This window comes from Myxococcus sp. CA039A (assembly GCF_013336645.1).
In the GTDB taxonomy this organism is placed as follows: Bacteria; Myxococcota; Myxococcia; order Myxococcales; family Myxococcaceae; genus Myxococcus; species Myxococcus llanfairpwllgwyngyllgogerychwyrndrobwllllantysiliogogogochensis.
Genome location: NZ_JABUMQ010000017.1, coordinates 1 through 57,671, shown reverse-complemented (window position 1 = coordinate 57,671; position 57,671 = coordinate 1). Strand labels below are relative to the sequence as shown.

Below are 57,671 nucleotides of genomic sequence, written 5' to 3'. Positions count from 1 at the left end.
GTTCCCGGACTTGCTTTACTTCGCGTTTTTACGGCTGATGCGGGACGCGCTCTTTATGAGCAGGTCATCACCCGTCTGGGATGTCTTGGTTTCTTGGGGGATGGGTTCGTGGGCGGTGTCGTGTCTGGATTGAAAATGAAACAGAGTGAGTCGCCCGCGGAGCTCGGTGCGCGAGAGCGATTCGAGGTCGTGGTGGAGCCGCTGTTGCCCCGGCTCCATCGCTTCTGCCTGGCCTTGTGTCGCAGCCGGCAGGAGGCGGAGGACCTGCTCCAGGACTCGCTGGTGCGGGCCTTCCTGAACTGGGATTCGCGAGACTCGGGTTCGTGGCTGGGCTGGTTGTGCGGCATCGCGCGACACCAGTTCCTGGAGAACCGGCGCACGCAGGCGCGGCGGCGTTCGCTGTTGGACTCGGTGCTGGAAGGGGCCTCGTCGGTGCTGGGCTCGCTCTTCGAGGGCGGAACCGAGCAGCCGGACCCGGAGGCACGGCTGTGTGGCGCCGAGGAGGCGGAGCTGGTGCTGGCGTGTCTGCACGCGCTGCCGGAGAAGTTCCGGCTGGTGGTGCTGCTGTGTGACGTGGAGGACCTGGACTACGAGGAGGTGGCGCGGGTGCTCGCGCTGCCCCTGGGCACGGTGAAGAGTCGACACTCCCGGGGCCGGGCGCGGCTGGGCGTGTTGTTCACGGCGGCCTCCAGCCGTCAGGCTCAGACTGTCAGCGAGGGAGGCCGTCCATGAGCACCGAGGATGAGGGCAGGCCACCGCCACTTCCCGACGAGGTCCGCGCGGCGCTGGAGGCGCTTCGGGGCGAGAAGCCCTCGCCCCACCTGCGGGCCCGGCTCCAGGCCGCGCTCATCCGGGCCGAGCACTCCCGTGGGCGCGAGCCAACGCAGTCACCTTCCCCACGAGCCCTGTCGCACCATCCCGCCGCGCGCGTGCTGGTGGGCGCGGCGCTGGCGGGCGCGGTGGCCCTGCTGCTGCTCGCGCGAGGGGATGCGAGTGGACCCTTGAGTCCCGAGCTCCTGCCCGCGAGGGAGGTCGCCTTTCGACTTCCTGGCGATGGAGCCGGCTGGCTGGAGTTGCCCTGGGCTCACGGCGTCCACTCCGGAGAGCCCGCCACCGTCTGGCTCGAGACGCCGCCCCCGCTGGATTTCCATCCCCGGCTGCGAGATGCGCCCTCGCTCGCGAAGGTGGACTGCGACGAGGCCCGTTGCGTGCACGAATTCACCGCGCGGACCGGAGCCGCCGCCACGCCCCTGCGAGTGCGCATCGACAAGCCGGGCCGCTACGAGTTCCGGGTGTCGCATGCCTCGGATGTGCGGCACGTCCAGGAGCACTTCGTGGTGGTCGCCGACCAGGCCGGTCCCCCCTGAACCCACCCCTGTAACCAATCCAGGGGCGCGGACGCCGGGTTTTGCGGTATGAGCCCGTTCATGTCTCCTTCCGAGCAAGCGCCGCGGCAGGACGCGCGCGTGACCACTGGCGTGCCCGGCCTCGACGGCGTGCTGGGTGGTGGCCTCGTCACCTCGGGTGTCTACATCGTCGTGGGTGAGCCCGGGGCGGGCAAGACGCTCTTCGCCAACCAGCTCTGCTACCACCAGGGACGTGGAGGGGCGCGGTGCCTCTACGTCACGCTGCTGGCCGAGTCGCACGCTCGCATGCTCGCCAACATGCGCGACATGGCGTTCTTCGACTCCGCGCTACTGCCCGAGAGTGTCTATTACGTCAGCGGCTTCCGCACGCTGGAGGAGCAGGGCCTGCCCGGCCTGCTGGAGTTGCTGCGGCGCGAGGTGCGCAACCACAACACCAGCATCCTGGTGTTGGACGGTCTGGTGCAGGCGCAGGAGGCGGCCGGCAGCAGTCGCGACTTCAAGAAGTTCATCCACGAGCTGCAGGTGTCCGCGGGCCTGTCCCGCTTCACCGCGCTGATGCTCACCAGCTCCAACGGCCCCACCGTCCATCCGGAATACACCATGGTGGACGGCATCCTGGAGTTGCGCGAGCGCACCCTGGGCGTGCGCTCGTGGCGAGAGCTCCAGGTGCGCAAGTTCCGGGGCGGCGCCACCCTGAGCGGCGTGCACACCTTCCGCATCTCCAATGATGGGCTGGAGGTCTTTCCCCGGCTGGAGGCGCGCATGCGGCGCACCCCGCCGCCGGACCCGGGGAGCGAGCGGGTGCATTTCGGCATCCCGTCGATGGATGCGCTCTTCCCGGGTGGGCTGGCCAAGGGCTCCACGTCGCTGATGCTCGGGCCTCCGGGCAGTGGCAAGACGCTGATGGGAAGCAGCTTGCTCGCCGAGGGGCTGAAGCAGGGTGAGCGCTGTTTGTACATGGGCTTCTATGAGTCGCCCGAACGGCTGCTCCACAAGGCGGCTGCCGCCGGCATGGACATGGGTGGGGCGGTCAAGGACGGGAGGATGCACATCCTCTGGCAACCCCCCGCTGAATCCATCCTGGATGTGCTGGCGGACCAACTCTTGAGCGCGGTGCGGCGGCACCAGGTGACACGGGTGTTCGTGGATGGGTTGAGCGCGATGAGCCAGGCCGCGCCGGACAGCGCGCGGATGGCGTCGTTCTTCGCGGCGCTCACCCAGGAGCTGCGCCTGTCGTACGCGACGACCATCTTCAGCCTGGAGACGCCCCGCCTCTTCGGGCCCGCGCTCGATGTGCCGCTGGAAGTCGGCCCCTCCGCCGTGGCGGAGAACCTCTTCTTCCTCAGGCACGTCGAGCTGGAGGGGCGCCTTCGCCGCCTGCTGACCATCTTCAAGCTGCGGGACACCGACTACGACCCGTCCATCCGGGAGTTCCGTATCTCCCGACAAGGAATCGAGGTGCTGCCTCCCTTCGACGTTGCCCTGGACACCCTGTTGACGGGCCTTGCCCGACATCGGACCGGTGGCCATCCCTGATTCGTGAGGAGTGAAGCCCGCCCGTATGGAGACGGTCCTGGTGGTGGATGACGAGCAGGGCATCCTGGAAGCCCTCGCGGACCTCCTGAGGGAGGAGGGCTACCGTGTGCTGACGGCCTCTCATGGCCGTGAGGCGCTGGAGCGGATGAGCGAGCTGCGTCCGGACCTGGTCCTCACCGACTGGATGATGCCGGTGCTGGACGGCCCCGCCCTCATCGAGCGCATCCGCGCGGAACCGAACTGGGCCGGTGTGTCGCTCTTGTGCATGAGCGCGGTGGACGTGGGAGCCTTGCGGGCCCAGTACCCGGGCATTCCCTTCCTCCAGAAGCCCTTCGACATTCCCGCGCTGATGAAGCAGGTCCGCAAGGCCCTGGACGGCAAGCGCGCTCTCTCCGGCTGACGCGAAAGCCGCCGACAGGCCCCATGTTCTATCTGCTCAAGCTCGGTCCCGTGCCGCTCTCTCAAGGGAGCACGCAGGTCTATCTGCGCATCACCGAGACTGGCGAGCCGTCCCAGCCCGTCTTCGAGCAGGCCGACACCGCGGGCCTGCGGGTGTTGCTGGAGGGACTGGAGGACCTGGGCGGGGTGCGGTGTGAACCCCAGCTCGCGGAAGCGGGCGCGGTGTTGGGCGTGGCGGTGGCGGAGCCTCCCCCGGCGGCCCTCTCGTCGCGCGCGGCCATCGCCACGTTCCTGGCGTGGGGACAGCGAGGGTTGTCCGCGCTGGGCTCGGACAAGGCGCTGCTCTTCGTCCAGGCGGCGACCGAGTACTGGGATGCGCGGCCCTGGACGCACTGGGACGACAGCCAGCCCTTCGAGGTGGCGGTCTCAGGGCCGCTGACGCACACCTTCGAGGGGTGCGTCTTCAACATGGACGACGGCCGGGCGGGGCTGGCGCTGTACTTCAAGCCGGGCGCGCTCCAGATGTTGATGGAGATGCAGGCGCGAGGTCAGGCCGATGCGGCGCAGGAGCTGCCCGCCATTGCCGTCACGCTGGACACGTCGCCGGCCTATGCCGTGGAGGCGCTGGCCTCCGCGGGCCGGGTGCCCCGCTTGCCCATGCCGCTGAAGACGGGGCCTGAGGGCGTGGGCGTGCCGTCCTCGGTGGAGGCGCTGCTGCTGGTGGCCGCGCTGCGGGCCGTGGCGCGGCTGTCTCCCGAGCAGCAGGAAGTCTTGAGCAGCGTGGTGGCGGGGGATGCGCGCATGGAGGTCCATGTCCGGGCCCCGGCGCCCCGGCTGCGACACTAGACCCGCGGGCAAGTGTCGGCTGGCTCACGAAGCGAAGCCGCAGTGTCGAGTGCCTGTCAGCCGGCCCTCCCGAGGGGACTATCCCCGCCCGGAGAGTCGCGGGAGAACGGAGCCCTTCCGAAACATTCCGTTCTCGACAGCCGAGGGGGCTGTGCTCGCGGGAACGCGCTGGGGCTCTCAATGACTGTGAAGAAGGGTGTCTCTCGTCGCGCCGCGCCTCCGCCGCCGTCGCGCTCCGTGGAGGACGACTCCGACACACTGGACTCGCGCCAGCTCCTGCGTGTGCTGACCGCCGTGCGCAAGGGGGACTTCTCCGTGCGCATGCCCGTGGACAAGGTGGGCAACGCCGGCAAGGTGGCCGACTCGCTCAACGAAATCATCGAGCTCAACGAGCGCATGGCGCACGAGTTCGAGCGCATTGGCAGCGGGGTGGGCAAGGAGGGCCGCATCACCCAGCGCGCCAACGTGGCGAGCGCCGTGGGCTCCTGGGCGGACTGCGTGGAGTCGGTGAACACGCTGGTGGCGGACCTGGTCCAGCCCACCACGGAGATGGGCCGCGTCATCGGCGCGGTGGCCAAGGGCGACCTGTCCCAGACGATGGCGCTGGAGGTGGACGGTCGTCCCCTCAAGGGCGAGTTCCTGCGCACCGCCCGCCTGGTGAACGGCATGGTGGAGCAGCTGGGCGCGTTCGCCTCGGAAGTGACGCGCGTGGCGCGCGAGGTCGGCACGGAAGGGAAGCTCGGCGGACAGGCCCGGGTGAAGGGCGTCGCCGGCACGTGGAAGGACCTCACGGACAACGTGAACTCGATGGCGTCCAACCTCACGTCCCAGGTGCGCAACATCGCCGAGGTGACGACGGCGGTGGCCAAGGGCGACCTCTCCAAGAAAATCACCGTGGACGTGCGCGGTGAGATTCTGGAGCTGAAGAACACCATCAACACGATGGTGGATCAGCTCTCGTCCTTCGCCTCGGAAGTGACGCGCGTGGCGCGTGAGGTCGGCACGGAAGGAAAGCTCGGCGGACAGGCCGTGGTGAAGGGCGTGGGCGGTACGTGGAAGGACCTCACGGACAACGTGAACTCCATGGCGTCCAACCTGACGTCGCAGGTGCGCAACATCGCCGAGGTGACGACGGCGGTGGCCAATGGAGACCTGTCCAAGAAAATCACGGTGGATGTGCGCGGCGAGATTCTGGAGCTGAAGAACACCATCAACACGATGGTGGATCAGCTCAACTCGTTCGCGTCCGAGGTGACGCGCGTGGCGCGCGAGGTCGGCACCGAGGGCAAGCTGGGCGGTCAGGCCGTGGTGAAGGGTGTCGCCGGCACGTGGAAGGACCTCACCGACAACGTGAACTCCATGGCCTCCAACCTGACGTCGCAGGTGCGCAACATCGCCGAGGTGACGACGGCGGTGGCCAATGGAGACCTCTCCAAGAAAATCACCGTGGACGTGCAGGGTGAAATCCTGGAGCTGAAGAACACCATCAACACGATGGTGGACCAGCTCAACTCGTTCGCGTCGGAGGTGACTCGCGTCGCGCGTGAAGTCGGAACCGAGGGCAAGCTGGGTGGACAGGCCGTGGTGCGCGGCGTGGGTGGCACATGGAAGGACCTCACGGACAACGTGAACTCCATGGCCTCCAACCTCACCGCGCAGGTGCGCAACATCGCGGACGTGACGACGGCCGTGGCCAAGGGCGACCTGTCGAAGAAAATCACCGTGGATGCGCGCGGCGAGGTGTTGGAGTTGAAGAACACCATCAACACGATGGTGGACCAGCTCTCGTCGTTCGCCTCGGAGGTGACGCGCGTCGCGAAGGAGGTCGGCACCGAGGGCAAGCTGGGTGGACAGGCCGTGGTGCGTGGTGTCGGTGGCACGTGGAAGGACCTCACCGACAACGTGAACTCGATGGCGTCCAACCTCACGTCGCAGGTGCGCAACATCGCCGAAGTGACGATGGCGGTGGCCCGCGGAGACCTGTCGAAGAAAATCACCGTCGACGTGCGCGGCGAAATCCTGGAGCTGAAGAACACCATCAACACGATGGTGGACCAGCTCAACTCGTTCGCGTCCGAGGTGACTCGCGTGGCGCGCGAGGTCGGCACGGAAGGAAAGCTGGGCGGTCAGGCCGTGGTGCGCGGCGTCGGCGGTACATGGAAGGACCTCACCGACAACGTGAACTCCATGGCGTCCAACCTGACGGCTCAGGTGCGCAACATCGCCGAGGTGACGACGGCGGTGGCGAATGGAGACCTGTCCAAGAAAATCACCGTGGATGTGCGCGGCGAAATCCTGGAGCTGAAGAACACCATCAACACGATGGTGGACCAGCTCAACTCGTTCGCGTCCGAGGTGACGCGCGTGGCGCGCGAGGTCGGCACCGAGGGCAAGCTGGGTGGCCAGGCCATCGTGAAGGGCGTCGCCGGCACATGGAAGGACCTCACGGACAACGTGAACTCCATGGCCTCCAACCTCACCGCGCAGGTGCGCAACATCGCCGAGGTGACGACGGCGGTGGCTCGCGGTGACCTCTCCAAGAAAATCACCGTGGACGTGCAGGGTGAAATCCTGGAGCTGAAGAACACCATCAACACGATGGTGGACCAGCTCTCGTCCTTCGCCTCGGAGGTGACGCGCGTCGCGCGCGAGGTCGGCACGGAAGGAAAGCTGGGCGGACAGGCGGAGGTGAAGGGTGTCGCCGGTACGTGGAAGGACCTCACGGACAACGTGAACTCCATGGCGTCCAATCTCACCACGCAGGTGCGCGGCATCGCCAAGGTGGTGACGGCGGTCGCCAACGGTGACTTGAAGCGCAAGCTCGTCGTGGACGCGAAGGGGGAAATCGCCGAGCTGGCGGACACCATCAACGGCATGATTGACACGCTGGCGGTGTTCGCCGACCAGGTGACGACGGTGGCCCGCGAGGTGGGCATCGAAGGGAAGCTGGGCGGACAGGCGCGCGTGCCCGGAACGGCCGGCATCTGGCGCGACCTCACCGACAACGTGAATCAGCTCGCCGCGAACCTGACGACGCAGGTGCGCGCCATCGCCGAGGTGGCCACGGCGGTGACGAAGGGCGACCTCACGCGGTTCATCACCGTGTCCGCGCAGGGCGAAGTGGCCGCCCTGAAGGACAACATCAACGAGATGATCCGCAACCTGAAGGACACCACGCGGAAGAACACGGAGCAGGACTGGCTGAAGACGAACCTGGCCAAGTTCACCCGCGTCCTCCAGGGGCAGCGGGATTTGCTCACGGTGTCCAAGGTCATCCTGTCGGAGCTGGCGCCGCTGGTGGACGCGCAGCACGGCGTCTTCTACATCTCCGACCGCGCCGAGGCCGGAGAGCAGATTCTCAAGCTCCTGGCGTCCTACGCGTACCGGGAGCGCAAGGGGCTCTCCAATTCCTTCAGGCTGGGTGAGGGGCTCGTCGGCCAGTGCGCGCTGGAGAAGGAACCCATCCTCCTGTCGGACGTGCCGGACACATACATCCGCATCTCCTCCGGCCTGGGCGAAGAAATTCCGCGCAACATCGTCGTGCTGCCGGTGCTCTTCGAAGGGGAAATCAAGGCCGTCATCGAGCTGGCCTCGTTCCATCGCTTCAGCGACGTGCACCTGGGCTTCCTGGAGCAGCTCACGGAGTCCATCGGCATCGTCCTCAACACCATCGCCGCGAACATGCGCACGGAGGCGCTGCTCAAGCAGTCGCAGGCGCTCACCGACGAATTGCGCAAGCAGCAGGAGGAGCTGACGGAGACGAACAAGCGCCTGGAGCAGCAGGCCACGTCGCTCCAGCAGTCCGAGGAGCTGCTCAAGCGCCAGCAGGAGGAGCTGCGCCGCACCAACGAGGAGCTTCAGGAGAAGGCGAAGCTGCTCTCCGAGCAGAAGACGGAGGTGGAGCGGAAGAACGGCGAAGTGGAGCAGGCCAAGCGCGCTCTCGAGGAGAAGGCGGAGCAGCTCAGCCTGACGTCCAAGTACAAGTCGGAGTTCCTGGCGAACATGAGCCACGAGCTGCGCACGCCGCTCAACTCGCTGCTCATCCTCAGCCAGACGCTCAGCGACAACGTGGAGGGCAACCTCACGGGACGGCAGGTGGAGTTCGCCCGGACCATTCACGCCTCCGGTGCGGACCTCTTGGAGCTCATCAACGACATCCTCGACCTGTCGAAGATTGAGTCCGGCACCATGACGGTGGACGTGGGCCCGCTGCGCTTCAGCGACCTGCGCGAGTTCGTGGACCGCACCTTCCGGCAGGTGGCGGACAAAAAGGGCCTCCAGTTCGACATCGACCTGACGCCGGGTATGGCGGGCGAGGTGGAGACGGACGCCAAGCGGCTCCAGCAGGTGCTCAAGAACCTCCTGTCCAACGCCTTCAAGTTCACCGAGTCCGGCTCCGTGTCGCTCGACATCGGCATGGCGCGGGGCGGCTGGACGGCGGACCACCCGGTGCTGTCCATCGCGCCCTCGGTGGTGGCCTTCTCCGTGCGAGACACGGGCATCGGCATCCCCAAGGACAAGCACCACATCATCTTCGAGGCGTTCCAGCAGGCCGACGGCTCCACCGCGCGCAAGTACGGCGGCACCGGCCTGGGCCTGTCCATCAGCCGTGAAATCGCGAGGCTGCTCGGCGGCGAAATCCGACTGGAGAGCGAGCCGGGCCAGGGCAGCGTCTTCACCCTGTACCTGCCGCTCGACTTCGTCGCGGACCGGCCGGGACAGGACTCCTCGCGGCCCGTGCCCGCGGCCACCGCCCTGGCCCACACGGCCTCCCTGGTGCCGCCGCTCCACATCGAGGAAGTGGCGCCCCCTGTCTCGCTGGCGTCGCTGGGCATCGACGACGACCGGGGCTCCATCCAGCCCGGTGACAGGGTGCTGCTCGCGGTGACCCACGCCGCCGAACACGCGGCGCGGCTGCGAGCGGCCGCGCAGGGGGCGGGCTTCAAGGTGCTTGTCTCCACGGAGGTGGAGGGCGCGCTGGACGCCGTGCGCAACGCGCGGCCGGTGGCGGTGGCGGTGGACCTGGACCTGCCGGAGATGGCGGGCTGGGTGGTGCTGGACAGGCTCAAGCACGACGCGGGCACCCGCGCGCTGCCCGTGTACACGGTGTCCGACGAGGACCACCGCGAGCGCTCGCTCAACCTGGGCGCCATCGGCCACCTGCGCGCGGCGGCGGACCCGGATGCCGCAGCCGCGGCGCTGGCCTCCCTGCGCGACTTCGTGGAGCGCAAGGGCCGGGGCCTGCTCATCGTCGAGGACGACGCCGTCCACCGACAGACGCTGCAGGAGCTCTTGGGCAGCGAGGACGTGCAGACGGTGGCGGTGGGCACAGCGGTGGACGCGCTGGCCGCGCTGGCGGAGCGCAGGTTCGACTGCATGGTGTTGGACCTGGGCCTGCCGGACCTGCCCGGCACGGAGCTCATCCGTCGCGTGCGCGAGGTGCATGGCGCGGGGGGCCCGCCCATCATCGTCTACACGGGCCGCGAGCTGTCGCGCGCGCAGGAGACGGAGCTGCGCCGCGTGGCGGAGGCCATCGTCGTCAAGGATGCGCAGAGTCCCGAGCGCCTCTTGGAGGAGACGAGCCTGTTCCTGCACCGCTCGCCCGCCAACCTGTCGGAGTCCAAGCGCCGGATGCTGGAGAAGGCGCGCGAGAGAGACCCGTTGCTGGTCAACCGCAAGGTGCTGGTGGTGGACGACGACGTGCGCAACATCTTCGCCCTCAACACCGTGTTGGAGCGCTACGGCATGAAGGTGGCCTTCGCGGAGAGCGCGCGCGAGGGGCTGGGACTCTTGGAGAAGGACGCGGACATCGAGCTGGTGTTGATGGACGTGATGATGCCGGAGATGGACGGCTATCAGGCCATGCGCGCCATCCGCCGCATGGAGCGCGTGGCGCACCTGCCGATTCTCGCCCTCACCGCGAAGGCGATGAAGGGGGACCGGGAGAAGTGCCTGGAGGCGGGCGCGTCCGACTACATCACCAAGCCGGTGGATATCGAAAAGCTGCTCAGCCTGTTGCGCGTGTGGCTGCACGCGCCGCGAGGCGCCCAGGCGCGTGGCTCGCGCACGGAGGTCTCCGGGTGAGCGCGGGCGCTTCGGTCGCGGCGCTGGAGGCCCTGGAGGCGGACCTGCTCCTGGAGGGCGTGGCCCGACACTGGGGCTTCGATTTGCGCAGCCACTCCCGGCCGCGGTTGCTGCGGCGGCTGCGGCGCCACCTGCGCGAGGAACGCCTGGAGTCCTTCTCCGCGCTCCAGGCCCGCGTGCTGCATGACGGCGAGGCGCTGGAGGGATTGCTGCGCGCGCTCTCCAGCACGCCGCCCGGACTCTTCTCGGACGCGGCCTTCTTCCGAGACTTCCGCACGCGTGTGGTGCCCGTGCTGCGCACCTGGCCGTCCGTGCGCGTCTGGCACGCGGGCTGCGGCACCGGTGAGGACACCTATGCCCTGGCCATCCTCCTGCACGAGGAGGGCCTGTGGAGCCGCTGCCGGCTCTATGCGTCCGATGCCAGCGAGGGACTGCTGGCGGACGCTCGCACCGGCGTGCTGCCCCTGCCCGGCGAGGACGACGCGCGCCGCCACGCGGAGTCGGGTGGGCGGGGCTCGCTGTCCGACTCCTACACCCGCGACGGCAACTGGGCGCTGCTCCACCCCAGGCTGCGCGACGGCATCTTCTTCACCCAGCACAACCTGACCATCGACGGCTCGTTCAACGAGTTCCACGTCATCGTGTGTCGGGACACGCTGCTGTCCTTCAATCGCGCCCTGCACAACCGGGTGCACTCGCGGCTGTACGAGAGCCTCGCCCGCTTCGGCTTCCTGTGTCTGGGGCGCAAGGAGTCGGTGGCGCGTACTCCACACGTCGCCGCCTACGAGGAGCTGGAAGGCAGCGGTCGCATCTTCCGGAGGGTGTCATGAGCGTGGGGCTGCTGGTGGTGGGGGCGCCCCGGAGCGCGGGCGCGGACGTGGAGACGCTGCTCTCCCAACTGCCGGCGCACCTGCCGGCGCCCGTCGTCGTCGTACTGCACCGGGGGCCGCATGACGTGCTGGCCGCGCCGCTGGCGCGCCGCTGCGCGCTGCCCGTGGTGGAGCCGGATGACAAGGAGGACCTGGTGCCGGGGCGCGTGTACCTGGCGCCCTGGGGCTACCACCTGCTGGTGGACCGGGGCTGCGTGGCGCTGTCCGTGGAGTCGCCGGAGCACGGCTGCCGCCCCGCCATCGACGCCCTCTTCGAGTCCGCGGCGGACAGCTACGGCGCCGCGGCCGCGGGGCTGCTCTTCTCCGGCCACGACGACGGCCAGGAGGGCTTGAGCTTCCTGAGGGGCCGGGGCGGACGCGTGGCGGTGGTGATGGGCGAGTCCGACGGCGGCGAGGGACAGGAGTGCGAGGTGGAGCGCCTGTCTCTCTCCGAGGTGGGAGGGTGGCTGACGCGACTGGCCTATGTGTCGCGCGGCCGGGTGCAGCCATGAGCGCCGCGCCCTCGCGCGAGCGCGGCCCCGTGTTCTCCATGGAGCCCGTCCACATCCTCCTGGTGGACGACCAGCCGGAGGGGCTGCTGGCGCTGGAGGCGACGCTGGCCCCGCTGGGGCAGAAGCTGGTCTCCGCGCGAAGTGGCCGTGAGGCGCTGCGCCATCTTCTCACCCAGGACTTCGCCGCCATCCTCCTGGATGTCGTCATGCCGGGCATGGACGGCTTCGAGACGGCGAGCCTCATCCGCGAGCGCGAGCGCAGCCGCAACACGCCCATCCTCTTTCTCACCGCCTTGTCGCGCGGCCAGCTCCCGGAGTTGCGCGCGTACGCGGTGGGCGCGGTGGACTACCTGCTCAAGCCCTACGAGCCGGAAATCCTCCGCTCCAAGGTGGGCGTCTTCGTGGACCTGTTCCGCAAGACGGAGCTGGTGCGGCGTCAGGCGGAGGCGCTGCGCGAGACGCAGCGGCGCGAGCACGAGGGCGAATTGGCGGAAGCCCACCGGCGCATGGAGGCGGAGCGGACCCGGACGCGCGAGGAGCACCTGCGCCGGGAGATGGAGTCGCACCGCAACCAGCAGCGTTGGCTGGAAGCCGTGCTCGCCGCGCTGCCCACGCCCCTGGCCCTGGTGGAGCCGGGCAGCGGCCACACCCTGCTGGCCAACCGGGCCGCCCAGGGACTGGCCGGCGGATGTCTGGCGTATCGCGAAGCGCCGGGCCTGCATGAAGGCGTCATCGTCCGGGGACGCGATGGCGACCCCCTACCCCAGGATGCGCAGCCGCTGATGCGCGCGGCCCGGGGCGAGGCACTCCACGGGCTTCACGTGGACTGGGAGCTGGGCGAGCAGCGGGGCTCGGTGCGCGCCTACAGCACGCTGTTGCCGAAGATGTACGGGCATCCGGAGACGGTGCTGCTCGCGCTCCTCGACGTGACGGGCCCCAGCGCGACACAGCAGCTCGTCGAGGGCCTGCGACACCTGGTGCCCCCCGTCTCCACGCCGACGGAGCAGGAGGCCGGACAGGGCCCGCTCCCCACGATGCGGAGCGACCAGCCGAAGGACCTCCCCGCGACCGAAGCTGAACACCCCCGTGCGGGAAAAGGTTGACGCACAAAATAACGGGAGCATGTTGGCTTCGTGAGCGACGCCGGACTACCCCCGCGGGTCCAGCGCTTCATCACGACGCATATCGACTCGCTGGAGAAGCTGGAGGTGCTTCTCTTGCTCCGTGCCCAGCCTGGACGGGAGTGGACCGCGTCATCGGTGAGCCTGGAGCTGCGCATCACAGAACCCTCCGCGGCCGCGAGGCTGGCGGACCTCACCGCGAGCAGGTTGCTGGTGAGCGACGGCGGAGCCGTGCCCGTCTATCGTTTCAGTCCCGAGAGCTCCGAAGACGTGCAGGCGGTGACGGAGCTGGCGGCGGTGTACGGTGCGCGGCGGGTGACGGTCATCTCCTTCATCTTCTCCCGGCCGTTGGACAAGGTCCGGGGCTTCGCGGAAGCCTTCGTGCTCAAGAAGGACAAGGACGGCGACCATGGCTGAGGCGGTCTACATCCTCTGTGCCTTGACCAGCGTGGCGTGCGCGGTGCTATTGCTGCGCGCCTGGAAGAGCAGCCAGTCCCGACTGCTCCTGTGGAGCGGGCTGTGCTTCGTGGGCATGGCGGTCAGCAACGTGCTGCTCTTCGTGGACCTGGTGATTCTGCCGACCACCATCGACCTGTACATGCCGCGCCTGCTGGCCACGTTGGCCAGTGTCTCCATCCTGTTGTTCGGCCTCATCTGGGACGCCTCGTGAGGTAGCTCGCCCATGCTCAGGTCCATGCTCAACGGTGCGACGGCGATGGGATGGCTGGCGTGCGCCTTGTTCTTCCTGCGCTTCTGGAAGCAGTCGCACGAGCGCCTGTTCGGCTTCTTCGCGGTGGCCTTCGCGCTGCTGGGCGCGAACTCGGCGGTGTCGTCGCTGATGGACTCGTTGGACGAGCGCCGCTACTACCTCTACGTGGCGCGGCTTGTCGCCTTCCTCATCATCCTCTACGCCATCTGGGACAAGAATCGCGCGAGTCGACGCGGGTGATGTCGCGGGCCTCACGCTCGCCTCGCGTTCAGTGGTGAGGGGAGGGGTGGGTGGTTTTCCTGCTCGCACAGGAGAACCCACACATGCGTCTGAGTCGCCGTGGCTTCCTTCGTCTTTCCGCGCTCGGAAGTGGAGCGCTCGCCTGGGGCCCCTCGTTCTGGAAGGAGGCCTATGCGGCGCCGGCCCAGTCGGGGCCCAGTCCCTACGGGGCGATGTCCGGGAGCGCGGATGTCAACGGCTTGCGACTGCCCGCGGGCTTCACCTCGCGAATCATCGCCCGCTCGGGCCAGACGGTCGGCAACACCGGCTACGTGTGGCACACCGCGCCGGACGGTGGCGCCTGTTTCGCGCGGCCGGACGGCGGCTGGGTGTACGTGTCCAACAGCGAGGGCCTCCCCGGGGGCGCCAGCGCGCTGCGCTTCAGCGGAGGCGGGAGCGTGGTGGCGGCGTACCGCATCCTGTCCGGCACGCGGATGAACTGCGCGGGAGGACCGACGCCCTGGGGCACGTGGCTGTCGTGCGAGGAGCACAGCGGCGGGCGCGTCTGGGAGTGCAACCCGGCCAAGGCCTCGCAGGGTGTGGTGCGCGGCGCGCTCGGCACGTTCCCCCATGAGGCGGTGGCGGTGGACCCGGACGGTGGACGGCTCTACCTGACGGAGGACCAACCGAAGGGGCGCCTGTACCGCTTCACTCCGTCCGCGTGGCCGGTGCTGGCGGCGGGCACGCTGGAGGCGGCCCGGGTGACGGGGGATGCGCTGACGGGAACGGCGACGGTGAGCTGGGTGGCCTGCGCCGCGAACAAGCCGGCGTCGCTCCAGCCGGAGGTGGCGGCGCGGACGACGGTGTTCAACGGCGGCGAGGGCTGCTGGTACGACGGCGGCGTCATCTACGTCACCACCAAGGGCGACAACCGCGTGTGGGCGCACACGCCGGCCACGGGGAAGCTGGAGGTCATCTACGCCGCGTCCCTGTATCCGGGCTCGCCGCTGAGGGGCGTGGACAACGTGGTGGTGTCGCGCTCGGGGGATTTGTTCGTGGCGGAGGACGGCGACAACCGGGAAATCTGTCTCATCACCCCGGGGCCCCAGCGCATCGTCGCCAGCTTCCTGCGGGTGCTGGGCCACGCGGGCTCGGAGCTCACGGGCCCGGCCTTCAGCCCGGATGGACGCAGGCTGTACTTCAGCTCGCAGCGCGGGGCGACGAACTCCAGCAACGCGGGCGTGACGTTCGAGGTCTCCGGTCCCTTCCGCTGAACCTTCCCGCGCCGAGCGCCTTGACGACGTGAGGGGCGCTCTTGCACAACCGGAGGCATGTCCGCGAATCCGCTTCCCCGCTTCACGCCCCGCCGCGCGCTGGGCCGCACCGGCTTCGTCGCCACGGCGGTGGGCATCGGTGACATCGCCGACCGCTCGGCGCCCCGGGAGTCGCTCGTCGCCACGCTGCGCCGCGCGCTGGACGCGGGGCTGAACGTCATCGACACCGCGCCCAACTACGAGGAGGGGTTGAGCGAGGAGGTGGTGGGCGAGGCCCTGCGCGGCCGGCGCGAGGGCGTCTTCCTCATCGACAAGGTGGACGTGCTCGACGCCCCGGTGGCGCCGCAGGTGGAGGCCAGCTTGCGGAGGCTGGGCCACGCGGCGGTGGACCTGTTCGCCTTCCACGCCGTATCGGAGCTGGCCGCGTGGGAGCGGTTGGCTTCTCCGGGCGGCGGCCTGGAGCAACTGGGCCGGTGCGTGAGCGCGGGGCAGGCTCGCTTCCGGGGCATCTCCAGTCATCACCCGGACGTGCTGCGCGCGGCGGTGAACTCCGGGCTGTGCGACGTGGTGATGTTTCCGCTGGGACCCTTCGTGGACCTTCGCTACGTGCGGGACGTGCTGCCGCTGGCGCGCTCGCGCGGCGTGGGCGTGGTGTCGTTCAAGACGTTCGGCGCGGGCAAGCTTTTGGGCGACACGGAGGGCTATGGCCGACCGCTGGAGGCCCGGCCGCGCGGCAAGGTGGGCTCTGGCGGACGCGAGGACCGCGACGCGCCCGTGCTGCCGCACCTGAGCGTGGAGGAGTGCGTGCACTACACGCTGACGTTGGACCCGGACGTCATGCTGATGGGGATGAGCCACCCCAACGAACAGGACGCGGCGCTCGGCGCGGTCCACTCGGCGCGGCCCCTGTCCGTGGAGGAGCTGACCGACGTGCGCGAGCGCGCGAAGGCGGCCATCGATGGGAAGGGCGCCGTGTGGTGGAACCCGTCGATGGCGTCCGACGTGGGCTGAGTCAGCGACCTCCCGGCCCGAGTCATTCCGTACGCGCCGCGCGCGGAGCCCTTCACTCGAAAGGCACTCAACGTCCCGCGGGTCCGACACTGGACAGTCTCCCCGTCCGCGGAGACGGGCGGCATTGTTGCCGCGTCCGGGACGCTTTTAGCTCGGGGTCTGATGTCGCGCGGCGCTTCTCTTCCATCGTGGTCCACCTGCATGCCCGCCGAGCCGATTTCTTCTCCTGAAGCTTCTCTCGATGTCGCCGGGAAACCCCGGCCCACCCCGGCGCCGCCGGAGCCCGAGCATGGGGTGGAGGCGGCCTCGTCCGAGGCGGCGCGCCTGGCCTTCCTGTCGCGCGCGGGCGAGCTGTTGGGCGCGTCGCTGGAGTGGCGCACGGTGCTGCACCGACTGGCGGAGCTGGCGGTGCCGGTGCTCGCGGACTGGTGCGCGGTGGATGTCATCACGGAGGACGGGAGCGTGGAGCGGGTGGCCGCGGCGCACCGTGAGCCGGAGAAGACGGCGCTGGTGCACGAGTTGTCCCGACTGCGGCCCGTGGACCTGGTGTCACCCGGTGGCATCTCCGAGGCGCTGCGCACCGGACGTCCGGTGGTGATGCCGGTGGTGACGGAGGAGATGCTCCCGGCGATGGTGCGAGAGCCCGCGCAGTTGGATGTGGTCCGTCGCCTGGGAATCCGGGCGGGGCTCGTGCTGCCGTTGCTGGCGCGGGGCCGGGTGCTGGGCGCCGTGTCGCTGGTGCGAGGCGACGAGCAGGTGTCCTTCGATGCGCCGGAGCTGGAGGTGGCGATGGAGCTGGCCCGCCGCGCCAGCCTGTCCATGGACAACGCGCTCCTGTACGAGGAGGCGCGCACGGCCCAGTCCTTCTCCGCGCGGCTGCAGACGGTGACGGCGGCGCTGTCGCGCGCGGCCACCGCCGAGGACGTGGCGCGGGTGATGGTGCGCGACGGGCTGGAGGCCTCGGGAGCGGCGCGGGTCGCCATCGCGGAGCTGAGTGCCGACGGGTGTCTGCGCGTGCTGGGCTCTGTCGGTTATTCACAGGCGTGGATGGAGGGCCTGGATGGTCAGCGCGTCGCGGGCCTGCCCGTGCTCGCGCGCGCGGCGGAGCAGCGCGAGTCGCAGTGGTTCTCCCGACTGGAGGAACTGCTCCCCTCGGCGGGTTTCGTGGAGAGCGACGTGGCGGCGCTGGGCGAGGGCTCTCGCGCGTTCCTCCCGTTGCTGACCGAGCGGGGCATCCTGGGCTTCGTGGCGCTGGCGTGGGGTGAGCCGCGCATGTTCCCGCCGTTGGAGCGCGCGTTCCTGGACGCGCTGGCCCACCAGTGCTCGCAGGCACTGGAGCGCGCGGCGCTGTACGGGACGCTGCGTGAGCGGGGCGAGCGACTGCATCACGCGCTTCAGATGGGCAAGGAGGCCGAGGAGCGGCTGTTCTTCTTGCTGGAGGCGAGCCGCGCGCTGGCGGAGCACCTGGATGACGTGGAGTGGACGCTGGAGCACGTGGCCCGCGTGGCCGCCAGCAGCGTGGCGTCCAGTTGTCTGGTGGAGCTGGTGGGGCCGGACGGCACCCTGCGGTGCGTGGCGTCCGCGCACCAGGAGCCGTCGAGAGACGCGTCCGTGCTCTCGGTGCTGGGCGGCGAGGGCGCGCTGTCCCTGTCGCGTGAGTGCTTCCAGTCGGGTGAGCCGCGCTTCGTGCCGGACGTGGACGCGGCCCTGTGCGAGCGACTGGCGGAACGCTCCGAGCAGCAGCGCGCGCTGTTGGAAGCCCTGAGGCCCGCGTCGCTGCTGGTGGTGCCGGTGCGCACGCGCGGGCGCACGCTGGGCGTCATCACGCTGGGCACGTCGCCGCCGCAGCGGCCCCTGGCCATGTCGGACGTGTCGATGATGGAGGAGCTGGCGCGGCGCGTGGCGGTGGCGCTGGAGAACGCGTCGCTGTACCGCGACGCGCAGGCGGCGGTGCGGCTGCGTGACGAGTTCCTGTCGGTGGCGAGCCACGAGCTGAAGACGCCGTTGACGAGCCTCAAGCTCCAGCACGGCCTCATCGACCGCGCGCTCGGCCCGGACTCGCGCGAGAAGGTGGCGCCCCGGCTCTCCACGGCGATGCGACAGGTGCAGCGGCTGGCCACGCTGGTGGACCACCTGCTCGACGTGAGCCGGGTGTCGCTGGGGCGGCTGGCGCTGGAGCCCACGGAGGTGGACCTGGGGCAGGCGGTGCGCGACGCGGTGGAGCGGATGGAAGAGGTGTTCGCGGTGGCGGGGTGCTCGGTGCGGGTGGATATCCCGGAGCCGCTCCAGGGCCGGTGGGACTCGCTGCGGTTGGACCAGGTGCTGGTGAACCTCCTGACCAATGCGGCCAAGTACGGCGCGGGCAGGCCCGTGCAGGTGACCGCGGCGGAGGCCGGCGACGGGGTGGTGCGGCTGTCGGTGCGGGACGAGGGCATCGGCATCTCGGAGACGGACCTGCCGCGGCTGTTCGGTCGCTTCGAGCGCGCGGTGAGCGACCGGCACTATGGAGGGCTGGGTCTGGGGCTCTACATCAGCCGGCAGATTGTGGAGGCGATGGGCGGTCGCATCGAGGTGGAGAGCCGCGAGGGCGTGGGCTCCGTCTTCACCGTCCACCTGCCTCGCGCAGCAGGGTGAGGGCGCGCTCCAGCACCTCGTCGCGTCCGGCGCGCAGTCCGCGCACGGTGGGGTGGACCTCCACGTCCGGGCGCAGTCCCACGCCCTGCACCGTGCGGCCGTCGGGGGTCTCGAAGCGCTGACCGGTGAAGAGGACGCAGACGTTGCCGGGCAGGCAGACGTTGGTGGTGTCGCCCACGGCGCCCGCCGTGGCGCTGCCCACCAACCGCGCGCCAGACGCGGCCTGAATCATCATCGCCGTGTATTCGCCCTGGCTCAGCGTCCGCGCGTCGATGAGCACGACGACGCGGCCCGCGTAGCGAGGCCCGTCACCAGAGGGCAGGGTGGCGGGGAAGCGCACCTCGCGGGCCTCTCCCGCTTCCACCAGCGGGCGGGCGATGAGCGCGGACGCCGTGGCGCCTCGCGTGTTGAGGCGCGGGGCCAGCGCCCACGCGCTCCCCTGTGGATAGCCGCGCAAATCGAACACGAGGGCGCGCGTGTCCTTCATCGCCTCGAACATGCCGGGCACCGAGTCGGCGCGCAGCCGTCGCAGGTCCACGTAGCCCACGTCGCTGTCGAGCCGCTTCCACGGCGCGTCGTCCTGGACGGGGGGACGGAGGAACGGGAGGTAGTCGCGCGAGCGGGGCAGCCGCGATTCCTTCATGCGTCCATCCACGCCCTGGAGCATCACCTCCACGGGTTTTCCGTCCGCGCCCGCGAGCAGCAGGCTGGCCACGCGCTCCGCCCGCGCCGCGTCGTGAGAGGCGCCGAGCAGCTCCCGGAAGCGCGCGGCGCGCGTGGCCACCGCCTCGCCGTCGATGGACACCACCTCGTCCCCCACGCCGATGCCGGCGGCGCGAGCGGCCTCGGGCACGGGCAGCTCCGACACGAGGAAGCGTCCCTCCACCGAGCGCAGGACGAGCGGCGCGGTGGCCTCGGCGAGCGAGCGCAGGGGCTGGCCCTGCTCCGCGATGAAGACGTGGCCGTCGGAGACCCGCGCGGACAGCGTGTAGAGCAAATGCGTGTACGCGCGCGCATCCTCCACCGCGCGAGCGCGGCCGAGGAACTCCGGCAGCACCGCGTCCCAGTCCTTCAGGGCCTTCGGGTCCGGATGGAAGAAGCGCATCACGTTCCAGAAGCGGACGACGGCGAGCAGCCGGTAGGGCTCGGAGGGATACGCCATCGCCTCGTAGGCGTCGTCCGGTCCTCCCGTGGGGAGCACCGCGTCCTTCGCCGAGACGCGCGCGGAGGCCTTCGGAGTCCCCGCGCGCAGCAGCCGGAGCGCGGCCTGGAAGGCGGGGCCGGTGTCGCCCTCGTCCGCGCTCGCGGGCACGGTGACGTCCGCGCGCAGCCCCGATGAGCCCGAGGGGAACACGAGCTCCGAGGCGCGCACCACCGCGCGCTGGCCTCCGGGCAAGGGCACCGTGCGGGTCTTCACGGCGGAGGACTCATCGAGCGCGCCCTGCGCGACGAGGCGCGTGCGTGACGAGGAGAGCAGGGCCAGCAGCAACGGCGACAGGGGCGTGCGGCTGTTGACGAGGAGGACCAGCGAGCGCTTCGGCGTCCGGGGCGCGGGCGTGAAGGTCCGCGCGAGTCGAGTCTCGACCGAGGCGCTGTAGCCCCCCGAGCTGGGCCCCAACTGCACGGGAAAGCCGGAGTACACGCGGAAGCGCTCGGCGGGAGCCGTCACGGTGTCCGACGGAAGCGAGCGCTCCAGGAAGCCCAGCGCCAGCTCCATCCAGATGGCCTCATCGGGTCCGCTGGCGCGCAGGTCGATGACGACGCGGCGCGCGCGCTCGAGCTCCGGCCCCAGCGCCGTCATCGCCGGATACAGCGCGTTGAAGTTGGAGAAGCGCCGGTCCAGGTCCAGCACCAGCACGTCACCGGACCAGCGGGAGAGCGGGCCGGACGGCTCGCGCGGGGATGGGGGCTCGCCCGGCTCGCGCTCGACGTGGGTGAGAGGGTCCTCCAGCCGGCGCAGCATGTCGCTCACGGAGGTGGCGAGCGCCTCCGGGGTGCTCGCCGCGAGCGCGCCCGGGAGTGACTCCACGAGGGCCGCGTCCCAGTCCACCGCGCGGAAGGCGAGGGCGGGGTGCACGTACTTCACCGTGCCCCAGACGCGGCCCAGCACGGCGGCGTTCTCCAGGGCCGCATCGGGCTTCGCGCGCGGGAGGGACTGCTCCTGCGCGAATGCACGCCCCGAGACACCCAGCATCAGCGCCACCGCGAAGACACAACCCATCCAGGCCGGCATCCGCCGGACTCGCGCGCGTTCCACATCCACCTCCCGATACGGCCCCGCGCGCCAGACACCCTCTCCGTGAGAAAGGTTCCCAAGGACGCGCGGTGACATCCGGGCTCGTCCGCACACATCCTGTCCGTAACTGTCCGCGCCCCCTGGACGGCGTGGCCGCGAGCCGCGAGCGCGGGTCTCTTTTGCGTGGTGGATGTGCTCGCGGGGGCAGGCGGTTGAAGGGGCCCAAGCCCTGATTCCAGGAGTGACGCTCGAGCATGTCCCGGCGGAGGCCGAGGGGCACGAGTGCGCGAACGGACAGTCGTCTGTCTCGGATGTTTCACGCACGCGACGCTCGACACCCGTACACCCGGAACCGGAGAACGTTCATGCGAAGTCTGGATTTCATTGCGAAGCCCGCCCTGGCGGTGGCCCTGTGCACGCTGCTGGTGAGCGGGTGTGGTGGCTCGCCCCAGCCCGAAGGGGACTCCCTTCCGGGAGATCCTCAAACGGGTGGACTGGAAGGCGCGCCGGGTTCGAAGGGAAGCGGGGACACCGGTGACGGAAACGAGGGCGGCTCGGGTGGCGTGTTCAATCCGGCCAAAATCGACATCTGCCACATTCCTCCGGGCAATCCGGACAACGCGCACACGATTTCCGTGGGCGCACCGGCGTTGACTGCCCACCTCAAGCACGGCGACACGTTGGGCGCATGTGACAGTGAGCCGGACGCGGGCACGGGTGAGCCGGACGCGGGCACGGGTGAGCCGGACGCGGGCACGGGTGAGCCGGACGCGGGTTCCGAGTGTGTGTCCGAGGAGGGCGCCTGTGGCACGGGCACCACGTGCTGTGAAGGCCTGACCTGCTCCGAGTCGGGCTACTGCGAGCCCATGATCGGCTGAGGTCGCTTCAGGAGGCCGTCCCGCTCATCCTGGAGTGGGACGGCCCTCCCACCATGATGCCAGGGGCCCGAGCGCGTGGCCCCGCGCGGGTCGCCCTCGTCAAGCAGCAGACTCCCGGTCGAGGCCCTCCCGCGGTGCCCACGAGGCTCCGCTCGGAGGCGCTTCCCGTTTCAGCCCAGGCCGTCACCCGCGCGTGCGCGCCGCGCACGGTTCCTCGCGTCGCGAGCCCCAGGCTCATGTCGGCGTGAGCACCCCGCGTGGCGACCTGTAGCGGCGCGTTCCGGACGCCCGTGCACTCCCGTCACATCTTTCGACTCAAGGAACCCCACCCCATGCGTCTTCACGTGGGGGATGGGGCGCGGACTCCGGAAAGGCATGGAACGTCTTCCGGAAAACATGAGAGTGCGACAGAGAGAAATGGATTCCCCGCATCCAGGCCTCCGAAAGCGAGGCAGGCGGTAATGTTTTCAACCGAATGGCTGTAGTTTCTGCGGAGAGAGAGGGGGACAATTTCAGTCAGACGGGAGGTCTTCTCCCGCCACTGTCCGGAACCCGAAGTCCATCCAGCCTTTCCGCATGAAGATTGAGCGCCAGCACGGTTGAATCGTGGGTGGCACATGGCTCGCAGAGACACCGCGCAATAGACCCCTGTCCCAGTCGTCCCCATCCCGCTCCCCGTGTTCCTCCAGAACGCCACCTGCTCCTGCGTGCCTTCGCACTCCGACCCCAGCGAGTGCCCGACCTGGGTGCGCCCGCATCGGAACACGCCCGCGGAGGGCAACACGATGCTGTACGCGGGGACGCCGCCGCCGATGCTGGTGGAGCCCACGCCGGTGCCCGCCACGCCCACCAACTCGCTGGTGGGGCAGCAGTTGGGACACTTCAAGCTGCTGAAGGAGCTGGGCCGGGGTGGCATGGGCACGGTGATGCTGGCCGAGCACGCCCTCATCCAGAAGCGCGTCGCCATCAAGGTGCTGCACGCGCACCTGGCGCAGGACCCGGACCTCGTCGCCCGCTTCTTGTCGGAGGCGCGCACGCTGACGGTGGTGCAGCACGAGAACGTCGTCGCGCTCTACGATTTGGACGTGCGCGACGGGCGCCCCTACCTCGTCATGGAGTACCTGGAGGGGCAGAGCCTGGCGGCCTTCGCGAAGGGGCCGCTTTCGCCGTCGGTGGTGGTGGATCTTCTCTCGCAGGTGTGTGACGCGCTGGGCGCCGCGCATGCGCACGGCATCGTCCATCGCGACTTGAAGCCGGCCAACGTCTTCCTGGTGCCGGGCCTGCTGGGCCGCCAGCGCGTGAAGCTGTTGGACTTCGGCATCGCCAAGCTGCTGTCGCGTCCGGCGGGCCTGCACACCACGGAAGTGGGCGTGCTCCTGGGGACGCCGGAGTTCATGGCCCCCGAGCAGTGCGGCGACGACGTGGTGGACGCGCGCACGGACATCTACGCGGTGGGAGTGCTGGGCTACTTCCTGCTCACCGGGCGCGTGCCCTTCGCGGGCCGCACGGCGGCGGAGGTGCTCATCGGTCACCTCCAGAAGCAGCCGGTGCCGCCGCACGAGGTGCAGCCCGGCGTGCCGCCCTCGTTGTCGCGCGTGCTGCTCCGCGCGCTGGCCAAGCGTCCCGCGGACCGTTTCGCCCAGGCCTCGGACCTGCGCGCGGCGCTGGCCACCGCGCTCGCGCCCGAGCCCGAGCCCGTGACTCCCGGCTTCACCGCGCGCGTGCGCATGGCGGGCACGCCGCACTCGCAAGAGCTGCGCTGTGAATGGGTGGGCCGCGCCGGCCTCTTCCTCCACACCACCGCGTCGCCGCCGCCGCTCCTGTCCGACGTGGGCCTCCTCTTGCGACTGCCGGGTGGTGAGCTGGCCTGCACGGGGCAGGTGGTGCGCCACGTGACGGAGGAGCAGGCGCGAGGGTGGCGCATGACGCCGGGCTTCGGCGTCCAGCTGCGCGACACGTCGCCCGCCTTCCAGGAAGCGCTGACCCGGCTGAAGTCCGGCGTGCGGTTGGAGCCACCCACGCCCCCGCCGTCCCCCATGCAGGAGGACGCGGTGGCGGAGCGGGTGCTCCAGGGCTTCAGGGCCCGCCTGGCGGGTGACCACTACTCGGTGCTGGAGGTGCCTCGCGACGCCACCCCGGAGACGCTGCGGGCCGCGACCCAACGCGCTCGTACGGCGCTGGAGCCACTCAAGAGCCGCAACCTGTCGCTGGGCCAGCGTGCCCAGCTGGAGCGGGTGAACGAGCGGGTGACGTCCGCGCTGCACGTGCTGGGTCACGTGGAGCGGCGGGCCGAGTACGACGCCAGACTGGGCAACGTGGAAGGGGTGGAGCGCTGCCTCTCCGCGGGCCTCACCGTCACCGCGCTGGAGAACTGCCGCCGCCGCTTCCTCGCGGAGAACCCCGGGCGGGATGGCCGCGCGGCGGTGCAGCGGCTGTCCGGGGACGCGCTGTCGTCGGTGGGGCGGCTCCAGGAAGCGCTCGCCGCCTACGAGCAGGCGGTGCGGATGGACCCGTTGGATTTGGAGGGCCTCAAGCGCTGGCGCTCGCTGCGGGCCCGGCTGCGCAACACGCCCACACCGCGATAGGCGGGCGGCCGGGCGCGTGCAACGCGGAAGCGGTGTCTTGCGTCTGGGGGGTGGCTCCTCGTTAATCCAGGGGTACCCATGGCCTCCGACTCCGACGACTCGCTTCCTCCCCAGGGCCGCTTCACCCGGCTGCGCAAGTTGGCGGGCCTCTCCATGCAGGTGGGCACCGACGTGCTCATGAGCAGCGCGAAGCGCCTGGCTGGCGGCACGCCGGATTTGCTCAGCAAGAGCTCCGCGGAGAAGCTCGTCGCCACCCTGGGAGAGCTGAAGGGCGCGGCCATGAAGCTGGGCCAGGCCATCTCCATGGACCCGGACCTGCTCACCCCGGAGGTGCGGCAGGTGCTGGCGCGGCTGCAGAACCAGGCGCCCGCCATGTCCTACGACATGGTGACGCGCGTGGTGCGCCAGGAGCTGGGCGCGGCCCCCGAGGATGCCTTCCGTGAGTTCAGCCGGGAGCCCCTGGCCGCCGCGTCGCTGGGACAGGTGCACCGCGCGGTGCTGGAGGACGGCCGCGTCGTCGCCGTGAAGGTGCAGTACCCGGGCATCGCCGAGTCGCTCACCCACGACATGGAGAACCTGGGCCTCGTCGTGAAGACGGTCTCCAAGGCGTCGCGGTTGATGGACGGCTCGGCCTACTTCAACGAGTTCCGCGACGAGCTGCTGCTGGAGCTGGACTACCGCCGCGAGGCGTTACTGGCGGAGGGCTTCGCGCGCGGCGTGGCGGAGCTGAAGGACCTGTATGTCCCCCAGGTCATCGCCAGCCACAGCGCCGAGCGCGTGCTGACGCTGGAGTTGTTGGAGGGGCCCACCCTCAAGGACTGGGTGACGACGGTCGACTCCAACGACGAGCGCTTCCGCGTGTCGCGGCAGCTCATCCGCGCGACGTACGGGCCCTTCTTCGGCTCGGGCGAAATCCACGCGGACCCGCACCCGGGCAACTTCATGGTGATGCCGGACGGGCGGCTGGGGCTGTTGGACTTCGGCTCCATCAAGCGCTTCAGCCCGCGCTTCGTGGACGCCAACCGGCGCATGTTCCTGCAGTCCATGCGGCTGGAGCCCATGGACATCCTGCGGCTGAGCCAGGAGGTGGGCTTCACCGTGGAGCTGCCGGGCGAGGAGGCCGCGGACCTCATCCGCGAGGTGCTCCACATCGCCGGCAGGCCCATGCGGCTGACGCCGTACGACTACATGTCCTGCGAAATCACCCGCGACATGCGCAACCACTTCACCCGCAACGCGGCGCGCTTCCTCAAAATCAAGCCGCCGCCGGAAGCGGTGATGTTCTTCCGCTCCACGGGAGGGCTGGCGCAGAACCTGCGGCTCATCGGCGCGCGGGGTGACTTCCGCGGCGTCTTCCTGGAGATGGCGGAGCTGTTGAGCTGAGCGCCGGACGCTACGGGGCCGGCGCGGCCACGACGGCGCGGCCCTTGGCGTAGATGGCGTGGAGCTTCTTCGCCAGCTCCTCGCCCTGGGTGCTCTTGGTGATGTAGCCGTCCGCGCCCGAGGCCAGCGCCAGCGCGCGCAGCTTGGACTCGTCCGAGGCGGAGAAGAGCACGAAGCGCGTCCCCGCCGGCGCCTGTCCCCTCGCCAGCGTCAGCACCTTGTCGCCGGTGAGCGCGGGGATGTTCACGTCCAGCAGCACCAGGTCCGGCAGCGTCGTGCGCACCAGGTTGGACACGCCCAGTGACGAGCGGTGCGTCCGAACATCGAAGCCAAACGCGGACAACGAGCGCTCCGCCAGGGTGAGTTGCTCCTGGTCATCATCCACCACCAGCACGCGGATCTTCATCTCCGACATGACGCCTCCCCCTTGAGAGCGCGGATTGGGTGCCGCCGCCCACCGGATATCGCCACCAGGCCGGGTGGCCTACGGATTATCACCTAGGCTCGCGTCCCTGTCGCCACCCTCCTGTCCTCCGGGGGCCCGACTTTCTCGTGCTGGCGGCAGGACGTGCCGGGGTGTCCGGGTGTGTCTCCACCCGCCCCGCTGCCTCATGGACCCGGGCCGTCTTCAGCCGGAGCGGTAGGTGGCGGGGCGCTCCCGGGAGGCCGCCTTCCTCTGGAGGGCGGGCAGGGTGATGGTGAACACGGCACCCCCCTCCGGGCGGTTGGCGGCGGTGAGGGTGCCCTGAGCGCGCGTCACCACGTCATGGGCCATGGACAGGCCCAGGCCCGTGCCGTGCTGGCCCTTGGTGGTGAAGAAGGGCTGGAAGATGGAGAGCAGGTGCTCCTCGGGGATGCCGGTGCCCTCGTCCTCCACGGTGATGATGGAGTGCCCCAGCGCCAGGCGTCCGCGCACGCGCAGGGTGCCGCCCTGGGGCATGGCGTCGCGCGCGTTGCGCAGCAGGTTGAGGAAGACGCAGCGCAGGTCCGCCGCGGAGCTCTCCACCAGCGGCAGCCGGGGCACGTCCACGTCCAACAGCAAGGTCAGCCCCTGCTTCGCGGCCCGGGACTCCAGCTCGTCGCGGGCAATCTCCACCGAGTCGCGCACCACGTCCGCCAACTGCACGGGCTCCACCGGGGACTCCGGCCGCTGGCGCGCGAAGTCACGCAGGCGCGACAGGCGGGTGGTGGCGTCGGCGACGATGCGCAAGAGCGTGTCCACGTGCGCGGGCGGCGCCGCCGCGGGGGCCGCCTGCTTGAGGTCGCTCATTTGGAGCATCTCCAGCCGGAGCTTCATCGCCACCAGCAGACTGCTCAGGTCATGTGCGATGCCGGAGGCCTGCTCGCTGAGCATGCGCAGGTGCTCGCGCTCGGCCAGCGCGCGGCGCTCGCGTGCCAGCGCCTCCTCCAAGTGAACCTGCTCGGTGACGTCCCGGGCGAGCACCAGCACCACGGGCGCCTCCCGGCTCACCCGACATACCCGCACCTCCATCTGCTGGTGACCTCCCGCGTAGCTGTAGCGCGCGGTGCGGGCCGTCTGTTCCACCCCGAGCGCGCGGGCCTCCGCGGCCACGACGCTGCGCAGGGTGAGCAGTGCGGGCCCTTCCTCCTGCCCGCTGTCCGTCACATGGCGCCAGGGACCTCGCGCCAGTGTCAGGGATTGCCATCGCAGGTTGACCCACAGCACCACGTCCTCTCGGAGCACCGCGAGCGCTCCCGCGACACCTTCCAGGGCCCAGGAGTGTCTGGCGGGCGCCTGGGGCTCGTGCGCGAAGTCAGGGCCGTGTGTCTTCCTCACCTTTTCAGCGATGGCCGAGAGTTCATTCTCAGGCAAAGACGCGGGTGACATGATTTGAGCTGTAACCCAGGCCGTGGACAGCGGCAAGAGCGGGGGACCCACGAGTGCGGACGTTCAGCCCGCACGGGTATGGGTTGTGTGGACTGCGTGTCCAAATCCCGCTGCGCGGAGTCTGGATGTCTGACATACGGATGAAGGTCCGCCATCGATTTCGTCTTGTGAATGGAGGGCCCCAGGAACGATGGAAACTCCTCACCTTGAACGTTCCTTGAACACTCTTTGAACATCCTCTGATGAACACGGCAACTGGTGCGGTGCTCGGCGCGCTGAATCGCGAGAGCACGGACTGCATCTGGAGTGGTGATGACAACAGACATTTCCAACGAGCGAATCCGAGTGGCCCTCCTGGAAGACCAGCAGGTCTTCAGGGAGAGTCTGGTATTGGTACTGGAGAGCGCCGGGATGGACGTGGTGGCGCGCTGCGCGCAGACACCGCCTTTCCTGGCGCGGGTGCGGGAGCAGATGCCGCACGTGGCCGTGCTGGACCTCCGCCTGGAGCCGCCGGACCAGGATGGAACGACCACGGGCATGACGGCGCTGCAGTGTCTGCATGACTTCTATCCGACGGTGAAGGCGCTGGTGCTGTCGAGCCACCACGAGCCCGAAGTCGTGGAGCAGTGTCTCCAGGCGGGCGCGGCGGGGTACCTCTGGAAACACAACGTGGGTTGCGCGGAGGTGGTGGAAGCGGTGACACGCGTGGCGCGCGGCGAGCGGCTGATGCCTACGGGATTGTCCTGGGTCCCTTCCGTCCCGGGCTTCATGCCGCAGGAGGAGGTGCCCATGGGGAGCGTGGAGTTGGGGCTCCTGACGCCGCGCGAGCGGGAGGTGCTGGGCTACGTGGCCGCGGGCGCGGACAACCTCAAAATCGCCGCGTGTCTGAGCATCACCGAGCGCACGGTGAAGGCGCACATCACCAGCATCTACAAGAAGCTGGGCTCGGAGAACCGCACGCAGCTGGCGGTGCTCGCATGCCAGCTGGGTGTTCACCGCCCGGCAGGAGTCTGAGTCCCCGGGGCCGGCACTTGCAGGCAATGGGCACGTGCGCGCGGGCGTGTCAGGGTGTGAAGACCCTGGCGCTCCTCCCCCCTCCCCCCAAGCGCACGGGTCGTCGCGAGGAAGGTCCCCAGCGGGCCAGGGCAGAGCAGGACGTGGTGTCTGCCCTGGCCCGTGCTGTCGTCTCCGGGATTGGACGACGACGTCAGGGCTTCACGGCCGTCACCAGCTCGAAGGGCCCGCCGCGCAGCACGTCGACGTGCTGGAAGCCCGCGCCCTCGAGCATCTGGACGTAGAGCTCCACCTCGCGCAGCCGGCTGACGCACGAGTCCACGCCGATGAGGAAGTACGTCCAGAAGAACTGCGCGGCCAGCCGCTCGGGCGTGCGGAACTCCTCGCAGATGACGACGCGTCCCCCGGAGGGAAGCGCCTCCCACGCGGCCTTCAGCAGCGCCTGCGCTGTCTGCGCGGACCAGTCGTGCAGCACGCGGACGAACGTCATCACGTCGTAGCCGGAGGGCAGGGGCTCCGTGAGGAAGTCTCCGCCCACGAAGCCCAGCTGGGACGCGGTCAGGCCGAAGCGCTCGCGCGTGCGCTCCACCAGCGCCTGGGTGGCCGGCAGGTTGTAGACGTCCACGCGCGCGGCGGGGTGCTCGCGCGTCATCAACGCCGCGAGGCTGCCGTCACCGCCGCCCACGTCGAGCACGCGCACGCCGTCCTTCCACAGCCTCGGCGCGTGCAGGCGCAGCGACTCCAGGATGGGAGGCAGCCCCGCGGCCATGCTCGTCTCGAAGCCCTCCAACTGCTCCGGCGTGCGCAGGGGCCAGTCGAAGTCGTCGGGGGAGATGGAGTGCTGACCGCGCAGCACCTCGGGCAGCCGCCCGTGCAGCGTGTGCCACGCGAACTTCTCGCGGTCCTTCTCCCGACCCTGCGGCCCCACCACGGCGACGGCCGCCTCGCGCAGCCCCGGCACCGCGTGGTAGCGCGCCGACGCGAGCGCGTCCGTGTCCTGCTCGCGCGTCACCAGTCCCAGGCTCTCCAGGCAGTCCAGCAGCTTGTAGAGCCGGCCCGGCAAAAGGCCGTGCCTCGCGGAAAGCTCCGCCAGCGAGACGGGGGCGGGCCCCTCCAGCGAGTCGAGCAGACCCAGCTGGAGCGACGCCTCCACCACGTCCACCGCCTTCGCGCCGTTGTAGAGCAGGTGCAAGAGCGCGCGCGGAGAGTCCGCCACCGTGCGCGGCTTCGACGTCACGACTCGCCCCGGGGCGGAGGGAAGCCCGCGTGGTGTACCGGACACACGGCGCTGGCCGGAGGCGCGGCGTAGGCGTCCAGCGCGCCTTCCATGCAGCCCTCGCGACGAGCGCCTGGCGCATGGCCTCCCTCGCGCCGCCACCCGGACGTCAGCTCCACGCGCACGTCCCAGAGCTGACGGAACAGGGGCAGCGTCATGCGCCCCGCCAGCACCTGCGTGGGCAGGCCGTCCAGCGCCTTCACCGCGCGGTCCACGCCGATGGTGCGCCGCACCAGCTGGAAGTGCGCGTGCAACCATCCCTGGAAGGCCTCGTCCACGTCCACCAGTTGCTCGCACAGCCGCTTCAGGTCGTCCGGTCCGCCCTGGTACACCGCCAGCAACGTCCGGGCGCGTCGCGCGAGGAGCCGCTCCAGCGCCTGCTCCAGCCCCTCCGCCGCCTTGCGCAGCATGTTGTAGCCAGGGGACTCCTGCCCGCTGCCATTGCCCAGGCTGCGACGGATGACCTGATAGGTATCCGGCGTCATCGTCTCCAACACGGCCAGCTCCGACTTCAGGCCCTGGACGATGCGCGACACCCGCTCCAGCCTCGCGGACGCCGCCCACAACGCGTCGCGGTCCAGCTCCGCCACCACCTCCACCACCTCGCGCGAAGCCAGCTTCAGCCACAGCTCCTGCGCCTGGTGCACCACCTGGAACATCAGCTCGTCATGCGAGACGCGCTGCTCCTCCGGCGCCTGCAACGCCAGGAGCTGCGGTGTCTTGAGGTACACCTCGTAGTCCAGCTCTCCGCGGCCGACCCACTTCTTCAGCATCGGGTTGAAGAGAGGCTCATCCAGTTCCTGCCGCAACTTTTCCGCATAACTGTAACCATGTGGCGTGTGCATGGTGCCCTCCGAAGGGAGAGGTGGGCATTCAGAGGTGGGAGCGCGAAGGAGACGTGCCCGACTTGGGACAGCGGACGTGGCTCGCTACGACGGTGGGTACGGCGGGTGTCGCGCCCCGGGCCGTTGGGTGGCCCGGAGCACGGAAGGACAACGGCTCAGGTGGCCGGTGGCGGACGCGGCTTGAGGCGGAAGGTGCGCAGCCGGTTGGCCAGCTCCTCGCCCTGGACGCTCTTGGAGATGTAGCCGTCCGCGCCGGAGGCCAGCGCGAGCGAGCGCAACTTCGACTCGTCCGAGGCCGAGTAGAGGATGAACTTCGTCTTCGCGGACGCGTACTGGCGCGCGAGGTTGACGACCTTGTCGCCCTTGAGGGCGGGGAAGTTCACGTCGATGAGGACGAAGTCTGGTTCGGATGCGCTCACCAGATTCGACACGCCCAGCGCCGAGGTGTGGGTCAGCACCTCGAACCCATAGGAGCTCAGCGAGCGCTGGACGAGGTCGAGCAGGTCCGGGTCATCGTCCACCACCAGGACGCGTGCTTTTTCTTCAGCCATGGCTTCTCCCTAGATGCTTGCGGATCATCTCGAGCAACTGGTCACGATCAAGGGGCTTGGTGAGGTACGCGGTGCAGCCCGCCGCGTGTGCCTTGTCCTGATATTCCCGCCCCGCGTGAGCCGTCACCGCGATGACCGGCACGTTGGCCACGGAGGGTACCGCACGCAAGCGACGTGTTGCCTCCCAACCATCCAGCCGTGGCAGGGAGAGGTCCATCAGGATGAGGTCCGGATTGTCGCGCGTCGCGCGCTCCAGTCCATGCTCTCCGTCCTCCGCCTCGATGACCTCGAACAGTCCGCCCAGGTAGCGGCGGACGATGTCTCGATTCTGGGCACTGTCTTCTACATACAGGATGCGAGGCAGCCTGCCGGCGCTGGCGGCACGCTGGGACAACAGCAGGCCCTTGGCCTGGGCGATGACGTCCTCCAGCGCATGGCCGCCCTTCTTCACGAAGCCCGCGAAGCCGTCGCGCAAGAGCGACTCCTCCTCGTGGGTGAGCGACTTTCCGGTGAGCACCACCACGGGCACCTGGAGCTTCTCCGCGCGCAGCCGGCGCAGCACCTCGAAGCCATCCAGGTTGGGCATCATCAAATCCAGCACGACGAGCGACGGCGGTGAGACGCGCGCCTTGAGCAGCGCGTCCTCGCCGTTGCGAGCCTCGGCGGTGGAGAAGCCGGCGCGGCGCAGGTTGCGGCTGACCAGCTCGCGCGTGGCGGAGTCGTCGTCCACCACCAGCACCTCGCCCACTCCAGCGGACGTCCCCGACGGCTGGCCCAGGCAGCGCTGCACCACTTCGACCAGGCGCTCGGGCTCCACCGGCTTGACCAGGTACTCGCACGCGCCCAGCGAGAAGCCTCGGGCGCGCTGCTCCTCCACGGAGATGAGGATGACGGGGATGCTGGCCAGTGCCTGGTCACCCTTGAGCTGGCTGAGCACGGACCAGCCGTCCAGCTTGGGCAGGTGGATGTCCAGCAGGATGGCCTGGGGCTTGAGCTCCCGGGCGCGCTTGAGCGCGGCGATGCCGTCCTCGGCCACCACGACCTTGAAGCCCGCGGGCTCCAACTGGCCGGTGACGAGCTGCTGGATGAGCGGATCATCATCCACCACCAGCACGGTGCTGCCGGGCTGCGCCAGCGCGCCCACGTGCTGGGCGACCTCCGCCACGGGCACGCCGCGCTCGTGGGCCACCTGAGGCGCGCTGGTCGGCCGGTTCGCAGTGTTGGGCAGGCGCACGGTGAAGGTGGTGCCCCGGCCCAGCGTGGACACCACGTTGACGGTGCCACCGAGCACCCGCGACAGCTCGCGCACAATCGCCAGGCCCAGGCCCGTGCCGCCGACCTTGCGGGTGGTGGAGCCGTCCACCTGGCGGAACTTCTCGAAGATGAAGGGCAGCTGGTCCGCGGGGATGCCGACGCCGGTGTCCTCCACCGTCATCACGACTTCGTCGCCCGACGGCACCAGGCTCAGTGCGACCTCGCCCGTGTCGGTGAACTTGGCGGCGTTGCTCAGGAGGTTGAGCATGATCTGCCGCAGCTTCAGCGCATCGGTGCGCAGCATGCTCGCCGCGCCGTCGATGTGCGTCGTCAGGGCCACGTCCTTGCCCTTGAGGTACTCCTTCACCGTGGCCATGCACTCGTCGGCCAGCTCCTGCACGTCCACCGGCTCGGTGACGACATCCACCTTGCCCGCTTCAATCTTGGACAGGTCCAGGATGTCGTTGATGAGCGCGAGCAACGTCTTCGCGTTCGTCTTGACGACGTTCAGGTCGCGGCGGCCGTGGGCCGTCAGGCGCGAGCCCTCCTCGCGCATCAAGAGGTCGCAGTAGCCGATGATGCCGTTGAGCGGCGTGCGGATTTCGTGGCTGAAGTTGGCCAGGAACTCGCTCTTGAGGCGGGCGGCGGCCTCGGCCTCGCGGGCGCGCTCCTCCTCGTTGCGCTTGGCCACCGCCAGCTCCTGGGCCAGCCGGTCCAGGTCCTCGTTCTGCTGGCGGATGATCTCCATCTGCAGCGCGCGCTGCTGGTAGGACGCCAGCGAGCGGGCGGACACGGCGCGGGTGCGCTTGATTTCCTCCAGGCTGGCGGCGAGCTGCTTGTTGGCCGCCTCCAGCTCCGCCTTGGACGCGCGCAGCATCTCCTCGTTCTGCTTGCGCTCGGTGATGTCCTCGGTGACGCCCAGCACGTAGCGGGCCTCGCCGCCGCCATCCAGGAGCGGCAGCTTGCGCGTGGCGAAGATGCGGTCCACGCCGCCCGCGCGCGCCACCTCCTCGAAGGAGCGCATCTTCTTGGTGGCGAGGATGTCGGAGTCGATGGCGACGAACGAGTCCGCCTGCTCCTGCGGGAAGTAGTCGTGGTCCAGCTTGCCGAGCAGCCACTCCTTGGTGACGCCGAACGCGTCCGCGAAGGTCTTGTTGGCCACCACCAGCCGGCGCGTCGCCGCGTCCTTCACGAAGAGGACGAAGGGCAGGGCGTCGATGATGTTGCCCAGAATCCAGTTGGTGCGGTGCAGCTCCTCCGCCGTGGCGTCATGGCGGAGCCTGTCCCCGGCCAGGGGCAGCTCGCGGCGCAGCACGGGCGCCATCCGGTTGAAGCGGTCCTCGCTGACGTAGTCGCGAGCGCCCGCGCGGGTGCTGGCCTCCAGCGTGTCGTCGCTCCAGTCGCGCGACAGCACGACGAAGGGCAGCTCGCGCGAGTGCTGACGCCACAGCGCCTGCGCCTCCGCGAAGCCCAGGCCCGGCACTTCCGAACCGCACACGACGAGCGACCAGGAGCGCGAAAGCGCGGCCGTCAGGGCCTCGGTGCTGGTGGCGCGCTCCGTCCGGGCGACGACACCCGCGTGGCCGAGCGCCTCTTCCACGCGCTGGCACTCGCGCTCGCTCGCCACGAGCAGGAGGGTGGCGGTGTCCGTCGGAGGGACGGAGGAGGTGAGGGAGGTGGCCATGGCTCAGTTCGCCCCGAACACCAGCGTCGTCAACGTGGTGTTGATGTGGAACCCCGAGTAGATTTCGAAGTGCACGTTCATCCCAGCGGCGGTGGGTGCGGCCTTCAGGGTCTCCGCGAGTTCGGCCACGGAGTTGGTCGCATGCGCGTACCACATGCGCCCGCCGCAGTGGAACAGCAGAGCGGCCTGGGGGTTGTGTACCCGGCGGGGCATCTCCTCGGTGAAGAAGCTCCGCGTCATTCCCGCCATGTCACCCAGCTTCATCAGCTCCAGCTCGGTGCCCTCCTCCAGCAGGTTGGCGAAGAGGATGGAGCCGTCCTCCTGGGGCCTCCACGCCGCGCGAATGAAGTACTCGCGGCCCACGCGCAGCGCCGTGGGGCGCACCGCGAAGCCCCGGGGCGTGCCGAACTCCAAGTCACGCACGTCCTCCACGCCCAGGATTTCGGCGTAGCGCTTCGCGGCGGGGTGGCCGTCGATTTCGAGCGCGCGCGTGTGGCTCTCGTCCACCTTGGTGATGGTGAGCTTCTCGCCGGTGGGCACGTACCAGTGCGAGCGCAGCGCGGCCCAGGGGGCGCTGGTGCGGAACAGGGCGACGAGCACCGCGTCGGTGGCGACCTCGCCGTCCACGTGCACCAGCGCGGACTGCCTGGCCGGGTCCCGGTTGTCGTCGCTGGCGCCGCCGCCCACGAGCACCAGCGTCTGGCTGCGCTCGAGGATGCCGAGCAGCAGCTCTTCTTTTTTGTAACGGAAGCCGTCGTCGATGACGAGGCCGACATACCGGCGCGGATCCAGGTCCTGCTGCCGCACGCCCAAATCCTCGCAGGCGCGCCTGATGGCCACCTGTCCCGCTGAAATCGCATCCACGGAGAGCTGGGTGCCCAGGCCCAGGCCGACCTCCAGGTCGCCGGAGAGCGCGGACAACACCACGCTGCCCTCGTGGATGCCGGTGTTGTCCAGTTCGCCCGCCGTCGTGGCGCCCACCAGCCGGGTGCCCGGCGGCAGCCGCGCGCGCACCGCGCGGTTCAGGGCGTACGGGTCCCTGTCCCGCGAGGCGAACATCGTCACCAGCACGGGCTTGATGGTGCCCAACTGGCTCAACAGGTCCTCCGCGGCGGCTTCGGGCTCCTTCAACGTGGTGCGAGCCGTCTGCATCTTCACTTGTGCCATGAAGGACCTCCGGGGGGACTGGCGGCGGCTAGAGGCCGGCGCGCGGGTGCTCGGTATGACAGGCGCCGGTGCACTGCTGGAAGGACTCTCTGCCTCCCCCGACGTACATGCTCTCGATGGGGCCGAACTTCGCCACGTGGCTGTCCGGGTAGCTCGTGTGGCACGACAGGCACGCGGCCTTGCTGGTGCGCTGGATGCTCTCCTTCGTCAGGTGACAGGAGGAGCACTTCTCCAGGGGCGCGTCGAAGCGGTTGGAGCGCGAGTGGATGAAGTGCGTGCGCACGAAGATGGGGCCTTCCAATTCGAAGCCCAGCGGCGAATGGCACCCGTTGCATGCGGCGCGGTTGTCGTTGCCGTGCAGCACTTCGGACAGCTCTCCGCCTTCGCTGTGGCAGCTGTTGCACGGGCCCGTCGTCAGCGTCGCCTCGGTGCGCTTCTTCGTGCCCACCTGGATTTCGATGGTGCGCGAGCCCGGCACGTCCTCGCCCAGGTACACGCGGCGGCCCTTCACCGTCACCAGGTACGTGCCCGGCGTGGCGTCGGCGGGAATCTTGTACTGCCACATGTCCGTGTTGGGGCGGTCCCAGAGGCCCTCGCTGGGGAAGAACGCGCCGCGGAAGACGATGTTGGCGAAGGGCAGGATGGCGAACTGGGAGAAGACGCCATCGCGCGCCTCGGTGGCGACCACCTGCTCATCGACCTCCGGGTCCAGGAACGCGTCGATGTCGATGATGGAGCGGATGGGCTGGATGTTCTGTGCGGGGCCGATGATTTGCGTCATCAGCATCCGCTCCCGGTGCTTGCGGCGGTAGTACGTCGTCGTCGCATCGAAGAAGGCCCGATAGTACTGGATGCCCGCCGCGTTTCCGCCGACGGGCGCGACCTCATTGTAGGACGGCAGACTTCCCGCGGGGTGAAGCCGTTTTCCTTCCCCGTCCCGCAGGGTGACCTGGAAGGTGATTTCGGACCCGGGCGCGTAGGTGCCGTCGTGGCGCGGCGGGGTGAGGGCGGCCACGTCGATGCCGAAGCCGTACGCATAGTCCGGGTTCTGCACCTGCTCCACGGGGATGGAGTAGGGGGCGAAGGGACGCAGGCTCCAGCGCAGGCGCAGGGAGGTGGTGCCGGAGGTCAGCTTGAGGGTGCGCTGCTTGGCGTGCTCGTAGGCGTTGCGGACCTCGACGAGCGCCTCCTCCTCGAAGCTCCTGGCGCCCGTGCAGTCGTTGGGCGCGCGGCAGTCGGTCGTCGTGTGGATGGCGCGCAGGCGGCGGATGAAGAAGTCGTCGGTGCGGTCCCGGCGCTGGTGCTCGGCGCCGATGTTGAGGAGCACGGGCAGGCCGGTGAGGCGGCCGCGCGAGTCCACCGGCTCCACGGTGAAGAAGCTGGGCACGTCCATCCACGCCGCGCCCCGGTAGAAGCGGCGGCGGGTGAAGCCCGTCGGCCCGCCCAGGAGCACCGGCTCCTCGTCCACCGCGCGCACGCCCGACCAGCCCAGCCCGGCGAAGTCGCTGGTGGTGCGCAGCGTCTTCAAGTCCTTGTGGTCCGCGAGCGCCTGGACGGTGGCGCGGATATCAATCTGGCTGATGAAGAAGGTGCCGCCGGCGCGCACGCGCACCAATTCGCCCTGGCCGTTCTTCACCTCGAGCGCCAGACCCACGGGCTCGGGGGGGCGCGGGCGGCGCGAGTCGTCCCGGCCCGACAGCGCCTGGGCCTCCGACTCCAGCGCGTCCACCGCGACAGCCTCTTGCGAGTCCAGGTCCGGTCCGCCGCAGGCCACCAGCAACCCCGTCACCGCCGCCAGCAGCAACGTCTGGCTGGTCGTGGGGTAACCGAGCGGGCGGTGCGTACACGCCTCGCGCTGGGACCAGGGTGCTCCAAGTCCACCCATGGGTGAATCTCCTCGTACGTGTGGTTTCGGACGCCGCCATTGGCGCCCCGGCCAGTGGACCCTGTAGCCCTTCGTCGGGGGGACGATGTGGGCCGGGTCTCTCCCGTTTCCGGGTTTCCCCGGTTCGAGCCTTTTTAGCCGTACGAAGAATATCTGGATTGAACAGATGCCTTCAACTTCTAGGAAAATAATCCGCTGGGCTCAAACCCAGGAAGGCGTCAAGTGTCGGAATTTTCGCAATTCACTGAAGGAGTTACAGGAGGTCAGGCGCTGACTTGTAGGGGAAGGCAGGACCTGCCCTGGAGCGTCCTGGGAAGTTCAATGGTGAATTCCGCGCCTTCCCCGATTCGGCTCCGAAGGAGGATGGAGCCGCCGTGGGCTTCGACGAGCTGGTGGGCGATGTAGAGGCCCAGGCCGGTGCCGGGGTGGTGATGGCCTTCGCCGTGGACGCGCTCGAAGCGGCGGAAGAGGCGCTGCTGGTCGCCGGGGGCGATGCCGAGGCCCGCGTCCTTCACCGTGACTCGCACATGGGTGGCGTCGCCGTGGACGCTCAGGTCGATGGGCTGGCCGTGGCCGAACTTGAGGGCGTTGCTCAGGAGGTTCGTCACCACGCGGTCCAGGCGCAGCCGGTCCCACTGCCCGGAGGTGTCGTCCTCATGGATGCGCACGGTGAGGGCGCAGCCGGCGGCGGTGGCCTGCTCGGCGTGGCGCTCGGCCACCTCACGCACCAGGGCGGCCAGGTCCATGTCCTCGCGGTCCAGCGTCATGTGTCCGGCGGACAGGCGCGACAAGTCGAGCAGGTTGTGCAGCAGCCGGCCCATGCGGCGAGCCTCGCTCTCCGCGCCGAGGAGGCCGTCCCGCATGCGGGGCTCGTGCGCGGTGACGTCCAGCATGCGCAGCCGGCGCAGCCTCAGTTGGAGCGAGCTCAAGGGGTTGCCCAGGTCATGCGCGGCCACGCCGATGAGCTCCAGCGCGCCCTGGGTCTCCGCGAGCAGGCGCGCGTTGTCCAGGGCGAGGGCGGCCCGGGCGGCCAGCTCCTCCATGAAGGCCCGGTCCACCTGGCCGTAGCGGCGAGCGCCGGTGGACAAGAGGCACAGCGCGCCCAGCACGCGCGGGCCCACCGCCAACGGCACGGTGAGGGAGGACGTCACGCCCAGCACGCGCAAGAGCTCCCCGTGCGCGGTGCTCTCCAGCGCCTGCGGCAGTCGCTCCGCGTCCACCTCTGGCAGCAGCTCCACGCGGCCCGTGCACACCACGTGGTGGGGGCCCACCTCGTCGCCGTGCGGGCTGCGCAGGAGCGGCTCCCACATGCGGCTGGCCGCCTGCGCGTCCGCGCACGCCACGGCCTGGGGACGCACCTGTCCGTCCGCGGAGGGCAGGAAGAGGATGCACGCGTCGGCGACCTCGGGCACGCACAGGCGCGTGAGGGCCTCGCCCACTTCACGGGCGCCAGAGAGGGGTTGGAGGACGCGGCCCGCCTCGGCGAAGAGGGCCTGGGCGCGCTCCATGCGCCGGCGCTCGGTGATGTCGCGCGTCACCTCGGCGAAGCCCCGCAGGTGGCCGCGCGAGTCCCAGAGCGCGGTGAGCAGCGTCTCCGCCCAGAAGCGCGAGCCGTCGCGGCGCACGCGCCAGCCCTCGGACAACAGGCGCCCCTCGCGCGCGGCGCGCTCCAGGTGGGCCTGATGCACGCCCGCGGCGACCGCGTCCTCGGGGTGCAGGGGCTCCAGCGTGCCGCCGGTGACGTCCATCTCCGCCCAGCCGGTGAGGCGCTCGGCGCCGGCGTTCCACGCGGTGACGCGGCCGTTGGGGTCCAGGAAACACAGCGCGTAGTCGGTCACCGCCTCCATCAACAGCCGCAAGCGCTGCTCGCTGTGCTCGTGCCGGGCGTGCAGCGGCGCGAGCGCGTGGTGCAGCACGAAGCCCAGCGCGCCCACGCCGGCAAGGCCCACGCAGCCGGCCAGCAGCGCCTGTCGCAGCGCGACGTGCGTGGTCTCCGTATGTGTGAGCAGTCCGTGCACCGCGGACAGGAGTGTCACGAGGAGCAGCAGACCGGCGAGCATGCAGGCGGACACACCCGCCCCGACTCGCTGAGCGAACGTCCAACGTCGCATCATGTGGCACTCCCCCCCATCCCTAGCGGGAACCCGCATCAGGAAGGCGACGTCCAGCATCCCTGATGTGAGGGAGCGGGAACATTGCCCGGTTGGACAAAGTCTGAGTCGCCCCAGGGCGCTTCGTGACTCTCCCAGGGTGGAAGTTGGACCACGCGGGGACCCCTGTTTCGGGGTCGGCGCGCGTCGGACGCGACAACTGGGGGTGTTGCGTGGCGGGCGCGGGGGCCCATCAGGAATGGCCATCGCCAGGGCAGGGGGTTATGAGGCGGACCCCCTCTTTGCTCGGGTCGTCCCGCACCGCCTATGTCCCTCGTCGAAGGTCTGAAGGTCCGCTACCTCCCGCAGCCCGAATGGGGTGTGGGACACCTGCTGTCGCTCCAGGAAGAAGGCGCCAAGGCGCTCGTCGTCTTCCCCGCTCGGGAGGACGCCCCGGTGCTGGTGTCCACCAAGGGCGGCGCCCTGGTGTCGTATCCGCTGCCACCGGGTGAGCCGGTGCTGACGTACAAGGGGCGGCTGGCCCTCGTCGTGGCCGAGGAGCCGGGCGCGCGAGGCCTGCGCCGCTACGTGTTGCGCTACGCGGACACGGGCGAGGAGGACGAGCTGCCGGAGTCGGAGGTGCGCGCGCTGCCCCCGCGCTCGGACCTCTTGTCCACGCTGCGCGAGGGCCGCGTGGGTGAGGCCCGCGCCTTCACGCTGCGCAAGCAGGCCCTGGTCCTGGACGACGAGCGCCGCTGTGACGCGCTGGGCGCGCTCCTGGCCAGCCGCATCATGGTGAAGCCGCACCAGGTGGGCGTGGTGCAGCGCGTGCTGTCCGCTCGCCGGCCGCGCTTCGTGCTCGCCGACGAGGTGGGCCTGGGCAAGACGATTGAAGCGGGCATGGTGTTCAGCGCACTGCGCCTGTCGGGCCTCGTGCGTCGGTGTCTGGTGGTGGCGCCCAGCCACCTCACCGTGCAGTGGTTGGTGGAGCTGTTCCACAAGTTCAACCAGCTCTTCACGCTGATGGACTCGGACCGCTACGCGCAGTCGCTCAAGGAGGTGCCGGATGTCTCCCCGTGGGCGCGCTTCCCGCTGGTGGTGACGAGCCTGGAGCTGCTCTCCCGCAGCGAGGAGCACCGCCAGGAGCTTGGCGCCGAGGGCGCGTTCTGGGACCTGGTCATCATCGACGAGGCGCACCACCTCAAGGGTGAGCGGGCCTTCGAGGCCGCGCGGGTGCTGGCGAAGAACTCCTGGGGCCTGTTGCTGCTCACCGCCACGCCCATGCAACTGGACCCCGCCGAGTACCACGGGCTGCTCACGCTGATTGACGCGGCCACCGCGCCCAGCGTCGCGGGCTTCGAGGAGCGTCTGGCGCGCCAGGAGGAGCTGTCCACCGCGGTGCGCGCGCTCATGGAGGGCGGCAAGGGCAAGCCCGACGCGGCGGTGAAGGCGCTGGCGAAGCGCTTCCCCGAGGACGCGCGGCTCAAGACGCTCAAGGAGCCGCAAGCCCTGCTCCAGCACCTGGCGGAGACGTACAGCCTGAGCGACAGGCTGGTGCGTAACCGTCGTGCGGTGGTGGGTGGTTTCTCCACGCGCAGGCTGCATCGCCACCCGGTGACGCTGCCGGCGGAGGAGCTGAAGGTCCGCGACGCGGCGCTCGCCACGTTGGCGGCGGGCACGCTGCGGGGCGCGCCGCTGGGCAACGTGCTGCGCCGGCTGGAGTCGAGTCCCGCGGCCTTCGCGGGCGCGGTGCGGTCCAACCCGGTGTTGAAGGCGCAGTCAGAGGTGTTGAAGCTGCCCTCGCGCGACGCGAAGTTCGGCGCGTTCCTGGGGGTGCTGCGCGGCGTGTGGAAGGCGGAGCCTGCGGCCAAGGTGCTCGTCTTCACGGAGAGCCGGGACACGCTGGAGATGCTCCAGGCGGAGCTGGGGCGCGAGGGCGTGGAGGCGCTGGGCTACCACGGCGACCTGCCGCTCTTGGAGCGCGACAGGCAGGTGGCGCGCTTCCGGGGGCCGGAAGGTCCGAAGGTATTGCTGTGCACCGAGGTCGGCGGCGAGGGTCGCAACTTCCAGTTCGCGCACCACCTGGTCCACTACGATTTGCCCTGGAGCCCGGCCACGGTGGAGCAGCGCATTGGCCGGTTGGACCGCATCGGCCAGACGCACCCGGTGGAGATTCACGTCTTCGACTCGGCGGGCACGCTGGCGTCGGACGTGCTGACGCTGCTGGCGGACGCCGTCGGTGTCTTCGGCGAGACGGTGGGCGGCCTGGACGCGGTGCTGGAGGAGGTGGAGGACCGGCTCGCGGAGCTGGCGCTCCTGCCGCGCGAGGCGCGCGTGTCCTACGCCGCCGAGCTGAAGGCGAAGGTCGAAGCGGCGCGCGAGCAGGTGAAGCGCGCGTATGACCCGCTGCTGGACGTGCGCAGCTTCGACCGGCCCGCGGTGGAGCGGCTGGTGAAGCGCGCGCAGGAGCGGATGGGGCTCGAACCCGACGAGGACGAGGACGGCGAGGCGCCCGGCGTGGAGGACGGCCTGTGGAGCGTCGCGCGCGACTTGGACGAGCGGCTGGAGGAAACCGTCGCGGAGCTGGCGCGGCGGGTGGGCATTGGCGTGGACATCGACGAGCAGGTGGAGGCCTTCCAGGTGGCCTTCCAGTTCGGTCACGCGCTGAAGGTGGACGGGCTGCCGGGGCTGGACGTCATGGAGGACCACACGCGGCTGGGCACCTTCTGGCGCGACACGGCGGTGGAGGCGGAGGAGCTGGAGTACTTCGCCACCGGGCACCCCCTGGTGGAGGCCCTCTTCGGCTTCCTGCGCGACGGCCCCTATGGGCGCAGCGCCTTCCGCTTCATCGAGAAGCGCGGGCCGCTGAAGGCGCGTGGGGTGGAGCTGCTCTACCACGTGCAGCTCCCGGAGCCGGAGGACACCTCCCCGGGCGCGCGCGTGCCCAGCCGTCAGCTGGCGCGCTTCCTGGAACGCACCCTGCTGCACGTGGCCGTGGTGGACGGCGGCGCGGCGGGGCCCAAGGTGGAGGACTCGCTGATCCCCGCGCTGGAGGCCGACGGCAAGTCGCTCAAGGGCGACGAGGTGTCACGCGCCTTCCCGGGCTTCGACGCCTTCGTGGACGCGGCGGTGCCAGTGGGCCAGCGGGGCGCCGAGGCGGCCCTGGCGAAGCTCACCACCTCCGCGCGCGAGGCCATTGAAGCCGAGCGGGACTCCGCCCTGGAGCGCCTCCGGCTGTCCCTGGACCATCAGGGCCTGTCCGACGATGCTCTCGCTGCCCAGCTCGGCGCCGAACACTCGCACTACGAGCGGTTGCTCCAGGCCTTGAGTGGGTCCAAGGTGACTCTCGACTCCGCCTGCGGGTTCGTCATCAATCGCTGAGAAGCCTCTCGGCGGGAAAGAAGTTGTGACGCGAGGTGTCAATTCACTGATGCAGACAGTCCCACTGTGTCGTTGACAGTGGGACTGGGTACTGACTTTGGTTACCGGTCCACTTGACCGATTCCTCAATCAACAAGATTCAGGGAATTGAGTGATGTATGGTTCCCCGCGCCACGTCACCCACATCCAAGCAATCCGGACAGGCAGCGGTGGAAGCGGCTTTGACGCTCCCGCTGGTCGTGTTCCTGGTGTTGGGGACGCTGCAGCTCTTCATGATGCTGCAGGCGCGCATCCTCGCGCAGGTGGCGGTGTACCGGGCGGTGCGGGCGGGCAGCCTCAATCACGGTGACTGCCTGCCGATGATGCACGCGGCGATGGTGACGATGCTGCCGTCCATCGTCCGCACGGACAGCCCCCAGATTCTGGCGGACGCGTTCCGGATGCGGCGGGACAACGAGTACCGGGTGATGAGCTCCTACGGGAACCTCTTCAACGGGCCCATGGTGGAGATTGTCCGCGACTCGCCGGACCCCGCGTGGGTGAACGCGCTCGCGGGCAACGAGGACTTGCTCTTCGACCAGCCCACGGACAACGACGCGGCGCTCGACAACCGCACGTTGGAGATCCGCATGGTGGCCTGGTACTACATGCGCATCCCCTTCGCGAACTGGGTGATGAGCCGGATGTTCCTGGCCCACTTCGGGTTGCGAAACTACACGGCCACCAATCCGCTGATGCCGGCGCAGAAGCGCTCGGACTGGTGGAACGACGAGGCGCCGCCGCTCGGGCCGAATGACTGGCCGGGTGGCGCGCTGGACGAGCGCATGGTGACGTGGAGCAACCGGGGACACTTCGTCTTCCCCATCCAGGTCCACGCGGCGATGCGGATGATGACGCCAGTGATGGCCGACAACTTCTCGCGAGGTGCCGAATGTCCCGTTACCGGCTTCTGAAGACCTCGCGAGGGCAGGCCCTCGTGCTGTTCGCGCTGACGCTGCTCTTGCTCGCGCTGATGGTGCTGATGACGCTGGGCTTCGGCATGCGCGCCAAGGAGCGCGTCGAAATCCAGATGGCCGCGGACGCGGCGGCGTACAGCCAGGCGGTGGCGACGGCGCGCACGTTCAACGCGATTTCGGTGATGAACCGCGCGCAGGTGGCCCACATGGTGGCCATGGCCGGCACGCAGGCGCTCATCAGCCGCAGCAGCCAGGTCTACGCGGCCCACCTGGTCTGCACGCCCGTCTTCACGCCGGTGGTGTGGGAGCTGATGGACAAGGCCGCCGCCACGCAGGTGAAGGTGCTCCAGGGCAGCGCGGGCAACCTCTACCGCGCGGGGCTGAACATCTACAGCCACCTGCTGCGCGAGCACATCTCCGAGCAGCGGCTCGCGCTGCGCATCGCCCGGGGCGCCAACGCGGAGCTGGAGGCCACGCCGGATGGCTCGGGCAAGAGCTTCTCGGAGCTCAACGGCGACGACGCGGTGCCCAACCACGAAGACCTGATGAACGCGGTACGACGCGGCGGTGGCGGGTGTGGCAGTGGCGCGGTGTGCGCGGTGGGCGGCAGCACGTCGGCGCACCTCAACGCCACCATGGGCAGCCTGGGTTGGACGTGGGTGCACAACCGGCCCACGGGCGGCGCGGGGTTTGGCACGGGCGGGGCCGCGCGGTCCGCGGCCTTCCGGCGCTACAGCGCGTCGGCGGAGATGGACCCTTCGACGTACACCACCGTGTCGGGCCGCAACTCCTCGGGGCATGACCATGCGACCGCCATCCTGCCCACGCGGTGTGCCAGCAACCCGCCCCCCATTCCGGTGCCGGTGACGGATGCGTGGGTGATGTCCGACGAGCAGCAGACGCCCGAGGACCAGCACGTGTATGGCCTGCGCCTGCCGCCCGGTCAGGCGCCGGAGGCCGGCGAGCCGCTGTTCGAGCGGCACACGCTGGGCGCCTGTGTTTCCTGCCCGGGCATCTGGCCGTTCGCCATGGGCTACAACGTGGACTCGCTGCAGCGGGGCGCGGGCAACCACTATGGGCAGCCGAAGCTGTACTCGGTGCTGCACCGTGACTACGGCAGCGACGCGCGGCGGCGGAGCCCGGACCCGTGGAACCTCTTCTTCCGGTTCAAGTTCTCCGCGGAGAACACGACGGAGTTCGACAACGCCATTCCGCTGGGGCGCTCGCGTCCCACGGGGCGTGAGAGCGTGCAGCGCAACCAGGTCGCGTTGTCGGCGGGCATCGTCTACTACCACCGGCCGCGCGCGGCGGGGCAGGGGGGTGGATGGCGTGAGCCGCCGAACTTCCTCAACCCGTTCTGGCGCGCCACGTTGGTGAGTCCGGAGGGCTCCACGGATGACAGGCCCGCGGCGAGCCTGGAAGCGGCGGGCTTCGCCGAGCACGGGCGGGTGTTGAGGGAGCTGGAGCAGGCGGGGTATCGCGGCGGCAGCCGGCGGGGAGCGGGGTACTGACATGCGCTCGCGAGCGGCACGAGGACAGTCCCTCGTCGAGACGTCGCTGGGTTTGATGGTGTTCATCACCATCCTCCTGTTCGGCATCTACTTCGCGGAGGTGGGGGCGCTGACGTTGAAGGTGCAGGAGGCCGCGAACTTCGCGATGTGGAACGCGACGGGCCGTGTGATGCACGACCCGGAGGACCGCGAGTGGCAGCGCCCCTCGGCGGTGACGGGGGCCCTGGCGGAGGCGAACGGCCGCTACGTGGACTACGACGGCCGCAGCCGTATGGATGGCGCGGGTGGAGTGCCGCTCCAGTTGGCGATTGCGCGCGCGCAGCCCATCCGGGTGGACTGTGAGGCGGAGCTGCCCGACGGGGTGCCCACGCTGAGGCCGGCGGATGCACAGGGGCCGCTGGCGTCCATGCGGGTGTTGTCGCCGGGGATGCGGTGCACGGCGTCCACGCAGCTTCGCGCCGAGCGCATCGGTCGCTTCATGGAGCCGAGCTTCTTCCAGGCGTCGCAGCGGCGCGCGGCGGCGACCTTCCGGGTGTGCGCTGCGGGGCGTGCGACGGGTGGCGAGTGCCGGGGGCGGTTTGGCTTGTTCCTGGATGACTGGGGCCTGTCGACGGTGGATGAGGGACGGGCCTGTCCGCTGAGCATGAACAGTGGGGCGGTCTGCGGCAATCGGGACTACTACCTCTGGGCGGAGCGTGTGTACCGCACGAATGGTGGAGGCGGTGGGGCGGGGTCGGCGCTCGCGGCGCTGGTGGGCTCGGAGTCGGTGAACGAGGACCAGTTCTTCATGAGCTTCCGGGGCGAGGAGGACCGCTACCAGGAGAACATCGGTGGGACGCACGCGGGTGGCCAGTCGGTCTGGGAGACGACGCCCTTCAGTGCGCCGAACCTGAATCGCCCGTACAACGTGGCCCGGCAGAACCGGTGGCTGGGCGGAGTGCGGGTGCGGTGAGGTCCGTGTTCGCCGCGCTGGTGCTGCTGAGCGTGGCCGCCGTGCATGCCGCGCCCGTGAACTCCAAGCCGGAGGAGGGCGCGAGCACCGCGTCCGCGAGTCCGAAGGTTGAAGCTGGTGCGAAGGCCGCGAAGGCTGGCTCCTCGCCCGCGCGCCCGACGGTGGAGACAGGTGCGGGCGCAACGAAGTCGAGCGCTGCATCCGCGAGTCCGAAGCTTGAGGCCGGTGCGAACGCCGCGAAGGCGGGCTCCTCGCCCGCGCGCCCGACGTTGGAGGCAGGCGCGAGTGCGGCGAAGTCGAGCACTGCATCCGCGAGTCCGAAGGTTGAGGCAGGCGCGAGCTCCGCGACGAAGCCCGGCTCCGTGCCCACGAGCCCCAAGTCTGGAGCCGGCCCGAGCAGCGCACCCACGGGCGCGCCATCGCCGGACAGCGCGCCCCGCTTCGCCTGGCCGTCGATGCGCGTCCTGGAACAGGTGGACGCGAGTGAAGTGGTGGAAGCGGGCGGCGTGCCGGTGGTGCTTCGCGCGGTGGTGGTGAAGGAGCGCGCGGAAGACCTCATCCAGCGCTTCGCGGATGCCTTCCGTGCCGGCGGCCTCCATGTCCCTCCAGGCGCCGAGCAACCCCAGCTCGCGAGCGGCGCGGCCATGCTCACCGCCATCGACATGTACCGGGGCATCACCTTCACCGTCATCCTCCAGCCACAGGATGTCGGCGTCACGCTCGTCTACCTGGGCGAGGCCAACCACACCCTGCGCCGTGAACCAGGCACCGAGGGCGACGTCGCGTCACTGCCCCCAGGGGCCCGACAGGTCTTGCGCGTGAATGACGAGGGCTCGAGGACGCTGTCCTTCCTCGTTCCCATGTCCGCGGGCGAAGTGGATGCCTTCTACGCCCAGGCGCTGCGCCGCGACGGTTGGCGCCGCGAGGACGGCGACATGACGGTGTACACGCGCTCGGGCGAAGAGCTGCGCATCGTGCACGAGCCCGCGGAGGGCGGTCTGCGCTCCGTCGTGCTCGTCCACCGGGGCCGCTCCCCCGCGCGGTAGTGACGGCCCACCCCGAGCCCTCAGTGCCCCGCGTGCGCGTGAAGCGCCACCGCGTTCCCCTCGGTGTCCTGGAACACCGCGAACGACCCCAGGGCCCCGATGGACGTCTTCTCCACCAGCACCTTGCCTCCCGCCTGGGCGACACGGCGGATGGCGCCATCCAAATCGGAGCCCGCGTCCAGGAACACCCGGCTCCCCTCCAGCGAGGGACGCATGTGCGGCGAGTGGATGAGCGCTCCCGTCACATCCCCCTCCTGCTTCCGGGTGAAGACGGCGATGCGCGTGCCGTGGAAGTCCTCCACCTTCAGCGTGGTGGACAGGACGGACTCGTAGAAGCGCGTGGCGCGCGCCAGGTCGACGACGGGAATCTCGAACCAGTTCAGTCGGTGGGCCATGACAGGTCTCCAGCTCGGCGGAAGTGCCGATGGGAGTCACCATGACCTCTGTTCCTGTCAGCCTTGTGTCAGGTTTGTTGCTCGCGACGGCGCGGCGTCCAACGCCCGCTCGCGGCCTCCTGCTTCAGGCGCGCAGCTTCTCGCGCAGCGTCTTGGCGCGGCCCTGCATGTCGGGGTCCATGCTGGTCAGCTCCACCGACTTCAGCCGCTGGTCCAGACTCTGCGGCACCTTCTTCGGCAGCTTGCCCTCTTCGGCCAGTCCCTCCAGCCGGGCCAGCGCCTTGTCGACGATGCGCTCGCGCGGATGGTCCAACAGGCTGTCGAGGAAGTACGCGTCCTCGGGCAGCTCCGGGTACTTCTCCAGGTAGTCCACCACGGCCTTCACCCAGTCGGCGCGCGTCTCGGACTCCGTGACTTTTTGCATGGCCTGCTTCTGGGCCTTGCGCTTGCCCTCTGGGTCGAACGTCTTCGCCAGTCCCTCGGGAAGCTCGCCGCCGGTGAAGAGCGCATCCGCGGCGGTCTTGTACTTCTGGTAGCTCGCGCTGCGCTCAATCTTCTGCTGCGCGGGGTCATCCTGGCGGGAGTGGTACTTGCTGCCCTTGGCGCGCCCCGCGTCGATTTCTCGCCACGTCTTGTCGCGCTTCCCGGAGAAGCCGCCGCCGCCGTTGTCGTCCCTGTCCTTGGCCATCCTTCATCTCCCCTTGCGTGCGCCCCAGAGCGCCGCGAGTCCGCTTTGGACGAGGGTGCGCACCGCCTCCAGCTCCTGTGCGGTCAGGGGCTGCTCCTCGTCCTGCTCCGCCTCGAAGAGCGCCTCGTCCGCATACGTCCGCAGGGACTGGGGCACCGGTGGAGCCGTCGTGTCCGCCACCAGCGCCGCCGAGCGCACCGAAGCGACTCCCGGCGACCACCCCAGCTCCAGCATGGCGTACAGCTCGAAGAGCAGGTGGCGGGCGACTCCGTATCCTTCGTCCGTGAGCCCCGCGGCGTCAAGCGCGCCCAGCAAGGCATCCTGCCGGTTCTCGAAGGAGTGCATCAGCCGCGTGCGCGCCTTCTCGTCGTCCTCCAGGTAACGCCAGGCCGCCTCGACGAATTCGCCCGTGGGCTCGTCCGGGTGGAAGGCTTGCGGCAGGGGAGCCTTGACCTTCTTCGGCCGGGGCGGCCGGGGGCCGTCCTCCAGGCGCACCGCGCGCCCCTCTTCCACCAGGTCCCAGAGGCCCAGCAGGTTCTGGTACAGCAGCCGGGCGATGTCGGGCGAGGGGAAGCGCGGCTCCTCCTCGAACAGCCCGGGGATGACGTCGCTGTGCGGGCGCCCCTCGGCGTGGGCCGCCTGCATGCGGGCGAGCACCTCCGCGGTGTCGCAGGGGCTGCCGGACACCTCCAGCAGTCCGTCGAGTGTCTGCGCGCCCTCGAACTCGCGCGTGAAATCGGCACCTCTGTCCTTGGAGCGGCTCATGGCGGCGGGGACGCTTACCCCGGCGGACAGCCGAGCGCACGCGGCATCAGTGCTCCTCGGGCCACTCGCCCATCAGCGCGTCCTGGCGCTCCTTGGGATTGGAGGTCCACTCGAAGTCCTCCGGGACGTAGCCGCCGCCGTGCTGGCGTTCGCCGTCCCAGCTCACCTGCGCGGTGAGGAAGTGTTCGTCCGGCTCACCCGTCACCTCGGCGCGGTTGCCGGGAACGGTGAAGGGGGTGTCCAGGGGTTCGTCGGGGATGATGATGGCCATGGTGGGGCTCCGCGCGGAGGCGCTCTGACGCCAGATGTCCGCTGGCGCACGCGCCCGGTGCTTCGTCGTTCAACCTGGGCAGGCGGACGCGGACACGGGAGCGGGTGGGAGCGAGCGGGCGTGGGCACGGCCGCCTTCCGTTTCCGACCCGACGCCCCTAGTCTCCGGCTCCTGATGGCCGAGTCCTCGCCCGAGACGTTGAAGACCGCGGTGCAAGCACTCTCCCGCGTTCACGCGGTGGAGGGCCCGCCGGGAGAGAATGGCCTGCGCACCGTCTGGCACATGGGCACCGACGGCGCGGAGCTGATGTCCCAGGTGGACTCGGACGGCCGGGTGCGGCGGCAGGAGCTGACGCTGCTGGAGGACCACTACATGTGGGCCAGCGGCGAGGGCGTGCGCACCGGCCGCGTGGAGTCCGAAGGTGAGCGCGCCCGTCCCGCGGCGGCCGTGGTGAAGGCGGACCCTCAACTGGTTCCCCACCGGTTGGTGCGAGCCGCCCAGGCGATGGGCACGTACACCGGGCAGGACCGCTACATCCTGCACATGCAGCGCGTGCTGGCGCTGGCCCGCGAGGGGCTGGAGATGGCGGGTGCGGGCATCATCCTGCGCGAGGCGCAGCGTCCGTCGGAGCCCACGCTGCCCTCGCTGGAGGCGCCGTCACCCGCGCCCGCCCTCGCGCCGGCGGCTCCCCTGCGATACGTGCATGGCGCGCCTCACCCTGAGGAGGTGACGCCGCCGGAAGCTCGTGGCTCCGAGGGGGTCATCATGCTCGTCGTGTTCGGCGTGGGCGTGGTGGCCGGAGTCCTGTTGCTCATCTGGCTGCTCTGAGCCGGAGCGACGTCGAGCCCCAGCAGCCGCAGCATGTCCAGCGTGGTGGGCACCGCGCCCCGGTTCCGGGGCAGGGTGATGTGCGCGTTCTCGGCCACGGATTGCACCGGGTGCACATCCATCACCAGCAGGGCCGTCACGGCGGCCGCGGGCACCAGCCGGGGGGCCCAGCGAGGCGTGGGACGTGAGGCCTCGCGGCCACTGCCTCGCGCCACCAGCATGATGCCCAGCACCGCCAATACCGACGTGCACAACCAGCGCACCTCACGCAGTCGCGTGGCCGCCTCCATGCCCGTGGCCACCCACTCCTCACGCGCCGACTCGGGCACCTGTCCCAGCCCGGTGAGCATCTCGAGGAAGTGACGCGCCTCCAGCGCGCCCACCACCGCCACCGAGCCCAGCGCCGCCGTCACCCCGCTGGCGAGCAGCAGTCCCCGGCCGCGCCTGCGCCCTCCGGCTGCCTCCGCGCACGACGGACCAAAGCGCGCCAGCGCGAGCCCCAGCGCGAGCCCCAGGAGCAGCGCGGCGCTCGTCCACGCACCCAGCAGCCGGGGCGCCATGGCGTGGCCGGTGCTCGTCGCGACGTCCAGCACCGTGGCCTGGGTGGACAGGCGCGTCAGGCCGGACATGGCGCGGCCCACCAGGACCTCCGTGCCCAGCAGCCCCACCATCCACGGGAGGGTGGCCATGCCCAACATGACGGCGAGCGGCACACGCCGCCCCAGCCCCGTGCCGGCCAGCGCGAGCGACAGCAGGGGCAACTCAATGAGTAGGGCCAACGCCACCACGGCGGCGAAGGGACCGGCGGCATCCACCGTGCCCGCAAGGGCCTCGGGACCGTGCAGCAGGGGTGCGAGCGTGAAGCACCACAGGAACACGGTAACGGGCACGGACGAGGCCACCGAGAGCCCGGGCATGAAGCGGAGCCGCAGAGTAACAAGCATTCCAGGAGAGACTAGTCTCTCCGGGTAATTCTTGGAATTCAGACTGGGGGACGACCGACCAGCCAGTAGACGACGCTGGAGAGGGCTCCGGCGACAGGAGACACGAGCACACCCAGCAGGTAGAGGCCGGGACAGTCGCCTTCGGTGCAGCCGATGCGGCTGTAGGCGAGGGCGCCGGCGAGCAGCAGCGGGACGTGCATGCCGATGAGGAAGATGCCGGCGCCGCGCACGACGAGCCCCCGGTACCAGGTGCGTGTCCACAATCGGAAGACGATGGGGACCAGGACCAGGGTGCCGGTGGCCGCGGCGGCGAGCGCGAGGTGGCGCGCGGACACGGCCACACACGCTAGGGCCGCGAGGGCCAGCGCGGGCACGAGCAGCAACGCGTTGAGGGACAAGGGCTCCCGATGACGCATCAGACAGGGGAACGCTGGCAGAGCCCGCGTGTGCAGGCAAGCGGCGCGGTGGGGGAATGTCCCCGGGTCCGCTTCCGCCAGGCCCGCGCGGTCGCCATCAACGTCTGAGTGGACGAGAACCCGTCGTGCCGCCGCCGTCGCTACGCCGCGACGGCGCCTTCACCCAGCAGCCGCAGGTAGCGGCCCCGCAGCGCGAGCAGCTCCGCGTGCGTGCCTGACTCCACCACGCGGCCTTCCTCCACCACGGCAATCACATCCGCGTCGCGCACGGTGGACAGCCGATGTGCAATCACCAGCACCGTGCGGCCGCGCATCAGCGTCTCCAGCCCCGCGCCTACCGCCGCCTCGCTCGCCGCGTCCAGCGCGCTGGTGGGCTCGTCCAGCAGCAGCACCGACGGCTTGCACAGGAACGCGCGCGCCAGCGCCAGCCGCTGCCGTTGCCCGCCCGACAGCCGGCTGCCTCGCTCGCCCACGGACTCGTCGAGCCCTCCAGGCAGCGCGCGCACGAAGTCCTCCGCGTGCGCCAGCGCGAGCGCCTCCCACAACTCCGCGTCCGTCGCTTCGGGCCGGCCCAGCCGCAGGTTGTGGCGCACCGTGCCGGAGAACAGCACCGGCTCCTGCGGCACCCACGCCACCTGTCCGCGCACGCTCGACGGCTTCAGAGACTCCAGCGGCGCGCCGTCCCACAGCACCCGTCCGCCCGACGACGGCAAAAACCCCAGCAGCACGGAGAACAGCGTCGTCTTCCCGGCGCCCGACGGCCCCACCAGCGCCACGCGCTTGCCCGCGGGCACCACCAGGTCCACGCCCCGCAGCGCCTCGCGCCCGTCCTGATACGTGGCCTTCACGCCCTCCAGCACCAGCGCCTGCGACAGCGGATGGGCCGCATCCCCCGTGTCCGGAGGCGAGGGCTCATCCGCGATGGCGAACAGCCGCTCCGCCGCCGCCAGCCCCGTGAGCACCTGGGACAGCGTGCCGCTCAGGGATTTGATCGGCTGATACAACAGCAACGCAGCTGCGAGAAAGGACAAGAGCCGTCCCGCGAGCTCGGGGTCCGCGGACACCGCGCGCGCGCCCCACGCCACCGCCATGGCCACGCCGGCGATTCCGAGCAGCTCCACCGTGGGGCTCACCGCGCCGCGCAGGAACAGCGAGCGGCGCATCTCGCCCAGGTACTTGTCCGCCTCCACGTCGAAGGACTCGAGCGCGCGTGCCTGCCCGCCGTAGGCCTGCACCACTGGCAGGTTCTGCAGCTGCTCGGCCGTCAGCGACGTCAGCGCGCCCAGGCTCTGCAGCGAGCGGGCGGCGACCTTCTTCAGCGAGCGGGCGAAGCGATTGATGGGCAGCACGGTCACCGGCACCACGATGAACGTGAAGAGGAAAAGCTTCGCGTCGATGAGGAAGCACGTCGCCAGCAGGGCCACCGCTTGCAGCCCATCCTTCACGTACGATGACAACGCCTGCGTTATCGAGAACTCCACCAACGGCACGTCCGACGTGAAGCGAGACAACAGCTCACCGGAGTGTCGCCGCTCGAAGAACGCGGGCGGCTGGCCGAGCAGTCGCCCGTAGAGAAAACCGCGCAGGTCCGCCATGACACGCTGGCCCAGCCGCTGCATAAGGCCACCCTGGAGGAACTGGGCCAGGGCCTTCACCAGCGCGAGCGCCACCACCACCAGCGGCAATCGCCGCAACAACACGTCGCCAGGCAGCGACACCCCGGCCACGGTGACGGGCTGGTCCGTGAGCACCGCGCGCAACAGCGGCCCGACGACCCAGGCATACGCGGAGGTCGCCGCGGCGGCGGCGAGTGACGCGCAGACACCCGCCGCCAGCAGCCGGCGGTAGGGGCGCAGGTAGCCGAGGAGTCGGCGGTAGACGTGTGGGGAGGGACGAGGAGCCACTGTTTGGCGGCGGACTCTGTCACCGAGTCGCCAAGAGGTCCAAGTCTAGAGGGACGTGAAACGTCGTGCCTTGCCGCCTGCTTTCCCACCAGCCGTCATCAGCAGGCAGGCCCGTTCCGTTGCCCCCCTCCGTCCCTGCGGACAGGTTCAGGGGAGCCATGGACACCAATAACGAAAAAGAGGTCCTTTTCAATCCGGGCTGCGAGCCGGTGGTTGAAGACGAGGAGCGTCGCCGGCTCCTGTGGCTCATGGCCGAGTACTTCCGCACCATCGGGTACACGGACATCAAGGCCCGTCTCCCTGGATTCATGCCGCCTCCCATCCTGTCGGGCACCATCGAGGACGCACGTCCCGACTTCACCTGCCGCCAGTCCGACTCGGCGCGCACGCCCATCATCCTGGAGATTGTCACCCCGGGCATGGTGGACGAGCCGACCGCGGAGAACCGGTGGAGCCTGCTGGCCAGCGCCGCCAAGCTCTACAACGCGGAGCTGCACTTCGTGGTGCCCAAGTGGGCGTCCAACGGAGCGGTGGATCCGGCGCTCAAACGCAGGCTGGCCCGGATGGAGCTGACCGCCAACCGCGTGTGGACCGTCTAGTCCTCCCGCCCCTACCCTGACCGCCCCGTCTCTCTTCAAGCCGCCCGGTGGCCTCCATGGCCCCCGGGCGGCCTTGGTTTTGCCCCTTGGATTGCTGGCGCGTTCCGCTGCGTTATAGTGACTCAGAGTTTTTCGCGGCGTCAAAAAGTCCAGCAAATTCCAGGGGTTGAAGCGAATGCCAGCAGCGGCGGCCGGTCAGAAACGCGACTATTACGAGATCCTGGGCGTCCAGAAGACCGTCTCCGCGCAGGAGCTGAAGAGCGCGTTTCGCAAAGTGGCGCTCCAGTACCATCCGGATCGCAACCCGGGAAACAACGAGGCCGAGGAGAAGTTCAAGGAAGCCTCGGAAGCCTACGAAGTGCTCAGCGACCCTGACCGGCGGGCGAAGTACGACCGCTTCGGGCACTCGGGCAACCCGTTCGAGGGCTTTGGTGGCGCCGGCGGTGGGTTCCAGGGCGTCAACATCAACGACATCTTCGGCGAGATTTTCGGCGACATCTTCGGCGGTGGCCGGGGGGGTGGGCGCCGCACCAGCTCGCGTGGCGCGGACCTGCGCTACAACCTGGAAATCACCTTCGAGGAGGCCGCGTTCGGCAGCCGTCCCAAGGTGACGATTCCGCGGCCGAAGAAGTGTGAGACGTGCACGGGCTCGGGCAGCAAGAGCGGCGCGGGTCCTCGCGCGTGTGGAACGTGCGGCGGCAGCGGAGAGCTGCGCTACACGCAGGGCTTCTTCGCGGTGTCGCGTCCCTGTGGGGACTGCGGCGGCACGGGCGCGGTGGTGCCGGACCCCTGCGCGCGCTGCAAGGGCTCCGGGAAGACGCCTTCCGAAGAGGTGATTGAGGTCGCCATCCCCGCGGGCGTGGACAACGGCACGCGGGTGCGGCTGACGGGCATGGGCGAGCCGGGAGACCGGGGCGGCCCCGCCGGAGACCTCTACGTCACCGTCATCGTCAAGGAGCACCCGCTCTTCCAGCGCGAGGAGTACGAGGTCTTCTGCGAGGTGCCCATCTCCTTCACCCACGCGGCGCTGGGCGCGAAGATCGACGTCCCCACGCTCGACGGGAAGGTGAAGATGACCATCCCCGCGGGCACCCAGTCCGGGAAGGTCTTCCGGCTCAAGAGCAAGGGCATCCCCCACCTGCACAGCCAGCAGCGGGGAGATCAGCACGTGCGCGTCGTCGTGGAGACGCCCACGGAGCTGTCCTCCAAGCAGCGCGAGCTCCTGGAGAAGCTCGCGGAGCTGTCCGGTGAGGAGTCCCATCCGCAGTCCAAGAGCTTCTTCGCCAAGGTGAAGGAGCTGTTTGGCTGAGCGAAGCCGCGGTGCGTAGGTGAGCCACGGCCGGCCGCTCGCCCTGGGAGCAGGGCCTGGGCCGGCGCGTCGTGGCCCTGGGGCCGCGTGCGTGTGGCCCTGGCGCCGCGCCAACGTGAGGAAGTCAACGTCCAGGGGCCGTGGGCGGTCGGGCACGAGGGGTGCACAGCGGGAGGGGTTCCACGCGGAATCTTCTCCCCGCTCCGTTGTCGACGGAGGCGCATCGCCGCTGCTATGCACCCCACTGCCATGGAAGTCCTGCCCACCTTGCGCCGCTCGCTCCTCGTCGCGCTGGCCCTGCTGCTGACGGCCTGTCCTCGACCCTCACGCACCCCGCCTGCCGGTGGCGACACGGGAGAGGATGTCCCCACGGGAGATCCGTTCCCCAAGCGGCCCGCCGTCGAGGCGAGGAAGGACGCGACCGCGGACGCGGTGCTCGCCCAGGCGAGGCAGACGGCCCAGGCCACGCCCGACAAGAAGAAGGCCGCCGAGGCCTACCTGTCCGTGCGCAAGGCGTACCCCGCGACGACGGCGGGCCAGGACGCGCTCTACCAGGCCGGCGTCCTCTTCTTCGAGTCGAAGGACTACGTCAACGCGCGCAAGTCCTTCAACGAGCTGCTCTTCGAGAACCCCCTCTACAACCAGGCCGAGGACGCCAAGCGCAAGCTGGCGCTGTCCGCCATGGAGGTGGGCGCCTACCGCGACGCGTACCAGACGCTGTCCAGCCTCGCCGAGCGCGCCGAGGGCGCCGAGCGTGAGCAGCTCCTGCGCGACGCGGCCCGGGCGGCCGAGGGCGCGGGGCTGTATGGGCAGTCGCTGACGCTGGCGGTGGAGCAGGCGGGGCAGGCGAAGACGCAGCAGGAGCGCGACGCGGCGGTGGCCCGGGTGGAGGCGCTGGTGGAGGGCCGCGCGGACTTCGTGGACATCGCGCGCGTGGCGGAGGGCCTGCCCGCGTCCAACCCGGCGTGGCCCGTGCTCACCTTCAAGCTGGCGCGCGTCTACTACCACCTGCGCGAGTGGACGCGGCTGGAGGAGACGCTCAACCGCTTCCTCGCGGAGGCGCCGCAGAGTCCCTTCGCGCCCCAGGCGCGGGAGCTGCTCGCGCGGGCCACGCGGCGCGTGGAGGCGAAGCCGAAGACGGTGGGCGTGCTCCTGCCCATGACGGGCCGCTACCAGCCCATCGGCGAGGCGGTGCTGCGCGGCATCCAGCTGGGCCTGGAGGGCAGCGACATCGAGCTGGTGGTGAAGGACACGCAGGGCGACGTCAACAAGACGGGCCAGGCGATGGAGCAGCTCGCCTTCGACGACGGCGCCATCGCCGTGCTGGGGCCGCTGCTGGGTGACGACTCCAAGCGCGCGGCGCTGGTGGCCGAGGAGCTCCAGCTTCCGCTGCTCACCATGACGCGCCAGGAAGGCGTCACGGACCTGGGCCCCTACGTGTTCCGCAACATGCTGACGAACGCCGCGCAGGCGGACGCCATCGCGGACTACGCCATCAACGTGAAGGGCTACAAGAAGTTCGCCCTCCTGTACCCGAACATCCCTTACGGAGTGGAGCTGGCGGACTCGTTCTGGGACCAGGTGACGGAGCGCGGCGGAGTCGTGCGGGGCGCGGAGCGCTACTCGCATGACCAGACGACCTTCACCACCGAGGCCAAGAAGCTGGTGGGCCGCTACTACCTGGAGGACCGCGGCGACTACGTCGAGGGCGTGAGGGACTTGCAGGGCGAGAACCTGGACGCCTTCCGTCGCCGCAAGGCGCTGGAGAAGGTGAAGAGTGGCGTGGAGCCCATCATCGACTTCGAGGCCATCTTCATGCCGGACGACTGGCGGCGGGTGAGCCTGGTCGCCCCGGCGCTGGCGGTGGAGGACATCGTCACCAACGCGTGCGACCCGCGCGATTTGGAGCGCATCCGCAAGACGACGGGCAAGAAGGAGCTGAAGACGGTGACGCTCTTCGGCGCCAACCAGTGGAGCAGCCCCAAGGGGCGCTCGGGCCTGCCGGAGCTGATTGAGCGCGGCGGCAAGTTCGTCACCTGCTCGGTGTACGTGGACGGCTTCTTCGTGGACTCGCAGCGGCCGGCGACGCGCACCTTCGTGCGCAAGTACCGGGAGGCCTACAAGCAGGAGACGGGCAAGGACCCGGGGCTCCTGGAGGCCATTGGGTACGACTCCGGGCGCATGCTGCGGCAGCTGGTGGAGAAGAAGGAGGGCGGGCCCCGCACGCGCGCGCAGATGCGTGACGCGCTGTCCAACCTGAAGGACTTCGACGGCGCCACCGGCCGCACCTCGTTCAACGAGAAGCGCGAGGCGGTGAAGCAGCTGTTCCTCTTGTCCATCGACAACAAGGGCGTCACCGAAATCAACGTGGACAAGGAGCGGGAGAAGGCGGCGTCGGGAGGCTCGGGTTCATGAGGCGGACGGCGGG

The 57,671-nt window shown here is 69.8% G+C and carries 45 protein-coding genes; 28 read left to right on the top strand and 17 right to left on the bottom strand.

Features of this window, described 5'->3' with window-relative positions; all coding sequences use genetic code 11:
* Positions 1 to 135 precede the first annotated feature (135 nt).
* The 15 genes from HR086_RS04530 (at position 136) to HR086_RS04460 (ending at position 18,581) form a co-directional block, all read left to right on the top strand.
* On the top strand, positions 136 to 732 hold the full coding sequence (locus HR086_RS04530) for an RNA polymerase sigma factor (protein ID WP_141641829.1): 597 nt from the start codon (positions 136 to 138) through the stop codon (positions 730 to 732).
* Positions 729 to 1,367 (top strand): hypothetical protein, encoded by a 639-nt coding sequence (locus tag HR086_RS04525; protein ID WP_174464958.1) that lies wholly within the window; start codon positions 729 to 731, stop codon positions 1,365 to 1,367. Before HR086_RS04530 ends, HR086_RS04525 begins: the two co-directional genes overlap by 4 nt.
* A 99-nt stretch (positions 1,368 to 1,466) precedes the next feature.
* Entirely contained in the window at positions 1,467 to 2,903 is a 1,437-nt protein-coding gene (locus HR086_RS04520) for an RAD55 family ATPase (protein ID WP_371817331.1), read from the top strand.
* 25 nt (positions 2,904 to 2,928) lie between these two features.
* Entirely contained in the window at positions 2,929 to 3,303 is a 375-nt protein-coding gene (locus tag HR086_RS04515) for a two-component system response regulator (protein WP_141641826.1), read from the top strand.
* A gap of 23 nt (positions 3,304 to 3,326) precedes the next feature.
* Positions 3,327 to 4,148: a hypothetical protein gene (locus HR086_RS04510; RefSeq protein WP_174459957.1), complete on the top strand. Its 822-nt coding sequence runs from the start codon at positions 3,327 to 3,329 to the stop codon at positions 4,146 to 4,148.
* Between the two features lie 180 nt (positions 4,149 to 4,328).
* Complete coding sequence (locus HR086_RS04505) at positions 4,329 to 10,232, top strand: HAMP domain-containing protein (protein WP_174464957.1); 5,904 nt, start codon at positions 4,329 to 4,331, stop codon at positions 10,230 to 10,232.
* Entirely contained in the window at positions 10,229 to 11,062 is an 834-nt protein-coding gene (locus tag HR086_RS04500; RefSeq protein ID WP_174459955.1) for a CheR family methyltransferase, read from the top strand. Before HR086_RS04505 ends, HR086_RS04500 begins: the two co-directional genes overlap by 4 nt.
* Positions 11,059 to 11,613: a chemotaxis protein CheB gene (locus HR086_RS04495; RefSeq protein ID WP_174457433.1), complete on the top strand. Its 555-nt coding sequence runs from the start codon at positions 11,059 to 11,061 to the stop codon at positions 11,611 to 11,613. The genes HR086_RS04500 and HR086_RS04495 overlap by 4 nt, the downstream gene beginning before the upstream one ends.
* Entirely contained in the window at positions 11,610 to 12,716 is a 1,107-nt protein-coding gene (locus HR086_RS04490; protein WP_174464956.1) for a two-component system response regulator, read from the top strand. Before HR086_RS04495 ends, HR086_RS04490 begins: the two co-directional genes overlap by 4 nt.
* 30 nt (positions 12,717 to 12,746) lie before the next feature.
* Complete coding sequence (locus HR086_RS04485; protein ID WP_141641820.1) at positions 12,747 to 13,151, top strand: hypothetical protein; 405 nt, start codon at positions 12,747 to 12,749, stop codon at positions 13,149 to 13,151.
* On the top strand, positions 13,144 to 13,404 hold the full coding sequence (locus HR086_RS04480) for a DUF5985 family protein (protein ID WP_141641819.1): 261 nt from the start codon (positions 13,144 to 13,146) through the stop codon (positions 13,402 to 13,404). The genes HR086_RS04485 and HR086_RS04480 overlap by 8 nt, the downstream gene beginning before the upstream one ends.
* Before the next feature lie 12 nt (positions 13,405 to 13,416).
* Positions 13,417 to 13,683 carry a DUF5985 family protein gene (locus HR086_RS04475; RefSeq protein ID WP_141641818.1) on the top strand — a complete coding sequence of 89 codons (267 nt, stop codon included), beginning with the start codon at positions 13,417 to 13,419 and terminating at the stop codon, positions 13,681 to 13,683.
* An 83-nt stretch (positions 13,684 to 13,766) separates the two neighbouring features.
* Positions 13,767 to 14,936 carry an alkaline phosphatase PhoX gene (locus tag HR086_RS04470; RefSeq protein ID WP_174464955.1) on the top strand — a complete coding sequence of 390 codons (1,170 nt, stop codon included), beginning with the start codon at positions 13,767 to 13,769 and terminating at the stop codon, positions 14,934 to 14,936.
* 57 nt (positions 14,937 to 14,993) lie between these two features.
* On the top strand, positions 14,994 to 15,947 hold the full coding sequence (locus tag HR086_RS04465; protein WP_174459952.1) for an aldo/keto reductase: 954 nt from the start codon (positions 14,994 to 14,996) through the stop codon (positions 15,945 to 15,947).
* A gap of 294 nt (positions 15,948 to 16,241) precedes the next feature.
* A complete protein-coding gene (locus HR086_RS04460) occupies positions 16,242 to 18,581 on the top strand; it encodes a GAF domain-containing protein (protein WP_373564258.1) in 2,340 nt (779 codons plus the stop codon).
* Here HR086_RS04460 and HR086_RS49705 read toward each other — a convergent pair.
* Entirely contained in the window at positions 18,550 to 20,838 is a 2,289-nt protein-coding gene (locus tag HR086_RS49705; RefSeq protein WP_174464953.1) for a S41 family peptidase, read from the bottom strand. The two genes, HR086_RS04460 and HR086_RS49705, sit on opposite strands and share 32 nt — an antisense overlap.
* A gap of 344 nt (positions 20,839 to 21,182) precedes the next feature.
* Between HR086_RS49705 and HR086_RS04450 the strand changes: the two genes are divergently transcribed.
* The 3 genes from HR086_RS04450 (at position 21,183) to HR086_RS04440 (ending at position 25,663) form a co-directional block, all read left to right on the top strand.
* Positions 21,183 to 21,695, top strand: a complete 513-nt coding sequence (locus HR086_RS04450) for a hypothetical protein (RefSeq protein ID WP_174464952.1) — start codon at positions 21,183 to 21,185, stop codon at positions 21,693 to 21,695.
* A gap of 746 nt (positions 21,696 to 22,441) precedes the next feature.
* Entirely contained in the window at positions 22,442 to 24,280 is a 1,839-nt protein-coding gene (locus HR086_RS04445) for a protein kinase (protein ID WP_371745556.1), read from the top strand.
* A gap of 78 nt (positions 24,281 to 24,358) precedes the next feature.
* Positions 24,359 to 25,663 carry an AarF/ABC1/UbiB kinase family protein gene (locus tag HR086_RS04440; protein WP_174464951.1) on the top strand — a complete coding sequence of 435 codons (1,305 nt, stop codon included), beginning with the start codon at positions 24,359 to 24,361 and terminating at the stop codon, positions 25,661 to 25,663.
* A gap of 10 nt (positions 25,664 to 25,673) precedes the next feature.
* Here HR086_RS04440 and HR086_RS04435 read toward each other — a convergent pair whose 3' ends face one another.
* Positions 25,674 to 26,078 carry a response regulator gene (locus tag HR086_RS04435; protein WP_141641810.1) on the bottom strand — a complete coding sequence of 135 codons (405 nt, stop codon included), beginning with the start codon at positions 26,076 to 26,078 and terminating at the stop codon, positions 25,674 to 25,676.
* 213 nt (positions 26,079 to 26,291) lie between these two features.
* Positions 26,292 to 27,461: an ATP-binding protein gene (locus HR086_RS49700; RefSeq protein WP_174457425.1), complete on the bottom strand. Its 1,170-nt coding sequence runs from the start codon at positions 27,459 to 27,461 to the stop codon at positions 26,292 to 26,294.
* A 363-nt stretch (positions 27,462 to 27,824) separates the two neighbouring features.
* Between HR086_RS49700 and HR086_RS04425 the strand changes: the two genes are divergently transcribed.
* Complete coding sequence (locus HR086_RS04425) at positions 27,825 to 28,526, top strand: response regulator transcription factor (RefSeq protein WP_217439206.1); 702 nt, start codon at positions 27,825 to 27,827, stop codon at positions 28,524 to 28,526.
* 193 nt (positions 28,527 to 28,719) lie between these two features.
* Here HR086_RS04425 and HR086_RS04420 read toward each other — a convergent pair whose 3' ends face one another.
* From HR086_RS04420 to HR086_RS04390, 7 genes are all read right to left on the bottom strand, one after another.
* A complete protein-coding gene (locus HR086_RS04420) occupies positions 28,720 to 29,763 on the bottom strand; it encodes a methyltransferase (RefSeq protein WP_371817330.1) in 1,044 nt (347 codons plus the stop codon).
* Positions 29,760 to 30,647: a tryptophan 2,3-dioxygenase family protein gene (locus tag HR086_RS04415; RefSeq protein ID WP_174457424.1), complete on the bottom strand. Its 888-nt coding sequence runs from the start codon at positions 30,645 to 30,647 to the stop codon at positions 29,760 to 29,762. The genes HR086_RS04420 and HR086_RS04415 overlap by 4 nt, the downstream gene beginning before the upstream one ends.
* A 155-nt stretch (positions 30,648 to 30,802) precedes the next feature.
* Complete coding sequence (locus HR086_RS04410) at positions 30,803 to 31,198, bottom strand: response regulator (RefSeq protein WP_141641807.1); 396 nt, start codon at positions 31,196 to 31,198, stop codon at positions 30,803 to 30,805.
* Positions 31,191 to 34,136, bottom strand: coding sequence for a response regulator (locus HR086_RS04405; protein WP_174464950.1), 2,946 nt, complete (start codon positions 34,134 to 34,136; stop codon positions 31,191 to 31,193). Before HR086_RS04405 ends, HR086_RS04410 begins: the two co-directional genes overlap by 8 nt.
* A gap of 3 nt (positions 34,137 to 34,139) precedes the next feature.
* Positions 34,140 to 35,303: an FIST signal transduction protein gene (locus HR086_RS04400; RefSeq protein ID WP_141641805.1), complete on the bottom strand. Its 1,164-nt coding sequence runs from the start codon at positions 35,301 to 35,303 to the stop codon at positions 34,140 to 34,142.
* A 28-nt stretch (positions 35,304 to 35,331) separates the two neighbouring features.
* Complete coding sequence (locus HR086_RS04395; protein ID WP_174464949.1) at positions 35,332 to 37,188, bottom strand: cytochrome C; 1,857 nt, start codon at positions 37,186 to 37,188, stop codon at positions 35,332 to 35,334.
* A gap of 263 nt (positions 37,189 to 37,451) precedes the next feature.
* Positions 37,452 to 39,302 carry an ATP-binding protein gene (locus HR086_RS04390; protein WP_174464948.1) on the bottom strand — a complete coding sequence of 617 codons (1,851 nt, stop codon included), beginning with the start codon at positions 39,300 to 39,302 and terminating at the stop codon, positions 37,452 to 37,454.
* A gap of 303 nt (positions 39,303 to 39,605) precedes the next feature.
* On the opposite strand from HR086_RS04390, the gene HR086_RS04385 reads away from it, so the two are divergent.
* From HR086_RS04385 to HR086_RS04365, 5 genes are all read left to right on the top strand, one after another.
* On the top strand, positions 39,606 to 42,659 hold the full coding sequence (locus HR086_RS04385; protein WP_174464947.1) for a helicase-related protein: 3,054 nt from the start codon (positions 39,606 to 39,608) through the stop codon (positions 42,657 to 42,659).
* Between the two features lie 158 nt (positions 42,660 to 42,817).
* Positions 42,818 to 43,612 (top strand): TadE family protein, encoded by a 795-nt coding sequence (locus HR086_RS04380; RefSeq protein WP_141641801.1) that lies wholly within the window; start codon positions 42,818 to 42,820, stop codon positions 43,610 to 43,612.
* A complete protein-coding gene (locus tag HR086_RS04375) occupies positions 43,591 to 45,126 on the top strand; it encodes a pilus assembly protein (RefSeq protein ID WP_174464946.1) in 1,536 nt (511 codons plus the stop codon). The genes HR086_RS04380 and HR086_RS04375 overlap by 22 nt, the downstream gene beginning before the upstream one ends.
* 1 nt (position 45,127) lies before the next feature.
* The gene (locus tag HR086_RS04370) at positions 45,128 to 46,078 is read left to right on the top strand and encodes a hypothetical protein (protein WP_174457417.1); all 951 of its coding nucleotides are present in this window, start codon (positions 45,128 to 45,130) and stop codon (positions 46,076 to 46,078) included.
* A complete protein-coding gene (locus tag HR086_RS04365; protein ID WP_373564257.1) occupies positions 46,075 to 47,124 on the top strand; it encodes a hypothetical protein in 1,050 nt (349 codons plus the stop codon). Before HR086_RS04370 ends, HR086_RS04365 begins: the two co-directional genes overlap by 4 nt.
* Positions 47,125 to 47,144: 20 nt before the next feature.
* Here HR086_RS04365 and HR086_RS04360 read toward each other — a convergent pair whose 3' ends face one another.
* The 4 genes from HR086_RS04360 to HR086_RS04345 all read right to left on the bottom strand — a co-directional run bounded on the left by HR086_RS04360 (position 47,145) and on the right by HR086_RS04345 (position 49,243).
* Complete coding sequence (locus tag HR086_RS04360) at positions 47,145 to 47,519, bottom strand: VOC family protein (protein WP_174457416.1); 375 nt, start codon at positions 47,517 to 47,519, stop codon at positions 47,145 to 47,147.
* A gap of 124 nt (positions 47,520 to 47,643) precedes the next feature.
* A complete protein-coding gene (locus HR086_RS04355; RefSeq protein WP_141641797.1) occupies positions 47,644 to 48,207 on the bottom strand; it encodes a hypothetical protein in 564 nt (187 codons plus the stop codon).
* Positions 48,208 to 48,210: 3 nt separating this feature from the next.
* Positions 48,211 to 48,972: a hypothetical protein gene (locus tag HR086_RS04350; protein ID WP_174457415.1), complete on the bottom strand. Its 762-nt coding sequence runs from the start codon at positions 48,970 to 48,972 to the stop codon at positions 48,211 to 48,213.
* Positions 48,973 to 49,018: 46 nt separating this feature from the next.
* Complete coding sequence (locus tag HR086_RS04345; RefSeq protein ID WP_141641795.1) at positions 49,019 to 49,243, bottom strand: hypothetical protein; 225 nt, start codon at positions 49,241 to 49,243, stop codon at positions 49,019 to 49,021.
* A gap of 210 nt (positions 49,244 to 49,453) precedes the next feature.
* On the opposite strand from HR086_RS04345, the gene HR086_RS04340 reads away from it, so the two are divergent.
* Positions 49,454 to 50,071: a hypothetical protein gene (locus HR086_RS04340; protein WP_371746242.1), complete on the top strand. Its 618-nt coding sequence runs from the start codon at positions 49,454 to 49,456 to the stop codon at positions 50,069 to 50,071.
* On the opposite strand, the gene HR086_RS04335 is transcribed toward HR086_RS04340, so the two are convergent.
* From HR086_RS04335 to HR086_RS04325, 3 genes are all read right to left on the bottom strand, one after another.
* Positions 49,957 to 51,015 (bottom strand): hypothetical protein, encoded by a 1,059-nt coding sequence (locus HR086_RS04335; RefSeq protein ID WP_174464945.1) that lies wholly within the window; start codon positions 51,013 to 51,015, stop codon positions 49,957 to 49,959. The genes HR086_RS04340 and HR086_RS04335 overlap by 115 nt on opposite strands.
* Positions 51,016 to 51,053: 38 nt before the next feature.
* Positions 51,054 to 51,413 (bottom strand): hypothetical protein, encoded by a 360-nt coding sequence (locus tag HR086_RS04330; RefSeq protein WP_246137075.1) that lies wholly within the window; start codon positions 51,411 to 51,413, stop codon positions 51,054 to 51,056.
* Positions 51,414 to 51,571: 158 nt separating this feature from the next.
* Positions 51,572 to 53,335: an ABC transporter ATP-binding protein gene (locus tag HR086_RS04325; protein WP_174464944.1), complete on the bottom strand. Its 1,764-nt coding sequence runs from the start codon at positions 53,333 to 53,335 to the stop codon at positions 51,572 to 51,574.
* Positions 53,336 to 53,493: 158 nt separating this feature from the next.
* On the opposite strand from HR086_RS04325, the gene HR086_RS04320 reads away from it, so the two are divergent.
* From HR086_RS04320 to HR086_RS04310, 3 genes are all read left to right on the top strand, one after another.
* Entirely contained in the window at positions 53,494 to 53,934 is a 441-nt protein-coding gene (locus HR086_RS04320) for a hypothetical protein (protein ID WP_174457411.1), read from the top strand.
* Positions 53,935 to 54,109: 175 nt separating this feature from the next.
* Complete coding sequence (dnaJ, locus tag HR086_RS04315; RefSeq protein WP_141641789.1) at positions 54,110 to 55,243, top strand: molecular chaperone DnaJ; 1,134 nt, start codon at positions 54,110 to 54,112, stop codon at positions 55,241 to 55,243.
* Positions 55,244 to 55,492: 249 nt separating this feature from the next.
* Positions 55,493 to 57,658 carry an ABC transporter substrate-binding protein gene (locus tag HR086_RS04310; protein WP_174464943.1) on the top strand — a complete coding sequence of 722 codons (2,166 nt, stop codon included), beginning with the start codon at positions 55,493 to 55,495 and terminating at the stop codon, positions 57,656 to 57,658.
* The last annotated feature ends 13 nt before the right edge of the window (positions 57,659 to 57,671 follow it).

What these genes read in the sequence shown, in the direction of transcription:
- HR086_RS04530 (WP_141641829.1), top strand. Translation starts at nt 136, where the DNA reads ATGAAACAGAGTGAGTCGCCCGCGGAGCTCGGTGCGCGAGAGCGATTC.
- HR086_RS04525 (WP_174464958.1), top strand. Translation starts at nt 729, where the DNA reads ATGAGCACCGAGGATGAGGGCAGGCCACCGCCACTTCCCGACGAGGTC.
- HR086_RS04515 (WP_141641826.1), top strand. Translation starts at nt 2,929, where the DNA reads ATGGAGACGGTCCTGGTGGTGGATGACGAGCAGGGCATCCTGGAAGCC.
- HR086_RS04510 (WP_174459957.1), top strand. Translation starts at nt 3,327, where the DNA reads ATGTTCTATCTGCTCAAGCTCGGTCCCGTGCCGCTCTCTCAAGGGAGC.
- HR086_RS04505 (WP_174464957.1), top strand. Translation starts at nt 4,329, where the DNA reads ATGACTGTGAAGAAGGGTGTCTCTCGTCGCGCCGCGCCTCCGCCGCCG.
- HR086_RS04495 (WP_174457433.1), top strand. Translation starts at nt 11,059, where the DNA reads ATGAGCGTGGGGCTGCTGGTGGTGGGGGCGCCCCGGAGCGCGGGCGCG.
- HR086_RS04490 (WP_174464956.1), top strand. Translation starts at nt 11,610, where the DNA reads ATGAGCGCCGCGCCCTCGCGCGAGCGCGGCCCCGTGTTCTCCATGGAG.
- HR086_RS04480 (WP_141641819.1), top strand. Translation starts at nt 13,144, where the DNA reads ATGGCTGAGGCGGTCTACATCCTCTGTGCCTTGACCAGCGTGGCGTGC.
- HR086_RS04475 (WP_141641818.1), top strand. Translation starts at nt 13,417, where the DNA reads ATGCTCAGGTCCATGCTCAACGGTGCGACGGCGATGGGATGGCTGGCG.
- HR086_RS04470 (WP_174464955.1), top strand. Translation starts at nt 13,767, where the DNA reads ATGCGTCTGAGTCGCCGTGGCTTCCTTCGTCTTTCCGCGCTCGGAAGT.
- HR086_RS04465 (WP_174459952.1), top strand. Translation starts at nt 14,994, where the DNA reads ATGTCCGCGAATCCGCTTCCCCGCTTCACGCCCCGCCGCGCGCTGGGC.
- HR086_RS04450 (WP_174464952.1), top strand. Translation starts at nt 21,183, where the DNA reads ATGCGAAGTCTGGATTTCATTGCGAAGCCCGCCCTGGCGGTGGCCCTG.
- HR086_RS04440 (WP_174464951.1), top strand. Translation starts at nt 24,359, where the DNA reads ATGGCCTCCGACTCCGACGACTCGCTTCCTCCCCAGGGCCGCTTCACC.
- HR086_RS04435 (WP_141641810.1), bottom strand. Translation starts at nt 26,078, where the DNA reads ATGTCGGAGATGAAGATCCGCGTGCTGGTGGTGGATGATGACCAGGAG.
- HR086_RS04425 (WP_217439206.1), top strand. Translation starts at nt 27,825, where the DNA reads ATGACAACAGACATTTCCAACGAGCGAATCCGAGTGGCCCTCCTGGAA.
- HR086_RS04415 (WP_174457424.1), bottom strand. Translation starts at nt 30,647, where the DNA reads ATGCACACGCCACATGGTTACAGTTATGCGGAAAAGTTGCGGCAGGAA.
- HR086_RS04410 (WP_141641807.1), bottom strand. Translation starts at nt 31,198, where the DNA reads ATGGCTGAAGAAAAAGCACGCGTCCTGGTGGTGGACGATGACCCGGAC.
- HR086_RS04405 (WP_174464950.1), bottom strand. Translation starts at nt 34,136, where the DNA reads ATGGCCACCTCCCTCACCTCCTCCGTCCCTCCGACGGACACCGCCACC.
- HR086_RS04400 (WP_141641805.1), bottom strand. Translation starts at nt 35,303, where the DNA reads ATGGCACAAGTGAAGATGCAGACGGCTCGCACCACGTTGAAGGAGCCC.
- HR086_RS04395 (WP_174464949.1), bottom strand. Translation starts at nt 37,188, where the DNA reads ATGGGTGGACTTGGAGCACCCTGGTCCCAGCGCGAGGCGTGTACGCAC.
- HR086_RS04390 (WP_174464948.1), bottom strand. Translation starts at nt 39,302, where the DNA reads ATGATGCGACGTTGGACGTTCGCTCAGCGAGTCGGGGCGGGTGTGTCC.
- HR086_RS04385 (WP_174464947.1), top strand. Translation starts at nt 39,606, where the DNA reads ATGTCCCTCGTCGAAGGTCTGAAGGTCCGCTACCTCCCGCAGCCCGAA.
- HR086_RS04380 (WP_141641801.1), top strand. Translation starts at nt 42,818, where the DNA reads ATGGTTCCCCGCGCCACGTCACCCACATCCAAGCAATCCGGACAGGCA.
- HR086_RS04375 (WP_174464946.1), top strand. Translation starts at nt 43,591, where the DNA reads ATGTCCCGTTACCGGCTTCTGAAGACCTCGCGAGGGCAGGCCCTCGTG.
- HR086_RS04370 (WP_174457417.1), top strand. Translation starts at nt 45,128, where the DNA reads ATGCGCTCGCGAGCGGCACGAGGACAGTCCCTCGTCGAGACGTCGCTG.
- HR086_RS04360 (WP_174457416.1), bottom strand. Translation starts at nt 47,519, where the DNA reads ATGGCCCACCGACTGAACTGGTTCGAGATTCCCGTCGTCGACCTGGCG.
- HR086_RS04355 (WP_141641797.1), bottom strand. Translation starts at nt 48,207, where the DNA reads ATGGCCAAGGACAGGGACGACAACGGCGGCGGCGGCTTCTCCGGGAAG.
- HR086_RS04350 (WP_174457415.1), bottom strand. Translation starts at nt 48,972, where the DNA reads ATGAGCCGCTCCAAGGACAGAGGTGCCGATTTCACGCGCGAGTTCGAG.
- HR086_RS04345 (WP_141641795.1), bottom strand. Translation starts at nt 49,243, where the DNA reads ATGGCCATCATCATCCCCGACGAACCCCTGGACACCCCCTTCACCGTT.
- HR086_RS04335 (WP_174464945.1), bottom strand. Translation starts at nt 51,015, where the DNA reads ATGCTTGTTACTCTGCGGCTCCGCTTCATGCCCGGGCTCTCGGTGGCC.
- HR086_RS04320 (WP_174457411.1), top strand. Translation starts at nt 53,494, where the DNA reads ATGGACACCAATAACGAAAAAGAGGTCCTTTTCAATCCGGGCTGCGAG.
- dnaJ (WP_141641789.1), top strand. Translation starts at nt 54,110, where the DNA reads ATGCCAGCAGCGGCGGCCGGTCAGAAACGCGACTATTACGAGATCCTG.
- HR086_RS04310 (WP_174464943.1), top strand. Translation starts at nt 55,493, where the DNA reads ATGGAAGTCCTGCCCACCTTGCGCCGCTCGCTCCTCGTCGCGCTGGCC.